44 protein-coding genes, 3 rRNA genes and 4 riboswitches (2 of these 51 cut by a window edge) are annotated in these 57,671 nt (G+C 46.8%); of the genes, 7 read left to right on the top strand and 40 right to left on the bottom strand.

Annotated features, from left to right (window positions below):
• The 7 genes from purB to MKX34_RS03270 all read right to left on the bottom strand — a co-directional run.
• Positions 1-422 carry the 5' end (the start) of an adenylosuccinate lyase gene (gene purB, locus MKX34_RS03300; protein WP_036680917.1) on the bottom strand. Its footprint begins 874 nt before the window's first position, so only the first 422 of its 1,296 coding nucleotides appear in the window; the start codon lies at positions 420-422; the stop codon falls past the left edge of the window.
• Positions 423-427: 5 nt separating this feature from the next.
• On the bottom strand, positions 428-1,660 hold the full coding sequence (gene purK, locus MKX34_RS03295) for a 5-(carboxyamino)imidazole ribonucleotide synthase (RefSeq protein WP_051491162.1): 1,233 nt from the start codon (positions 1,658-1,660) through the stop codon (positions 428-430).
• The gene (gene purE, locus MKX34_RS03290) at positions 1,657-2,142 is read right to left on the bottom strand and encodes a 5-(carboxyamino)imidazole ribonucleotide mutase (protein WP_038568659.1); all 486 of its coding nucleotides are present in this window, start codon (positions 2,140-2,142) and stop codon (positions 1,657-1,659) included. Before purE ends, purK begins: the two co-directional genes overlap by 4 nt.
• Positions 2,143-2,447: 305 nt before the next feature.
• A riboswitch (purine riboswitch) is annotated at positions 2,448-2,549 on the bottom strand.
• Between the two features lie 233 nt (positions 2,550-2,782).
• On the bottom strand, positions 2,783-3,217 hold the full coding sequence (locus MKX34_RS03285; protein ID WP_036680923.1) for a universal stress protein: 435 nt from the start codon (positions 3,215-3,217) through the stop codon (positions 2,783-2,785).
• Between the two features lie 40 nt (positions 3,218-3,257).
• Positions 3,258-3,521: a DUF1294 domain-containing protein gene (locus tag MKX34_RS03280; RefSeq protein ID WP_036680925.1), complete on the bottom strand. Its 264-nt coding sequence runs from the start codon at positions 3,519-3,521 to the stop codon at positions 3,258-3,260.
• A 91-nt stretch (positions 3,522-3,612) separates the two neighbouring features.
• Positions 3,613-4,836 carry an MFS transporter gene (locus MKX34_RS03275; protein WP_052096757.1) on the bottom strand — a complete coding sequence of 408 codons (1,224 nt, stop codon included), beginning with the start codon at positions 4,834-4,836 and terminating at the stop codon, positions 3,613-3,615.
• A 161-nt stretch (positions 4,837-4,997) separates the two neighbouring features.
• Positions 4,998-7,133 carry a DNA topoisomerase 3 gene (locus MKX34_RS03270; RefSeq protein ID WP_076104165.1) on the bottom strand — a complete coding sequence of 712 codons (2,136 nt, stop codon included), beginning with the start codon at positions 7,131-7,133 and terminating at the stop codon, positions 4,998-5,000.
• 127 nt (positions 7,134-7,260) lie between these two features.
• Between MKX34_RS03270 and tsaA the strand changes: the two genes are divergently transcribed.
• Entirely contained in the window at positions 7,261-7,707 is a 447-nt protein-coding gene (tsaA, locus tag MKX34_RS03265) for a tRNA (N6-threonylcarbamoyladenosine(37)-N6)-methyltransferase TrmO (protein WP_076104166.1), read from the top strand.
• A 359-nt stretch (positions 7,708-8,066) separates the two neighbouring features.
• On the opposite strand, the gene MKX34_RS03260 is transcribed toward tsaA, so the two are convergent.
• The 18 genes from MKX34_RS03260 to MKX34_RS03175 all read right to left on the bottom strand — a co-directional run bounded on the left by MKX34_RS03260 (position 8,067) and on the right by MKX34_RS03175 (position 33,381).
• Positions 8,067-9,254 carry a DUF4179 domain-containing protein gene (locus MKX34_RS03260; RefSeq protein WP_038568651.1) on the bottom strand — a complete coding sequence of 396 codons (1,188 nt, stop codon included), beginning with the start codon at positions 9,252-9,254 and terminating at the stop codon, positions 8,067-8,069.
• Complete coding sequence (locus MKX34_RS03255; RefSeq protein ID WP_249267792.1) at positions 9,229-9,789, bottom strand: RNA polymerase sigma factor; 561 nt, start codon at positions 9,787-9,789, stop codon at positions 9,229-9,231. Before MKX34_RS03255 ends, MKX34_RS03260 begins: the two co-directional genes overlap by 26 nt.
• 211 nt (positions 9,790-10,000) lie before the next feature.
• Complete coding sequence (locus MKX34_RS03250; RefSeq protein WP_076297331.1) at positions 10,001-10,765, bottom strand: acyl-ACP thioesterase domain-containing protein; 765 nt, start codon at positions 10,763-10,765, stop codon at positions 10,001-10,003.
• A 238-nt stretch (positions 10,766-11,003) separates the two neighbouring features.
• Positions 11,004-11,120: ribosomal RNA gene (rrf, locus tag MKX34_RS03245) — 5S ribosomal RNA — on the bottom strand.
• Between the two features lie 128 nt (positions 11,121-11,248).
• Positions 11,249-14,170: ribosomal RNA gene (locus tag MKX34_RS03240) — 23S ribosomal RNA — on the bottom strand.
• A 231-nt stretch (positions 14,171-14,401) separates the two neighbouring features.
• Positions 14,402-15,959 (bottom strand): 16S ribosomal RNA (locus tag MKX34_RS03235).
• The 16S, 23S and 5S rRNA genes sit together here, the layout of an rRNA operon.
• 365 nt (positions 15,960-16,324) lie before the next feature.
• Complete coding sequence (locus MKX34_RS03230; protein WP_038568647.1) at positions 16,325-17,134, bottom strand: transglutaminase-like domain-containing protein; 810 nt, start codon at positions 17,132-17,134, stop codon at positions 16,325-16,327.
• Between the two features lie 13 nt (positions 17,135-17,147).
• Positions 17,148-17,228, bottom strand: a riboswitch (cyclic di-GMP riboswitch).
• A gap of 74 nt (positions 17,229-17,302) precedes the next feature.
• A riboswitch (cyclic di-GMP riboswitch) is annotated at positions 17,303-17,385 on the bottom strand.
• Between the two features lie 113 nt (positions 17,386-17,498).
• Positions 17,499-18,164: a class D sortase gene (locus tag MKX34_RS03225; protein ID WP_244886418.1), complete on the bottom strand. Its 666-nt coding sequence runs from the start codon at positions 18,162-18,164 to the stop codon at positions 17,499-17,501.
• A 102-nt stretch (positions 18,165-18,266) separates the two neighbouring features.
• Complete coding sequence (locus MKX34_RS03220) at positions 18,267-18,674, bottom strand: GtrA family protein (RefSeq protein WP_076106077.1); 408 nt, start codon at positions 18,672-18,674, stop codon at positions 18,267-18,269.
• The gene (locus MKX34_RS03215) at positions 18,661-19,641 is read right to left on the bottom strand and encodes a glycosyltransferase family 2 protein (protein ID WP_036679898.1); all 981 of its coding nucleotides are present in this window, start codon (positions 19,639-19,641) and stop codon (positions 18,661-18,663) included. The genes MKX34_RS03220 and MKX34_RS03215 overlap by 14 nt, the downstream gene beginning before the upstream one ends.
• 97 nt (positions 19,642-19,738) lie before the next feature.
• Entirely contained in the window at positions 19,739-21,517 is a 1,779-nt protein-coding gene (locus tag MKX34_RS03210) for a phospholipid carrier-dependent glycosyltransferase (protein ID WP_076297135.1), read from the bottom strand.
• Positions 21,507-23,711: a glycosyltransferase 87 family protein gene (locus MKX34_RS03205; protein ID WP_339204392.1), complete on the bottom strand. Its 2,205-nt coding sequence runs from the start codon at positions 23,709-23,711 to the stop codon at positions 21,507-21,509. Before MKX34_RS03205 ends, MKX34_RS03210 begins: the two co-directional genes overlap by 11 nt.
• A 359-nt stretch (positions 23,712-24,070) precedes the next feature.
• Entirely contained in the window at positions 24,071-25,471 is a 1,401-nt protein-coding gene (locus tag MKX34_RS03200) for an NCS2 family permease (protein ID WP_036679893.1), read from the bottom strand.
• A gap of 122 nt (positions 25,472-25,593) precedes the next feature.
• Positions 25,594-25,693: riboswitch (purine riboswitch) on the bottom strand.
• Positions 25,694-25,895: 202 nt separating this feature from the next.
• Positions 25,896-26,360 carry a hypothetical protein gene (locus MKX34_RS03195; RefSeq protein WP_076106071.1) on the bottom strand — a complete coding sequence of 155 codons (465 nt, stop codon included), beginning with the start codon at positions 26,358-26,360 and terminating at the stop codon, positions 25,896-25,898.
• Between the two features lie 145 nt (positions 26,361-26,505).
• On the bottom strand, positions 26,506-28,044 hold the full coding sequence (guaA, locus tag MKX34_RS03190) for a glutamine-hydrolyzing GMP synthase (RefSeq protein ID WP_036679874.1): 1,539 nt from the start codon (positions 28,042-28,044) through the stop codon (positions 26,506-26,508).
• Between the two features lie 162 nt (positions 28,045-28,206).
• Positions 28,207-30,546, bottom strand: a complete 2,340-nt coding sequence (locus tag MKX34_RS03185; RefSeq protein WP_076273186.1) for a transglutaminase-like domain-containing protein — start codon at positions 30,544-30,546, stop codon at positions 28,207-28,209.
• Positions 30,515-31,879 (bottom strand): DUF58 domain-containing protein, encoded by a 1,365-nt coding sequence (locus MKX34_RS03180; protein ID WP_076106064.1) that lies wholly within the window; start codon positions 31,877-31,879, stop codon positions 30,515-30,517. Before MKX34_RS03180 ends, MKX34_RS03185 begins: the two co-directional genes overlap by 32 nt.
• A 128-nt stretch (positions 31,880-32,007) precedes the next feature.
• Entirely contained in the window at positions 32,008-33,381 is a 1,374-nt protein-coding gene (locus MKX34_RS03175) for a polysaccharide deacetylase (protein WP_076106061.1), read from the bottom strand.
• A gap of 107 nt (positions 33,382-33,488) precedes the next feature.
• Between MKX34_RS03175 and MKX34_RS03170 the strand changes: the two genes are divergently transcribed.
• Complete coding sequence (locus MKX34_RS03170; RefSeq protein WP_076106058.1) at positions 33,489-34,157, top strand: DedA family protein; 669 nt, start codon at positions 33,489-33,491, stop codon at positions 34,155-34,157.
• A gap of 14 nt (positions 34,158-34,171) precedes the next feature.
• Here the strand turns inward: MKX34_RS03170 and MKX34_RS03165 are convergent, their stop codons facing one another.
• Positions 34,172-35,434: an MFS transporter gene (locus MKX34_RS03165; protein WP_076106056.1), complete on the bottom strand. Its 1,263-nt coding sequence runs from the start codon at positions 35,432-35,434 to the stop codon at positions 34,172-34,174.
• Positions 35,435-35,584: 150 nt separating this feature from the next.
• Between MKX34_RS03165 and MKX34_RS03160 the strand changes: the two genes are divergently transcribed.
• Together MKX34_RS03160 and MKX34_RS03155 are read left to right on the top strand one after the other, a co-directional pair.
• A complete protein-coding gene (locus MKX34_RS03160) occupies positions 35,585-36,526 on the top strand; it encodes a YafY family protein (RefSeq protein WP_076106054.1) in 942 nt (313 codons plus the stop codon).
• Between the two features lie 95 nt (positions 36,527-36,621).
• Complete coding sequence (locus MKX34_RS03155) at positions 36,622-36,927, top strand: zinc ribbon domain-containing protein (RefSeq protein ID WP_051491091.1); 306 nt, start codon at positions 36,622-36,624, stop codon at positions 36,925-36,927.
• 85 nt (positions 36,928-37,012) lie between these two features.
• Here the strand turns inward: MKX34_RS03155 and MKX34_RS03150 are convergent, their stop codons facing one another.
• From MKX34_RS03150 to bcp, 4 genes are all read right to left on the bottom strand, one after another.
• On the bottom strand, positions 37,013-38,524 hold the full coding sequence (locus MKX34_RS03150) for a DHA2 family efflux MFS transporter permease subunit (RefSeq protein ID WP_076106051.1): 1,512 nt from the start codon (positions 38,522-38,524) through the stop codon (positions 37,013-37,015).
• Positions 38,525-38,529: 5 nt separating this feature from the next.
• On the bottom strand, positions 38,530-38,973 hold the full coding sequence (locus MKX34_RS03145; RefSeq protein ID WP_036679864.1) for a MarR family transcriptional regulator: 444 nt from the start codon (positions 38,971-38,973) through the stop codon (positions 38,530-38,532).
• 215 nt (positions 38,974-39,188) lie between these two features.
• Positions 39,189-43,472, bottom strand: coding sequence for a 2-hydroxyacyl-CoA dehydratase (locus MKX34_RS03140; RefSeq protein ID WP_081384003.1), 4,284 nt, complete (start codon positions 43,470-43,472; stop codon positions 39,189-39,191).
• Positions 43,473-43,595: 123 nt separating this feature from the next.
• Positions 43,596-44,063 (bottom strand): thioredoxin-dependent thiol peroxidase, encoded by a 468-nt coding sequence (gene bcp / locus MKX34_RS03135; protein ID WP_080742389.1) that lies wholly within the window; start codon positions 44,061-44,063, stop codon positions 43,596-43,598.
• A gap of 105 nt (positions 44,064-44,168) precedes the next feature.
• On the opposite strand from bcp, the gene MKX34_RS03130 reads away from it, so the two are divergent.
• Positions 44,169-45,215 (top strand): LCP family protein, encoded by a 1,047-nt coding sequence (locus MKX34_RS03130; protein WP_076106049.1) that lies wholly within the window; start codon positions 44,169-44,171, stop codon positions 45,213-45,215.
• 124 nt (positions 45,216-45,339) lie between these two features.
• Positions 45,340-46,656, top strand: coding sequence for a glutamate-1-semialdehyde 2,1-aminomutase (locus MKX34_RS03125; protein WP_038568626.1), 1,317 nt, complete (start codon positions 45,340-45,342; stop codon positions 46,654-46,656).
• Positions 46,657-47,208: 552 nt separating this feature from the next.
• Here the strand turns inward: MKX34_RS03125 and MKX34_RS03120 are convergent.
• From MKX34_RS03120 to MKX34_RS03075, 10 genes are all read right to left on the bottom strand, one after another.
• Positions 47,209-47,829 carry a hypothetical protein gene (locus tag MKX34_RS03120; protein ID WP_076106047.1) on the bottom strand — a complete coding sequence of 207 codons (621 nt, stop codon included), beginning with the start codon at positions 47,827-47,829 and terminating at the stop codon, positions 47,209-47,211.
• A 169-nt stretch (positions 47,830-47,998) separates the two neighbouring features.
• Entirely contained in the window at positions 47,999-48,550 is a 552-nt protein-coding gene (def, locus tag MKX34_RS03115; RefSeq protein WP_036679906.1) for a peptide deformylase, read from the bottom strand.
• Between the two features lie 101 nt (positions 48,551-48,651).
• Positions 48,652-49,944, bottom strand: a complete 1,293-nt coding sequence (locus MKX34_RS03110) for a stalk domain-containing protein (protein WP_076106079.1) — start codon at positions 49,942-49,944, stop codon at positions 48,652-48,654.
• 106 nt (positions 49,945-50,050) lie between these two features.
• Positions 50,051-50,308: a hypothetical protein gene (locus MKX34_RS03105; protein ID WP_036679858.1), complete on the bottom strand. Its 258-nt coding sequence runs from the start codon at positions 50,306-50,308 to the stop codon at positions 50,051-50,053.
• Positions 50,309-50,323: 15 nt separating this feature from the next.
• Entirely contained in the window at positions 50,324-51,208 is an 885-nt protein-coding gene (locus MKX34_RS03100) for an inositol monophosphatase family protein (RefSeq protein WP_036679857.1), read from the bottom strand.
• 268 nt (positions 51,209-51,476) lie between these two features.
• The gene (gene uvsE, locus MKX34_RS03095; protein WP_076106044.1) at positions 51,477-52,484 is read right to left on the bottom strand and encodes a UV DNA damage repair endonuclease UvsE; all 1,008 of its coding nucleotides are present in this window, start codon (positions 52,482-52,484) and stop codon (positions 51,477-51,479) included.
• Positions 52,481-52,798 carry a hypothetical protein gene (locus MKX34_RS03090; protein ID WP_036679853.1) on the bottom strand — a complete coding sequence of 106 codons (318 nt, stop codon included), beginning with the start codon at positions 52,796-52,798 and terminating at the stop codon, positions 52,481-52,483. The genes uvsE and MKX34_RS03090 overlap by 4 nt, the downstream gene beginning before the upstream one ends.
• A 44-nt stretch (positions 52,799-52,842) precedes the next feature.
• Positions 52,843-53,934 carry a D-alanine--D-alanine ligase gene (locus MKX34_RS03085; protein ID WP_036679852.1) on the bottom strand — a complete coding sequence of 364 codons (1,092 nt, stop codon included), beginning with the start codon at positions 53,932-53,934 and terminating at the stop codon, positions 52,843-52,845.
• 20 nt (positions 53,935-53,954) lie between these two features.
• Positions 53,955-54,989: an amidase domain-containing protein gene (locus tag MKX34_RS03080; protein ID WP_036679850.1), complete on the bottom strand. Its 1,035-nt coding sequence runs from the start codon at positions 54,987-54,989 to the stop codon at positions 53,955-53,957.
• 158 nt (positions 54,990-55,147) lie between these two features.
• Positions 55,148-55,324 carry a hypothetical protein gene (locus tag MKX34_RS03075; protein WP_218918667.1) on the bottom strand — a complete coding sequence of 59 codons (177 nt, stop codon included), beginning with the start codon at positions 55,322-55,324 and terminating at the stop codon, positions 55,148-55,150.
• Between the two features lie 115 nt (positions 55,325-55,439).
• On the opposite strand from MKX34_RS03075, the gene acnA reads away from it, so the two are divergent.
• Positions 55,440-57,671 carry the 5' portion of an aconitate hydratase AcnA gene (gene acnA / locus MKX34_RS03070; protein WP_076106042.1) on the top strand. The gene runs 510 nt beyond the window's last position, so the window shows 2,232 of its 2,742 coding nt (coding positions 1-2,232); it begins with the start codon at positions 55,440-55,442; the stop codon falls past the right edge of the window.

Below are 57,671 nucleotides of genomic sequence, written 5' to 3'. Positions count from 1 at the left end.
TGAGTACGGCCCATCATCGGTGTATCTTTATAAGCAATAGCTTTATCTTTAAGGATCTCAATAAAGTTGATGATATCCTTCTCTAGAATCTCATTCGCTTGACGCAGCAAGTAACCCAGTGCTGTATCCACCACATCTGTGGAAGTAAGGCCGTAGTGTACCCATTTGCGTTCTGCGCCAAGGCTTTCGGAAACCGCACGTGTAAAGGCAATTACGTCATGACGTGTTTCCTGTTCGATTTCATCAATACGTGCGATGTCGAATTTAGCATCCTTACGCAGCTTAGCAGCGTCTTCATGTGGGATGACTCCCAGCTCCGCCCATGCTTCACAAGCGCATATTTCCACTTCCAGCCACGCTTTGAATTTATTCTCCTCAGTCCAAATGGCCCGCATCTCGGGTCTGCTGTAACGTTCGATCATATTCTTTAGTTCCTCCAAAGTTTAGATTGCTCCACCCAGGATAGGCCGTCTCCGGTATCCTTGCACAGCAGATTGATATGACCCATCTTACGACCAGTCTTACTCTCAGTCTTGCCATATATATGAAGCTTAGGTACAATACCCAGCTTATTATCTTTTTCCTCATGTGTACAGGTCGCTTTAATAGCACCATCCAAATGCTGACCTAATACATTTACCATAACTACAGGTGTCAAAAGCGTTGTATCGCCCAGCGGCAGATTACAAATCGCCCGGACATGCTGCTCGAACTGTGAGGTCACGCAAGCATCCATGGTGTAATGGCCGGAATTATGCGGCCTTGGTGCCAGCTCATTGACGAACAATTCACCGTCCGCTGTGACGAACATTTCCACGGCAAGCAGTCCAACCGCATTCAGCCCTGCGATTAAAGTCTCAGCCAGCTCGCAAGCTCTGCGCTGAATGTCTGCTGACACTCTTGCAGGTACAATGGACAGATGCAAAATATTATTTACATGAATGTTCTCAGAAGGCGGGAAGCTTTTGACCTCCCCAGATGCACTGCGTGCAGCAACAACGGATATTTCGCATTGAAAAGCTACAAACTTCTCAAGCACCAGCTCCGGAATCACCTCACCGGGTGCAACCTGCCGGAAAGCTTCTTCCAGCTCTTCTTCCTGACGAATCACAGCTTGACCCTTGCCGTCATAACCGCCTGTGGCTGTCTTGAGCACACAAGGTAGTCCAAGTTCAGCCGCCGCCTGTTTTAGCTCCGCAAGGCTGTCCACCTTCCGGTACGGGGCGACCGGAACGCCCGCCGCCTCGATGGCGGCTTTTTCGCGCAGCCGATGCTGCGTGGTATACAGCAGCGCGCTGCCCTGCGGCACGTACGATTCCTCCGCCAGCAGCGCGGCTACGCCCGCGTCGACGTTCTCGAACTCGTACGTGATGACGTCCGCGCGGCGGGCCAGCTCCCGCGCCGCGTCCCGGTCGTTATACGCCGCCGTGATCTGCGGCGTAACTTGACCGCTAGGCGCATCCGGCGCAGGATCCAGCGCCACGAAGCGGTACCCCATGGCGCTGCCGGCCAGCGCCATCATGCGCCCGAGCTGCCCGCCGCCGAGCACGCCGACGGTCGAGCCGGGCAGCAGCGTCCGGACGGTGTCCGCACCGGACGCTTGTGCGGCTGGCGAAGCTGCGCCGCCAGCCTCCTGCAGCTTCAGCTCCTCCGGTCTCATAAGCTGTCGCTGCTTTCCAATACTTCATCGCGGATCGCATCCCGACGCAGCTGCACACGCTGCTGCACTTCAGGGTCGAACGCTCCGATGATCTGTGCGGCCAGCAGGCCTGCATTTACAGCGCCTGCCTTACCAATAGCTACCGTTGCTACCGGTATGCCTCCAGGCATCTGCACGATGGAGAGCAGCGAATCCAGCCCATTAAGTGCTTTTGACTGCACTGGCACTCCAATCACTGGCAGGATTGTCTTTGCAGCCACCATACCCGGCAAATGCGCGGCGCCGCCTGCTCCTGCAATAATCACGCGAATGCCGCGGCCTGCGGCTTCCTCCGCATAGCGGAACATCAGGTCCGGTGTACGGTGCGCGGATACTACCTTCTTCTCATAAGACAATCCCAGCTCTTCCAGCACCCTACAAGCGTGCTCCATCGTATCCCAATCCGACTTACTACCCATGATGACAGCTACCTGCACAGACATGATTCGACCTACCTTCCAATCACTAGTATGAGATATCTTTATCTTGTAAATCCGAACAAGCAGAGACTACATTCTCGTCCTTCAGGGATGACTATCGTTTTCCTTAATAATATAAGGTTGATATATTACGTGTAACTTATTCCTTATATTAAAAAAGCCCGATGTCCAGACGCATTTTGCTGCGGGAGGATCGGACTAGTAAAGGAATTAGGAAAAAACACTCCCGCTTGCCTCTTACCAAACTGGCATTAAGCGCGGAAAGCTGCACAATGCATCACTCCATTATATGGACTGAACTATCGCATTCTAGCATCCTATTTCCTCGTAGTCCGGTAATTTACGGTTCCCGGGTAGAAACTTCCGGGCCATATTCCCGGTTTTATACGAGCTCTTCATGACATCAGTTTAACAATCCCCTACACATGATGTCAACTCAAACACGAACATTGGTAAAAACACCATAATAAATGTTCGCTTTTGGACGAATTTAAATTCTCAACAACCTTTTATTTTGTCAAGAAAGACTTCTTTCCGTACACTCCTAGCTCTAACACTCTATGTTGTTTAAGCTCCAGAATACGACCTATACTTCCTTAAATTGAAAAAAAGGAACGCTATCAGCGTCCCTTTGAACTCTATATTATTTTACAACCAGCACTGGAATACGAGCGCTTTGTACTACATTATGGCTGACACTGCCCAGAACAAATTCACGTATACCGCCAAGCCCGCGGCTGCCGATAACTATGATGTCTATAGCATTTTCCTTAGCATATTTCAAAATCACTTCCGCAGGAGATCCTTGTAAAAGCTCAACCTCAGCATTCAGGCCTTCAGCCTCAAGGCGTCCCTTCACTTCTTCGGTAGTCTGCACTGCCAAATCATAATATTCTTTATTTACTGAAGCTGGTAGAGGTGCAAGAGCTTCTCCGATAAAAAATCTTGGGAATTCAAATGCGTGTACGACATGCAATATAGAACCTGGTGTGACTTTAGCGAGTTCAATTGCGCGCTCCAATGCTTGATTAGAAGCCTTTGAACCGTCATAGGCTAGCAAAATTTTAGAGAATAACATGTACGCCACCTCTTTTTCTAGTTTGTAATCCTAAAGACTATTATCTTAAAAAATAGCTGTACAAAAAGATATTCAGCAGCAGCAGAAGCGGAATTCCGATCCTGAAGGATGTATGACGCGTCTTGTGGCGCTTACGGTACATGGCAATCAGCACACCTAGTGCGCCGCCCATGGCTGCCAGCAGAAAAAGTGTTTTCTCAGGTACACGTTCCCGCCTTTTGCGGGCTTTGTTCTTGTCCTCGGACATCACTACATACCCGATAATATTAATTACCACAAACCACAACATTACAACCTTGACCATTCTCCCGGGCTCCTCCTCCTTGCTTCCTATCTCTATTATATTCCCCTTTTGCACAAAAAACCAATCATCCTTACACGCTCTGCCAAGTCTGTTAAGTTTCTTTTAGCTGCTTCTGCTTCGTATCCTTCATCCATACCCAGGATAAAATTGTAGCCAACGCCGCCGCAATCCCACCTAACCAGAATCCTCCGGTCAAGCCATATACAGAGCTCATCCAACCTGCTACAAATGGCCCTGCTGACATCCCTATCGCATAAACGGCCTGATAGAACCCCATAGCTGTAGCCCGTTTAAAGGGATCTATTTCTGATACGGATTTACTCAACAGCAGCGGAAAAATAAGTCCCTGCATAAAACCATTCCCCACCTGAGTCAGACAAAGCGCCGCTAATGTCGGCATAGAAGGAATGAGCAGCGTAAACAGTGCGCTTCCCGCAAAGCCTAGCATAAGCTTCCCTCTATCACCCAGTAGCCCTCCAAACAGACGTGAACCGTAGAGTGTTGCGATGGCATGCGGAATCATAAAAGCGAGTGTTAGCCAGCCCAAACTTTCTTTGCTTGCTCCGATATTCAGCGCCTGGTTCGGAGTATATCCGAACATCGTTATAAATAGCACACAGTGCGCCAGCACAGACAACAGCGAGACTTTTACCAGCAGAGGTTCCTTTACGACACCAGCCAGCTCCTTGATCTGTATGGCATTTTGCCGTTTTTCCTGCTTTTGTTCCGGTAACCGAAGCGCAAGAATTAGTGCCGCAATAGCTACAATTCCACCAATCAGGAAGGGGGCATTCCAGCCCCAATGCTCTACCATATAGCCGCTGATCATCATGCTGGTCAATTGGGCGATTACTGTAGTAAATTGCAGCATGCCCATCGCTTTTCCAGCTTCCTCTTTTGGAAAATATCCTGCGAACATCACAGAGTACACAACCCATGCCGATGCTGCTATCCCGGATACCGCACGTGCTGCCAACGCCCAACCCGGCTGTGCTCCCCACATAAAAAGAAAACAGCTGACTCCACTCGCAATCAATCCCAGATAGATAAACGGCCGCCGCCTATTTAAATAATCTGAACCGATGCCAATGGGTATACGGAATAGGATCTGCATTAACCCATATATCCCAAGCACCATACCCACCATAAAATACGATGATCCCAAATGCTCAACATATGGTGAAAGCACCGGCACATAAATATAAGAAGAGAACCAAAACATAAATACAATAACCAAAAAGAAAAACCTGCTGCTTCCTTGCCCCTGTGGGCGATCTGCCGCTTTCAACGGATTCGCCTGCTGCTCAGCTGCCACCTAATCACCTGCTCCACTCATTTGCTTACCATTCTAATTCAAAGCCTATCCGTAGACCACATAAACTTACTAGGATATAAAAAAGACTACTGAGCACACTCAGCAGCCTTCATTATTCTAATCATTCGTTTTAATTGAAGCTAACCATCCGATGATTCCTACTACTTATCCTTCTTTTGTCCTTCAAGCGCTGCTTTCAGCAGTTCCCCAAGGTTAGAACCAATGCTTTCCTGCTTACTGTATTGCTGCACCAGCTTTTGCTGTTCACGTTTATTAACATGTTTGTGATCCTTATCTAAGGTCTCTGTGATTCCACAGCCTAGACATTGTACGAACATGCCTGCTTTACCCTCTTTAAGCTCCATTTTCTTATGGCACTGTGGGCAGCGGCGATTCGATAATCTTTTCTCACCTGCACGGGTGTAACCACAGTTATCTGCAGGACATACCAGCAGCTTCCCTCGTTTGCTCTTCTTCTCGAGTAGTCTTGTACCGCATTCCGGACAATGGCTGTTAGAGACATTATGCGGCTTATATTCTGCTCCGCTAGTTTTCACACCTGTTACCAATTCCTGTGCCATACTGCGGATACCTTGTAAAAAGAGCTCCGGTTTGCCTTGACCACGCGCTATTTTCTCCAGCTCAGCTTCCCAACGTGCGGTTAGATCCGGGGTACGTAGCTGAGTGGATACCAGCTCGATTAACTGCTTACCTTTTCCTGTCGGATGCAGGAGATTACCTTGCCGCTCAATCGTATCGGAGCTTACCAGCTTCTCAATAATATCCGCGCGGGTAGCCGGGGTTCCGAGGCCGTGTTTCTCCATTTGCGTCAACAGCGAAGCTTCATTATAACGCTTCGGTGGCTGCGTTCGGCCAGCACGCACCATACAGCGGCTAATCGTGACAGCAGCCCCTTCGCGCAGCTCAGGCAGCTTTACACTGCCCGCTGCCGGCTCGTCCACAGATTCCTCCTCGTCATCACTACTCATATCTCCGCCGTATACTTCGCGCCAACCGGCATCTTTAACCGTCGTCCCTTTGACATGAAAATTTTCGCCTTCTACATTGACGGTTACAGCTACCGCATCATAACGAGCTGGCGGATAGAACAAGCTTATAAAACGCCGCACAATCAGATCATACAACTTACGTTCCTCAGTACTCAGACCATTTAACAATACGGTCTGTTCTGTAGGAATAATAGCATGGTGATCACTGACTTTACTATCATCCACGATTCGTTTCGTAATCGGCAGCTGCTTGCGCAGCAATGGACGTGCTAACGCTGCATATGGACCGACCGCAACACTATCCAGTCTTTCCTTGAGTGTGCCCGTCATATCTGAAGTTAAGTAACGACTGTCCGTACGCGGGTATGTGACAAGTTTATGCTGCTCATATAACCGCTGCAGCACACTGGAGGTCTGCTTCGCGGAGAAGCCGAACTTCCGGTTCGCATCACGCTGCAGTTCAGTCAGATCATAAGCCAGTGGATGAGGTTCACTTTTCTCACTCTTCTGTACCTTAATAATACGGCCGCTGCGTCCTGTAAGCTTATCCTTTAAGCTGGCTGTCTTATCCTTTTCGAATATCCGGCCATCACCGTTACTGGCCCGCCATGCCGCTTGGAAATCCCCAAAATCAGCAGTCAGCGTCTCAAAATCGACGGAACGGAAACCCGTAATCTCCTGTTCACGATCCATGATCATCCCTAATGTCGGCGTTTGTACCCGTCCTGCTGAGAGCGGCGAACCGAACTTACAGGTCAAAGCTCTCGTGACATTCAGTCCAATCATCCAATCCGCCTCTGCGCGGCAACGTGCAGATTCATACAACCGATCAAATTCCCGACCCGGACGGAGTTTTGCAAATCCCTCTTTAATTGCCTTATCAGTCTGCGAGGATATCCATAACCGCTGGAATGGCTTTTTCCATCCTGCCATATTCATAATCCAGCGAGCCAGCAGCTCCCCTTCACGGGCAGCATCTGTAGCAACAATAAGCTCCTCAATGTCCTGACGTTTCATTAGATGCTGGACAGCTTTGTATTGCTGGTTGGTCTCCCGCAGCACCTTCAGCTTGGTCTTCTCCGGCAAAATCGGCAGATCCTCCAAGGCCCAAGTTGCAAACTTTTTATTATAATCCTCAGGCTCTGCCAGGCCGACCAAATGACCAAGCGCCCAGGTAACCACATATTTTGGACCTTCAATATAACTCTTCTGTTTATTATTACATCCCATGACCCGTGCAATCTCGCGTGCAACAGACGGCTTCTCCGCCAATACTAGTGTCTTCATAATGCTCCCCTTTCCACATCAAATTTCATTATAGCATTAAATGAATGTTAGCAAATATCGTCAGGCTTTACCGTATGCCTCTGTTATACACTAGATCATATCTGATACCCGAAAGGAGTCATAGTCAATGTATGAACAAGAAAGCTATAATATAGTACCTATAGGATGGGTTAGAGGTACAGCACAAAATTTGCGGCTTGAAATCAACCCAGAATTCAGACCGGCGCTTAAAGGTTTATCTCAGTTTAGTCATTGCCAAGTGCTTTGGTGGCTGCATGAGTTTGCAGATGATCATTTCCGGCAGACTACACAGATTCAGCCTCCTTATGAGGCGACCTTAACTGGAGTATTTGCTTCCCGTTCCCCTATTCGCCCTAATCCAATTGGGCTTAGTGTAGCAGCAATCCTGTCCGTCGATGTAGACTCTGGAATAGTAGAGGTGGCCGGGCTTGATGCCTATCCGGGTACACCGGTTCTCGACATCAAAGCCTATTTTCCTAGTGCAGATCGCGTAATGGAAGTGACCGTTCCCGATTGGGCTGCTGCTTGGGGCGACTGGACAGCAAATAATTGAAGTAATACGTTATCTGAAATTCATCCATAAAGGCCGCTCTTGTGATATCCCTTCTACCTATAAATATATCTACGGAATCTGGCTGCCGAAAACAGAATACAGGATGTCCATTCCATTTGAATTGGAATATTATGGCGAATTGTACCTTGGACCAGATAACGAAAACTCGGTGAGTGAAATTTATATTCCATTAGAATTTTTACAAGAAGAGACCACGTTGTCGTCTTTTATAGATGACAACCGGTTCTTTTAGAAATATAAAGATGTTATAGTTGTGTAGCTTATAAATTCTTCTCTTTTAATAAAAAGTCCGTATCTGCTATGCAGACACGGACTTTTTTTGCTTATGGGATTAACAGTTACTTTAGCTCCACCTGAATCGTTTGTTCAAGCTCCGGATAATAATGTTTAACTTGTTTTCCCTCTTCATCCCTTAATGCTTTATGATTTTCATCGATGGAGTAAGTAAACGGCTTAACTGTAATTGTCTTTGGTGTTTGCGCGAACGGTATGAAATCTTTGTCTACCAAAGGATAGACTATAGCTGGCAAGTTAAATGACCCGCCCGATGAGAACGCATTGCCTAGTTCATCAACAATTTCATAGAACATTTCAGAGGTTGTGTATCCATCCTTTTCTTTCACAGTTGGCGCTTTACCTTCTTCGCTGAGCTGTAATCTGCTTGTGGCTGGAGTTAATTCCAGCTTGGTAATCGTATAACTGAATTCTTCTGCCTCTTTTGTTTGGTTCAGATCAAGCTTGATAATTCCTTCCGTTACTTTTTTCACCGGCACCTTGATTACAAAAGGCTCTGCAATTTGTGTAACCGGCACACTGATGCTTAATTCAAATTCATCCCCCAAAGCCTCTATATTATTTAGATTTCTGTAATCGTATAAAATAGCATTCTTTTTTCCCTCAACATCACCAAAAGATGACATTTGGCTCTCCAGTTTTTTCCCATTCGGCAATTTCACTTCTGCTGAACCCAACAACCCTTTTTCGGACTGGTTCATTGTCACTTTCGCATGTTGTTCTGTTAGCGATGGATCGAACTCAATCGGTTCAATAATCATCTCAGCCATCATCTTATCATTATCAATGCCTTCCCGTTCAATCGCAAATGCCAACCGCGAGCCGTCATAATAGGCATCGGTAACCTTTAAGGTCACTCCATCATGAGTAACGCTTTGGTTAGGGGCAGTAGATAATCCTTTTTCCTCAGCAGCATTTAGACCTTTATCGTCAATTCCCTTGAAAATACTTCCTACAACAGGAATCTGCTTCAACGTTTCAGCCATGACCGGGGATACAAATCCGCTACCGATTATGCCCGCACCCAACACTGCTGCTGCCGAGGCAGCCACCAATGATTTTTTCAGGAACTTATTTCCATTCTTTCTTGACGCTCGTTTTTCCATTCCCTCGTCTCCTATTCGCTTCATAATTGAATCGCTGAAACTGTCTACCGGCATTTCATAATTTTGGAATGTTTGACGAATGTGCTCCATCTTCTGACTTTCAGTTGGATCTTGCCATTTCTCCATGAGGGCTGCCTCCTTCATTCATTCTTTGCCGGACTAACTTTTTGCGTAGACGTTCAAATTTTTTGCGTAAAGTAGCTGAATTACAATCCATAATCTGACCCATTTCTTCAAAACTGTATTGCTCAACCACCTTAAGAATCAAAAGATTGCTCTCTTCGGCTGTCAGGTCATCCATAAATAACTTCTGCAATGGCTCCTCATCGTTAGGATTATAATAGGCTTTGGGCTGCTGCTCTTTATATAGCGACAACAGACGCTTTCTTCGCTTGCGTTTGCGAACCTGATCCAGACAATGATGATAGGCCACTTTATACAGCCATGCACTAAAAGAGACTCGTTTCTCATAACGTCTGAGTTCCTGATACACTTTTACAAATATATCTTGCACAGCATCCTCTGCTTCTTCATGACTTCTCAAAATATAATAGCAATACGTATAAATCTTTCTTTCATAGGCTTGTATTATAGTTCTATAGGCTTCGCGGTTACCCGCAAGAACCTGATCGATAGCCTCTTCAATTATTGTTTGATTCACTTGGACCCCGGGGCTGCGACGTTCCAAAGAATCACCTCCTTGTTATTGACTACAACTATATAACGAATGTGATCCCTTTAATTGTGACAGGCTCAAAAAATTTTTCCAAATATGTTAGAAACATTATCCGTTTTTCAATAAAAAAAGCGACTGCCCCGATTGAAGTTCGGAGAAATCGCTTTTATAATAATATTCCATATTTATAAATTAATTACTCATTCGTACTATTTGACACTTTTAACGCTATACATGCTTCAAAATACACAGTATCACTATTCTGACCGCGTACATATATACCATCATCCGTTACAGCTGAACGTAAAATAGTCAGTTCATCCCCAAACTTAGCTTCTTGTAGATAAGTAATCCGGAAGCGTGTGAACTCTGCATTATCCCATTCCGCTAAAGTGAGCGCATCACAACATAAATCCCCGTATCGGGCATTATTCAAATGTCCGTTGCTATCCAGCCCACTATATCTTACCTGATACCGATAAGCTTCTTCCATAGTAATATCAGAAGGGATCGTTACCTTAACAGGCATATCGCCTACTGAATCGCCATTATAGTGCTTAACCTGAACTGGAAGGGCATTCGGTCTGAGTATCTTTCTCTTCTCAATATCTACTAAAGCCCATATGGATCGTGTTGTGGCGATTTCTATATGATCTGCATCGAAAATACGATAATCCCGTTGCCATAAAGCCCCTTTAGTACCTTTACTCCAGGTATGTACGCTAAGCACATCATTTGGGCGGGGAATACGCTTAAAATCAAGATCTAACGTAATCATCATCCAGCCCATTCCTGCATTCAGAATCTCTTCCACACTTATCCCCAAATTACCCACTGCGAAGTCTGCCGCACATTGCATGATATCCAGAATAAAGGATAACTTACCCTGCGAACGATAATCCGTGTCGCTCGCATGTACAGAAAAATCTTCTATCCACACAAGATTGCTACTGTTGTTCATTGTTTATCCTCCTGCCATGCAAAATATCCTTGCATTTACTTGAAGTATCCACATATACCACTGCTCTATCCACATAAATTGGGGACTACTTTCATTTTTGAATATATTTTATTATTTCATCCACATGTTAGTAACTTTTATAATTTCGTTAATTCCCCATAACTTATCCACATTATTTAAATTAAGCGATAAAGGGAACAAAAAAGCCATTGTTGATAAATCAACAATGGCTTCGTGTGCTTGGCAACGTCCTACTCTCCCAGGACCCTTCGGTCCAAGTACCATCGGCGCTGGAGGGCTTAACGGTCGTGTTCGGGATGGGTACGCGTGGAACCCCTCCGCTATCGCCACCAAACATGCGTCTGTGAAACAGGCGCCGCCGCGTGAAATTCGGTTCATCACCAGAAGTGACAATGAATTTCTAAGCGCATTTCAGGCTTGATGCCTGAAAACTGAATCCGAAACGAATCTGCATTCTAAGTATAGGATAAGCCCTCGACCGATTAGTATTGGTCAGCTCCATGCATTGCTGCACTTCCACCTCCAACCTATCTACCTCGTCGTCTTCAAGGGTCTTACTAATTGGGAAATCTCATCTTGAGGGGGCTTCACGCTTAGATGCTTTCAGCGCTTATCCCGTCCGTACGTAGCTACCCAGCCATGCTCCTGGCGGAACAACTGGTGCACCAGCGGTGCGTCCATCCCGGTCCTCTCGTACTAAGGACAGCTCCTCTCAAATTTCCTGCGCCCACGACAGATAGGGACCGAACTGTCTCACGACGTTCTGAACCCAGCTCGCGTACCGCTTTAATGGGCGAACAGCCCAACCCTTGGGACCTACTTCAGCCCCAGGATGCGATGAGCCGACATCGAGGTGCCAAACCTCCCCGTCGATGTGGACTCTTGGGGGAGATAAGCCTGTTATCCCCAGGGTAGCTTTTATCCGTTGAGCGATGGCCCTTCCATGCGGTACCACCGGATCACTAAGTCCGACTTTCGTCCCTGCTCGACTTGTAGGTCTCGCAGTCTAGCTCCCTTATGCCTTTGCACTCTGCGAATGATTTCCAACCATTCTGAGGGAACCTTGGAACGCCTCCGTTACTCTTTAGGAGGCGACCGCCCCAGTCAAACTGCCCGCCTGACACGGTCCCCGTACCCGGTAAGGGTACTAGGTTAGAACCTAGATACGATCAGGGTGGTATCCCAACGGCGCCTCCACCGAAGCTTGCGCTCCGATTTCTACGGCTCCACCTATCCTGTACAGATCGTACCCAAATTCAATATCAAGCTGCAGTAAAGCTCCATGGGTCTTTCCGTCTTGTCGCGGGTAACCTGCATCTTCACAGGTATTAAAATTTCACCGGATCTCTCGTTGAGACAGCGCCCAAGTCGTTACGCCATTCGTGCGGGTCAGAATTTACCTGACAAGGAATTTCGCTACCTTAGGACCGTTATAGTTACGGCCGCCGTTTACTGGGGCTTCGGTTCATAGCTTCGGGTTACCCCTAACCACTCCCCTTAACCTTCCAGCACCGGGCAGGCGTCAGCCCGTATACTTCGCCTTGCGGCTTCGCACAGACCTGTGTTTTTGCTAAACAGTCGCTTGGGCTCTTTTCACTGCGGCCCCCTCGTGCTATTCACACTACCGGGGCACCCCTTCTCCCGAAGTTACGGGGTCATTTTGCCGAGTTCCTTAACGAGAGTTCTTCCGCGCGCCTTAGAATTCTCTTCTCGCCTACCTGTGTCGGTTTGCGGTACGGGCACCTTCTCCTGGCTAGAGGCTTTTCTTGGCAGTGTGAGATCATGACCTTCGCTACTATAATTTTCGCTCCCCATCACAGCCCAGCCTTATCGATGTGCGGATTTGCCTACACATCAGCCTCACTGCTTAGACGGACATCCATCAGTCCGCGTCACTACCCTCCTGCGTCACCCCATCGCTCATAGCGGATTACGGTGGTACAGTAATTTCAAACTGTTGTCCTTCGACTACGCCTTTCGGCCTCGCCTTAGGTCCCGACTTACCCTGAGCGGACGAGCCTTCCTCAGGAAACCTTGGGCTTTCGGCGGATCAGATTCTCACTGATCTTTTCGTTACTCATACCGGCATTCTCACTTGTGTAGTGTCCAGCGCTCTTTTCAGTACACCTTCAACCCCTACACAACGCTCCCCTACCCCAGATACATAGTATCTAGCCATAGCTTCGGTGGTGTGTTTAGCCCCGTTACATTTTCGGCGCAGAGTCACTCGACCAGTGAGCTATTACGCACTCTTTCAATGGTGGCTGCTTCTAAGCCAACATCCTGGTTGTCTGTGCAACTCCACATCCTTTCCCACTTAACACACACTTGGGGACCTTAGCTGATGGTCTGGGCTGTTTCCCTTTTGACAATGGATCTTAGCACTCACTGTCTGACTCCCGGCAATAAGTATATGGCATTCGGAGTTTGACTGAGCTTGGTAATCCTTGCGGACCCCGCACCCAATCAGTGCTCTACCTCCACTACTCTTATACCGAGGCTAGCCCTAAAGCTATTTCGGGGAGAACCAGCTATCTCCGAGTTCGATTGGAATTTCTCCGCTACCCCACCTCATCCCCGCACTTTTCAACGTACGTGGGTTCGGGCCTCCAGTGCGTGTTACCGCACCTTCACCCTGGACAGGGGTAGATCACACGGTTTCGGGTCTACGTCCACATACTAAATCGCCCTATTCAGACTCGCTTTCGCTGCGGCTCCACCTTCTCGGCTTAACCTTGCATGTTAAACGTAACTCGCCGGTTCATTCTACAAAAGGCACGCCATCACCCATAGATCGGGCTCTGACTTTTTGTAAGCACACGGTTTCAGGTTCTATTTCACTCCCCTTCCGGGGTGCTTTTCACCTTTCCCTCACGGTACTGTTTCACTATCGGTCGCCAGGTAGTATTTAGCCTTAGCAGATGGTCCTGCTGGATTCATACGGGGTTTCACGTGCCCCGCACTACTCGGGATCCGTCTCGGAGAGAATACAGTTTAGGTTACAGGGCTTTTACCTCTATCGCGGGCCTTTCCAGACCTCTTCACCTACCATATTCCTTTGTAACTCCATGTGAGACGTCCCACAACCCCTAAGAGCAAGCTCTTAGGTTTAGGCTGTTCCGCGTTCGCTCGCCGCTACTGACGGAATCACTATTGTTTTCTCTTCCTCAGGGTACTTAGATGTTTCAGTTCCCCTGGTCTGCCTCTACACACCCTATGTATTCAGGTATGAGTAACTGCGAATTACCACAGCTGGGTTTCCCCATTCGGACACCCCCGGATCAAAGCTTGCTTACAGCTCCCCGAGGCAGTTTCGTTGTTCGCCACGTCCTTCGTCGGCTCCTGGCGCCTAGGCATCCTCCGTGTGCTCTTATTAGCTTAACCTTGATTCTTCCGAAGAAAAATCTCACTAATAACATTTACTTGTTTTCTAGTTGCTAAAAGATGTTCTAAAACGCAAATTCGTTTCGGTATCCAGTTTTTCAAGGATCAAGTCTTACTTGAGAGCTTAAACTCTCAAAACTGAGCAACGAGTGAGTAACAGGCCTAAACCTGAGTTTTGGAAGCTGAGCTTCCGATTTGAATGTCCTCATTGCAGAGAACGATTTTCCATAGAAAGGAGGTGATCCAGCCGCACCTTCCGATACGGCTACCTTGTTACGACTTCACCCCAATCATCTACCCCACCTTCGGCGGCTGGCTCCCTTGCGGGTTACCCCACCGACTTCGGGTGTTGTAAACTCTCGTGGTGTGACGGGCGGTGTGTACAAGACCCGGGAACGTATTCACCGCGGCATGCTGATCCGCGATTACTAGCAATTCCGACTTCATGCAGGCGAGTTGCAGCCTGCAATCCGAACTGAGACCGGCTTTGATGGGATTGGCTCCACCTCGCGGCTTCGCTTCCCGTTGTACCGGCCATTGTAGTACGTGTGTAGCCCAGGTCATAAGGGGCATGATGATTTGACGTCATCCCCACCTTCCTCCGGTTTGTCACCGGCAGTCACTCCTAGAGTGCCCAGCATTACCTGCTGGCAACTAAAGTTAAGGGTTGCGCTCGTTGCGGGACTTAACCCAACATCTCACGACACGAGCTGACGACAACCATGCACCACCTGTCTCCTCTGTCCCGAAGGCCGCTGCTATCTCTAGCAGATTCAGAGGGATGTCAAGACCTGGTAAGGTTCTTCGCGTTGCTTCAATTAAACCACCACATACTCCACTGCTTGTGCGGGTCCCCGTCAATTCCTTTGAGTTTCAGTCTTGCGACCGTACTCCCCAGGCGGAGTGCTTACTGTGTTAACTTCGGCACCAAGGGTATCGAAACCCCTAACACCTAGCACTCATCGTTTACGGCGTGGACTACCGGGATATCTAATCCTGTTTGCTCCCCACGCTTTCGCGCCTCAGCGTCAGTTACAGCCCAGAAAGTCGCCTTCGCCACTGGTGTTCCTCCACATATCTACGCATTTCACCGCTACACGTGGAATTCCACTTTCCTCTTCTGTACTCAAGCCACCCAGTTTCCAGTGCGACCTCAGGTTGAGCCCAAGGTTTAAACACCAGACTTAATAGCCGCCTGCGCGCGCTTTACGCCCAATAATTCCGGACAACGCTTGCCCCCTACGTATTACCGCGGCTGCTGGCACGTAGTTAGCCGGGGCTTTCTTCTCAGGTACCGTCACTCCGATAGCAGTTACTCTACCGGACGTTCTTCCCTGGCAACAGAGCTTTACGATCCGAAAACCTTCATCACTCACGCGGCGTTGCTCCGTCAGGCTTTCGCCCATTGCGGAAGATTCCCTACTGCCTCCCGTAGGAGTCTGGGCCGTGTCTCAGTCCCAGTGTGGCCGTTCACCCTCTCAGGTCGGCTACGCATCGTCGCCTTGGTGGGCCGTTACCCCACCAACTAGCTAATGCGCCGCAGGCCCATCCCTCAGTGACAGATTGCTCCGTCTTTCATTCTTCTCTCAGGAGAAAAAAGAAATTATCCGGTATTAGCTACCGTTTCCGGTAGTTATCCCAGTCTGAAGGGCAGGTTGCCTACGTGTTACTCACCCGTCCGCCGCTAAGTTATTTTGAAAGCAAGCTTTCAAAATAACTCCGCTCGACTTTGCATGTATTAGGCACGCCGCCAGCGTTCGTCCTGAGCCAGGATCAAACTCTCCAATTAGTATTGAAAAGAGCGATATGCTCATTTTGAAACATCTGACGAAAATTAATTCTCTAATTTTGGATATCACTTACGTGATTTCCTACTCACTCGTTGTTCAGTTTTCAAAGATCAAGTTCTCGTTGACGCCGTTTAATGCCTCAGCAGCAACTCTTATAATATATCATGTTGTTTTCAGAAATGCAAGCTTTATTTTTCGAAGCTTTTTATCAGCCTCGTTTGTATCGCCTGTACGCTGTCTAACAACGCTTACCTATAATACCCCAACTATTAATAGAAAAGCAACCCCTAATATAAAAATAAACAACTAGCTTAATAATTAAGCTAGTTGTTTATTTAATAGAGTTATGTTTATAGCAACGAATTTAATAGTATTTTGCCGCAGTATATTTGCTTGAGGCTTTAATTAAATCGGTTTTCTTATCACTCTTTGCAAGTCCTGCATCCACTGTAGTATCAATGGTAACCCACTTCCCATTAAGCAACACTTCGTTCCATGCATGATATTGCGTAACGTAGCTTGTATTCCCCATTACCAACTTAGCAGGAACATCTACACTCCGCAGCATTGCGGCAAAAAGAGAAGCGTAATCATAGCAAATCCCTTTTTTAGTAGTCAATGTCTTATCGATGCTTGGAATATAATCAGTAGTTACACTATTAGCAAGAGAGTAGTCATATTGTACATTCGCAACTACATAGTTATAGATCGCTTTAACTTTCTCTTCGTCTGTTGTTTTGCCTTGTACTAATTGTTTAGCTTTGACAATCGCTTTATCAGAAGAACTCCATTTCACATTCTGTACGGAGCCCAAATATACGGAATTCGAGTCACTCATGGTTACGTCTACTACTTCGGAATATAACGCTTTGTATTTATTACCGGTTGTGTTCTCCAGAACAGAAACCTTATAAGTCCCATTTCCTTGTTGCAAAGGGAAGTCCTCAGCTTGTCCAGAAGCATACAAGTTATAAGTATAGCTGCTGTTATCTTTGGTGATCATGAGTTTGATTCTTTTATCTTTCGGAATATCATAGTTAATACCAATAACACCTTGAGCCACTTTGGATGTAATCAACCAGCTGGCATCTGCACTTGCAGCTTGAGCTGTACTTACCGGAACTGAAGTCATTAGGACGAACAGCGCCACCAGCATAAAATAAACCTTTTTCACGGATAAAACTCCTTTCGGTAGCTGGCTGCCATCCTTTCGGGAAGGCCCTTTAGCTTTGCGTCCCTACCTTTCGATAGGTTTGCCGTTATCGTATAAGCTCTATCTGTTCTAGCTTTACTAGATATAGTTGATAGAATCCATTTGAAACAAACAAAAAAAGCCTCTTCATTCGGTAGCTGGCTGCCATCCTTTCGGGAAAAGGCCCTTTAGCTTTGCGTCCCTACCTTTCGGAAGGTTTGCCGTTATCGTGTTTAGCTTTCATAGTATAATACTATCATATTTATAGTTGTGAACAAGACCTAATTTACTAGATTACCCATTATTTTATAAATATCTCCCGGTATTTGTGTTTTCTTGTCATTCACTATTCTCCTTTTGTTAATTTGGCATGAACAATCAGCCGATGCGTTGGATTCACTAGCGGATCACATGTAATCAGAGTAAGAATCTTATCCTTGTCATTCCCGTCAAGAACGGAGACATCACTCGGATCTACAACAGAAATATCGTATACCTCATAGTTAAACACCTGATCACTAGTCTTTACCGTGATAACATCCCCCACAACAACCTCATTCAATCTGTTAAACAAACGACCCGTAGTTCGAGCCCGATGCGCCGCGATTGCAGCATTTCCGATCTCTCCAAGGGGTGCCGTTTCTTTCATATGGGCTGCAGCATGTTTCATATTAGCTTTTGTAGCCCCTTCTAATACAGGCAGCTTCAAATCAATCTTACCGATTTCAATTAGTGCGATTACTTTGCCACCGACCTCAATCTCCGGTTCAGGCTTTTCTGTCTCTTGGGGTTGGGGCTGTGCCTGAGCATCCAGAACCGATTCCTCTGCTAACAGCTGAGTAACTTCAGCATACCTGCTCTTCAAATCTGGCTGGGGAGTACTATCGGCAGTGCTTAGTTCAGCCGTTTCTAATAACTTCTCCTGCTGCCTGTCGTTGTACCATTCGTTAGCTGTCGGATATAACATGATAAGTATCCCAGCCAGTATGAGTAGATAGGAGAATTTACGCAATGTTATTCACCTCCGTATATTGTTTCTATGGTTATATACAAATCAAGCAGAAACAGCTACTTGCCTTTAAGCATAGCAACTCCTTCTGCCTGAAATTAATGTTTAAAATACCCATATACGACTTCCAAAGAAATTGATGATCACCGTGATAAAGGTAACCAGCACCTTGGAGATCAAGACTTGAATACCTAGTTTGTCTGTCAACAGATGCATTAGCAGCAGTGATATTCCGAGCACTACCAGATTCAGCACGATAAACTTGACCAGCTGCACGCGGTCGAAGCCTTCTTTATTACCCCGGTTGCGATCACGAAAGGTTACTTTTTTATTCAAAATAAAGCTATTCGCCGTACCTGCACTATAGGAGATCACCTGCGCCAATGCGTATACCATCCCTAGTGAATTCAACAATGTAAAAATCACAAAATCAATCAGCGTATTGAGTAAACCTACGGCATTAAATTTGAGGAACTGTATGAATGCAGCGCGCAAGTTCTTATCTGACATCATTGTGGTCCTTCCGGCGGTCCAGTTGTTCTTCGTTCTGGTAGCCTTTAGTCTCACTAACAATATATAGCGGTCTATCTTTAGACTCGTCATAAATCCGTCCGATATACTCCCCAATCACACCCAACAGCATCAGAACGATACCGTTAAAGAGCAGATTGACGCCTACAATGGAAGCCCAGCCCGGAACCGTCCAGGAGGTGAAAAATATCCTTTGGAACAAGACGAAAAATAAATAAAGAAAACTAGAGAATGAAAGAAAGAATCCAATATACGTAGCAATTTTAAGCGGCTTATGTGAAAAAGAGGTGATGCCATCTAACGCAAAACGAATCATTTTCTTCAGCGGATATTTGGTTTCTCCGGCAAAACGTTCTTCCCGTTCATATTCCACCATAGTCTGCTTGAAGCCAACCCAGCTCACCAAACCTCTGACATAGCGGTTCTTTTCTTTAAGTCCCCGCAGGACATCACATACCTTACGGTCAATAAGACGGAAATCACCTGTATCCGTAGGAATATCCACACTTGTCATACTGCTGAGCAGGCGGTAAAAGAGCTTCGCGGTGACCTTTTTGAACATCGTTTCTCCGTGGCGCTTCAGGCGTTTCGCATATACAACATCATAGCCCTCTTTCCACTTCTCGATCATTTGCAAAATGACCTCCGGAGGATCCTGAAGATCAGCGTCAATAACAACAACCGCTTGACCTTCGGCATAGTCCATGCCAGCTGTAATCGCTACCTGATGTCCGAAATTACGCGAGAAGTCAATCAGCTTGACATGCTCGTCTCGTTCACAGATCTCCCGAATCATCTGGGCGGAACGATCACGACTGCCGTCATTGACGAAGACCAGCTCATAAGTATCGCCGCACTCGTCCATTACTTTTTTCAAACGTTCATAAGTATGGCTAATTACTTGCTCCTCATTGAACATGGGTACAATCACACTATATCTGGCTTTCACCTTTATTCCTCCTACAAGCTTTTTGGAGCGTTACATCCATCTACACTTCATAATAACGCTGCATGCATAAACTTATTTTATAGATTTTTATTAAATCCTAGAAAACCCAAGTAGGGAACCAACGCAGCATATCCTTTACGTAATCTCCACTCACCTGCATCCCTGACAGTACCGGGTAGAAAGCGATAAAGAGCAGCAAAGCAACGGCTACATAGACATACTGTACGTAACGGGCCTCAGGGAATTTACTATCCAGCAACTTCATTATATATACAATACCAAGAATCATAAATGGTACCATAGCAAAATAATGGTAAATAAATGTTTCTCTTGGGACAAGCATCCACGGAACATATTGCGAGAAGAAGGCGATCCAGATCATGTAGAGGTTCTTATCTTTACGTTTCAGCGTAATCCACAGCGTTGCCAGCATCGCAAAAATACCCGTCCACCAGATAAGAGGATTCCCCATAGTCACTATACTGCTGACCTGACCTTCCGGCAAACCTTCACCGCCGCTAAAGAACCAGACCGGTCTCTTCATAAACGGCCATTGCCACCATGAGGAAGCAAAGGGATGTGTAGCTACAAGCTGACTGTGATAGTTGTACATATTCTTTTGGGAATCAATCAACCCTTTAATAGTGAAGCCCTCTACTGATGCAGATAACCCTGGCACAAAAGATAAGCTATAAATAATTACTGGAATAATTACAAAGAACCCGATACAACTAGCCAACGTAATAATAGTCTTTTTCCAAAAAGAATCTACCGCTTCACGACAGGTGCCCAGCAATTCCTTGTCTTTAATCTTCCCCTCGGCCAGCAGGCGTCCGGAGGCTTGGTATTCTCTGTAGCGTTCAAAAAGGGAGATAGCCAGCATAATGGCCAGCCCTGCTCCTCCATAGAGCACAATCCATTTCGAAGCTACGCCGATTCCGAAGAATAAGCCAGACCAGAATAACGGAATTAATGTTTTTCTCAAAGGCTGCTTGTAGAAATTCATTGTGTAATACCGCTGCATGAAATAGAACATCAACATAATGAAGAATACTCCGTATACGTCAATCGTGGAGATTCTTGTCTGTGTGAAATGCATGAAATCCAGTGCAAACAATCCTGCCGCGAGGGCGGCGTATTTGCTTTTCTTAAACAAACGCAGCGCCATTACATATATGAGAGGTAACATGGCAACTCCGAACAAGGTTCCGATAATACGCCAGCCGAATGGATTGACCCCGAACAGCTCCATCCCTATGGCAATTAACAACTTACCAAGCGGTGGATGCGTATTCTCGTAAGGCACAATCCCGTGTGTATATTCATAAGCTGTTCGCGCATGATAGATCTCGTCAAAATAAGTGCTATTCATAAAGTTAGAATATTCCGGAATGAGCGACTGCTCGTCAAAAAGATTGGCCGCTGCTCCTCTTTTAGGAACTGCGTTAGCATCCGGTGTCACACCAGCAATAGGAAGGGGTATTCTTTCTCCCCCCTGCTCATAAAAGGCCATTTCGTTCAAAGTGAACCCTGGAGAGGTAACTGTAAACTTCACATATCTCGCAGTAACGTTCAGGGGTTGGCTTTTCCAGATGAAGACATTCCCGACATCCTCACTGACATCCATCGGACTGCTCCAGACCTCAGGATTGTCGCTGAATTCCAGCTTGAACTTACCCGTGCCCACGCCACCAAAGATATTGACCCGTTCCAATGGTTTACTCTGTCCCAAATCTACATAGAAGCTTTCACCACTGGCAGCAGGCTCCCATAAAGTCTCTGGAGATTTAGTAGAGCCAAGATTATATAAAGCAAGCGCTGCGTAAACGGCCGTAATAGCTATTAGGCATATCCAATCTATACGCTTAAACTTCATCGTTAGATCGCCCTCCCTTCTGATGCGGTTTAATTTGCCCGACAACTCTCAAATCTTCTTCATATTGTTCTTCCAGTGTAATTGGTGCTGGAAGAGGTTTTATACCCTTGCGGACATACACATCGTAACCGATATTCAGCATATAAAGCAGTAATGCTAGATTAGCTATAGCAGTCACTAATACGATTCCGTCTGCACCCGGGCTAACATCTGCATTCAGGTGGGATAAGGTGTACGCCACATTGATGTATTGCGTTAAGCTGAATCCGAGAAATAGCGATAAAAAGCGGCGGTCCCGACTTTCTATATAAGTAAACAAACAAAGAATAAGAGCAGGGAACATATAACGTTCATGCATTTTGGTGCCAAGCACAAAGACCACTACTATAAGCACCATGCCGATAAAATAGGATTTGGTCAGGTCCAAGCGATCCTTTTTAAAGGAATAAAATGCCGCAACAGCTACAGCCACTAAAATAAATATGAAGCCCCATACACGGTATGGAATGCCAAGCCAGGTTAGATCAAGGGATGACCACATCGGATCAGTCAGTGCATACAGATTAAATGCATTCACTGAAGAATACGGATAGGAAGATAACGTACTCTTGTAAAGATCAATAATCCCTATCAGACCTCCGTTATTCCAGAAAAATGGTGCCGCAAGCAATCCGAAGATCCCCAATCCATACAAAGCTCCGAATCCAAGCTGCTTCCAAGCGCGGTGATGATAAAAAGCAAACAACAATACCGGCGTGAATATCAACGCTTGCGGTTTAATTAGCGTCGCTAAGGCAAACAAAATTGCGGAGCGAACAAACTTTTTGTTCGCAGCACCATGGATACTGAGCAGCAGGAAGATCAAAAAGAACGAATCTGCTTGTCCCCAAGCCGCTGAATTAATAAGTACCGCTGGATTAAACAGAAACAACAACATCAAGCCGAAAGCAATTCCTGTGCCGAGTTTTTTGCGTGACATTTGATAAATGAAGTAGCCGAGCACCAAATCAGAAAGGATCGCAGGGAGCTTGAAGAGTAAATTCTCTCCACCTGAGCCCTGAGTGAATCCTAAAACGCCACGTATGGCGCTAAGCACGTACAATATGTACAAATAGCCTGGAGGATAATCGGCAAAATAACCTTCTTCATAAAATTTGCCTGGACCTAAATCCACCATACGCTGTCCCCAAGAAATAAAGGTATTCATATCATTCTGATATCCTTGCGCGGTAAGACCAATCCACACCCTCAGGATAAAAGCAACTCCGATGGCAATACTCAGCCATTTGGAATAAATATTCTCAGGCTGCTTCATAAGCTTCTCACTACGGAATGCTTTAGTATAAAGCACTGCAAAAAATACACTAAACAGCGCTGAGATCAGCAACATCTTAGTTGGAGATACTTTATGTGGAGTGTCTGCCTTTTTGTCGCCTGCATCTGGACTAACCGCTGCACTATCCAGCGAAATGACGTTAGCCCCTTCGGGAGCCGCGTCTAATTTTTCTACAGCAAAATCATCAAAATAAGCCTTACCTTGAATTAAGCTAGAGTAGCCGCCCAGACTTGCGCCTATGCCAAATGACTTCTGCTCCGGTCCTGTCTGGCCGATATATTCAAGATACTGCCATTCACCTGCCGTATCAGTTACGCTGGGATACCCCCCGCCTACTCCAACGGCAAGAATGTTGGCGCCCATTCCCTCGCCTGCTGTACTTACTACTTTGATCCATCCAGAGATTTTATAATAACTATTCGGCGTAGCCTCAATCGTCTGCACCCATTTCGAATGATTGGGTTCGATATTCTCAATGACTGCCGCCTTGCTGCCGGAATGGACTTCCTCCGATTGGATTGAAAGTAGGCCTGAGTTGTCTCCTGAAATCCACATATCCTTAGTCCAGTTAGAAGGCGCATCATCTCCCCCCTCCTCAAAGCCAGGGTTCTGCAATAGATTCCCCTCTGCATAAATGCTTGTTACAGGAAGCACAAACAATAACAGCATCAATACAGTCATTACGGCCGCACGTGTACTCTTGATCATCGTCCCAACCTCACCTCGTCCTATATTCATCTTAGTCCAGCCAAAAGCATATACCTTCTGAAAAACAGCTCCCGAATTAGTGTATTTCACCGTTGCTAAGAAATCATTTGGATTGATTTTCTCATAAAAGAGCATATAAATATAGGGCATGTTTACCTTATCTGGATCGCAAACCCTTCCATCCACAATACTCCATTCCATAGGATCGCCCTAAGCTTCAAGGCTCTTATATAGACTCTTATATAGAATAGAAGAATCGCAGTGGCTAAAGCAAATGCCGGAGCAAAAAAAACAGAGATCAGGATCAAGGTGGGTAACAAATTGGACTCTAACACCAAGGCTGCCTCGTCCTGAACATCACCTCTTCAACAATATAATCTAAATCATAGATGATGAAAAGCTAGAAACATAGACTAGCCTGAATGGTTAAGTGCCAACAAAAATATAAAAAAAGGGCCCCCTCAGTTATGAAGGAGCCTTTGAATGCACATCTGTATGCTATATATGAGTTAGCCCGCACTACCAAGAAATACATAACGGAGAATAATCAGAATAGCAAGTACCCACATCATCCAGTGAATATCGTATTTTTTCTTGCCAGCAAGGTTAGCTACACAAGCAAGGATTACATAAGTTACGATACCAAAGGAAATACCATTAGCAATATTATAAGTGAAAGGCATGATTACTAGAGTAAGGAACGCTGGAATCGCAACAACCATATCTTGAAAATCAATTTCGCGAATCGATTGTGCCATGAGCACGCCTACGACAATCAATGCTGCGGCTGTAGCAGATCCAGGGATCAGAGCCACTATTGGTGCAAGGAATAACGCAAGCAAGAAGCACACACCCGTTGTTACAGCTGTAAGACCTGTACGTCCACCTTCAGCAACACCTGCCGCGCTTTCTACAAAAGCAGTAGTAGTGGAAGTACCCAATGCCGCACCACCAGCTACAGCGATAGCATCGACAAACATTGCATTACCTACACGTTTGTTACCTTCTTCAGGGTTGTCCATAATACCAGCGCGTTGAGCAGTACCTACAAGTGTACCAAATGTATCGAACAATTCTACAAAAGTGAATGTTGCGATTGCTGAAACAATACCGGTGTGCAGGATACCATCCCAGTCAAATTCGAAAAAGTTCAATTGCGTCAGGTCAGGCACCCAAGGGGTTGTCGGACTGGACAATGAGCCAAAATCAACTACACCCATCAGTATACCCGCGAGGGTTGTACCCAAGATACCGAATAAAATCGCACCTTTAACTTGCAGTACCATCAGGATGGAAATAAGAAGCAATCCGATAATTACCAATTGTACATCAGTGTTCTCTAGACTACCCATATGAATAATTGTTTCAAAGGATAGGACATCTGTGAATGTATTGGCCGAAATATCTTTACCAGCTTCGACACCAATCGTCATCAAACCACTATTCTTAAGCCCAAGGATTGTAATGAACATCCCGATACCTACGGTAATGGCATGCTTTAAGCTGTCAGGAATGGCTGTCAGTAAGATCTGCCGCACTCGGGTAACCGTGAGCAGGATGAAGATCAAACCGGAAATAAATACTGCGGTCAGACCCATTTGCCAAGTGAATGGATGTTCTGAGGTTGCAGAAGACAAAATTACGGAAGCAAAGTATGCATTAAGTCCCATACCTGGTGCCAATGCTACTGGAAAGTTTATAAACACGCCCATTGCAATGGTGAAAATACCTGCTGCCAGCGCAGTCGCTAGAAATACAGAGTACCAGCCCATATCGATGCGGCCAAATGCTGTTAATGTGCTCGGATTAACCGACAGGATGTAAGCCATAGCCATGAATGTAGTCAAGCCGGCCATTATCTCTGTACGTACTGTAGTGCCGTTCTCTTTCAACTTGAAAAACCGATTCAAATTGTTCTCCCCCTAAGGTATGTTGTGGCTGACAGCAACAAAAAGCCGGTATCTGATCGACACCGGCTCGAAAAAAAGAGTAGCACCAAAGACTATAGCCCTAGATTCAGGACAATACGGGTTGCTCAGCTCTTCTTAATCGTAGCCAGGTCATTACGGTGACCTCGTAGAAACTTCCAGGCCTATTCCCGGAAATATACGAAAGAATTATGTTGTTGTGCTTTATCATTTTAGGGGGACATCACATAAGTTGTCAATGAAAAAAGCGAACATTTTCGACTTTATTTTTTCTATTGTTCGTAATTCATACATTTTTATCTTTAACTCCAACCCCAAAATCCATTAAATCATGCAGCTTATTAACTATCAAAAGCCTTATCAAATGGGTATTTTTCCCTATAAAACAGTTTCAACATGCCCTAGCTTATTGGCCTTTGGAATACTGATAGCTATGCCAAGAATTAGCAAAATGCCCTATAGCTAAACAAATCACTGCAATACCTAACCAGAAAGATCTGCCCCATATAGCCGCAAATCCAAATGCACAAACAGGGAGAACTGCCATGGGAATCGGAAGAAACAATAATGGAGCCCATAATAATCTGAATTGCTGTCCCTTAACCATATAACGAATCCATAAACCGTAATAAATCGTGATAAACACAAAGATAAGTGCAGCCCAGATCCCGAATTCTACATTTTCGAAGTTATCCTTTGAAATCGCAAGAATAGCTATACACCCCAACTGCCCTACTCTCTCCAAAAGGGTGTAGACGATGCCGGCATCTTTTAAACCGCTGGGAACATGATCGGGCGGAAACTTAATCATCAGTAAACTTGGGGCAAGAATAACCATAGCTATTAGTGTTCCAATAAGTGAGAATCCCATTCTAATGGCTCCTGTAAGTTTATTTTTTCCAGTTTATCACATTCTCTAAAGTTGCTATATAGGGTCCGTCACAAGCTTCACGGTTAATAAAAAAACCTGCAGTCCCTTAATAAATAAGGAGCTGCAGGTTTCTTATTGCTATATGCTATTCCCACTCAATCGTTGCAGGTGGTTTCGAAGTAATGTCATACACTACGCGGTTTACATTCTCAACTTCGTTGACAATACGTACAGAGATTTTTTCAAGAACATCCCATGGGATACGTGCCCAGTCAGCTGTCATGCCGTCGATGGAAGTTACTGCACGAACACCTACTGTGTAGGAATACGTACGAGCATCACCCATAACTCCGACACTCTTCATGTTAGGCAGGGCAGTGAAGTATTGCCAAATTTCACGGTCTAATCCCGCTTTAGCAATTTCCTCTTGCAGAATGTAGTCAGAATCACGAACGATAGTAAGCTTGTCCTCTGTTACTTCACCCAAGACACGAATAGCAAGACCTGGACCTGGGAAAGGCTGACGCCATACGATCGCACGTGGCATGCCCAGCTCTTCACCGAGTTTACGAACTTCATCCTTGAACAAGGTGTTTAGCGGCTCGATCAAGCTGAATTTCATATCTTCTGGCAGACCGCCCACATTGTGATGGGATTTAATGGTTTGCGCTGTAGCTGTTCCACTCTCAACGATATCCGTATAAAGCGTACCTTGTGCAAGGAATGAAAAATCTCCGAGCTTAGCCGACTCTTCGTCGAAGCAGTAGATAAACTCGTTACCAATGATTTTACGTTTTTGCTCAGGATCTTCAACACCTGCAAGTTTGCTCATGAAGCGATCGCGTGCATCGATTTTCACTACATGAATATCGAATTTGCCTACGAAAGTCTCCATAACGCTTTCTGCTTCACCTTTACGCAGAAGGCCGTGGTCAATAAACATACAAGTCAATTGATCTCCGATTGCACGGTGGATAAGCATAGCCACAACGGAAGAATCCACTCCGCCACTAAGAGCGCAGAGTACTTTTTTATCTCCGACTTGATTGCGAATATCTTGAACGGCTTCATCGATAAACGATTCCATTGTCCATTTGCCGTCGCAACCACAAACTTGGTATAAGAAGTTCGAGATCATCTCGTTACCTTGAACGGAGTGACGTACTTCTGGGTGGAATTGCACAGCGAACAATTTGCGCTCCGCATTGCTCATTGCTGCAATTGGAGCACTTTCTGTACCTGCATCCAGCTTGAAGCCTGTTGGAAGCTCAACTACATGGTCACCGTGGCTCATCCATACAGTCTGGCGGTTCTCCAATCCTGCAACTAAAGCAGTTCCTTCTGCAAAGTCAACATCAGCTTTACCATATTCCCGTTTAGCTGAACGTTCTACTTTACCATCAAGCTGATGAGCCATCAGCTGCATACCATAACAAATACCGAAGATCGGCACTCCTAGATCATAAATAGCCGGATCTACGTGTGGTGCATCTTCAGCGTATACACTGCTAGGTCCGCCAGAGAAGACAATTCCTTTAGGCGAAAGTGCTTTAATCTTGTCAACTGGCGTATTGTACGGCAAAAGTTCGCTGTATACTCCCAGATCCCGAATTCTGCGCGCGATAAGTTGGTTGTATTGTCCCCCAAAATCGAGAACGACGATAATTTCATTTGGCTTGTTCATTACGTGCCTCCCTTGATTATTGGATTCATTATACTCATGGTTAATTCTCATCGTCAAGGAAAGGAGGACACGCCTCTCATAATCAGAGAGTGATAAAACTTCATGCAGAACCTTCCTTGCTATGGCATAAATTAGATAGCGGATCTAAGCGTTCTTGGCCGTTTATGTTAAACGGAAGGTAATGAGCAGACATTCGCGGATAAACGCGGCCGCATCAGAAGCCGCAGGCTCGCCGCCAAGGTCGGGAGCGGAGTTTACGGAATTGCCGCGGGCAGAGATCACGGCTGTGGAGGCCAAAGCTGGCGCGTACGCCAGGGTCTCCCACTGGCGGACGAACTGCCGGACGGCTACATCTAGTCCGGCATCGTAAATCCGCAGGGAGTCCACATACTCCCTGCCAGTAACGCCGGGCGGCGGCGGTCCAAACCGCTCCGCCAGCCCGTGCCAAGCCAGAGAGGCCGCGCGCAGCTGCCTCTCACGGCTCAAGCTGCTGCCGCGACACGCGGCCAGCAGCAGAGCCAGACTGCGCCGCCAGCGCCAAGCGGCGGCGGGAAGCAGCGCCGCGGCAGTCAGCGGCGCTGAAAAGGGTCCGCCCGCCAGCGGCAGGACGGGTAGTTCCGCGCTGCGCGTTGCTTGCGGCGCGAGCGCCGCTGCCGCAGGCCGTGCCGGCGCGGGGAAGCCAGCCGCAAGCGCAGGACCCGGCGTCGGATCGAAAGGAACCCAACCTGCGCCGGCAAAATAAACCTCTACCCAAGCATGCGCATCCCCTTGGGTGACTAAATACTTCGCCGGCATGGCTTCCTCCTGCTGGGTTCCAGGTCCGTACCCTTGAACATACCGCGCTGGAATGCCTGTGCTTCGCAGCAATACGGTCATCGCTGTTGCAAAATGCACACAATAACCTTGCTTGGTCTCAAACAGGAAATGATCCACAAAATCAGCGCCAGCTGGCGGAACCATGGTATCCAGCGTGTAAGAATACCCGTTTTGCAAATAATCCCGAATGGCGGTTGCGGAGTCATATCGGTTACCCGAGGAAGCTGTGAGCTTCTCTGCCAGAGCTTTCACTCGCTCAGGTAATAAATCAGGTAGCTGCAAATATTTGTTCTTTATTTCTTGAGGATCAGCATCACCCAACCCGCGCAGCAGTACTGGATTACTCTCGGGAAGTATAGAATCAACTATATACTCAGTGATCCGAGTTGAACCCGCCGAATCTGGCAGACGAAAGGTATCCCTGTCCTTATTCGCCAGAACATAACCAAGCTGGCTGCCATTAGATAGTTGAACTGTCTCAACATCCGTTATGGTGCCCGCATTGAATACAGGAATTCCTCCGGAAGAAGGGCTGGCAAATTGTATCCGCTGTTGTAAAGTCCGTCCACCATTAGTAGTAGTTACCGTCGCCGGAATCTGAGGCAGGCTGGACAAGTTAAGCGGAGTAAATTCCTCACCCCCTCTGATCCAACGGCGTCCGTCATAATAGGCAATGCTCTCCCCGCGCCAATAGGTACGCAGGCTGGTCAATGCTGCGAAGACTGGCTCGGTATTGCGTGACAATGGAGCACCCAGTTCTCCATCATTTGTACTATACCCTGTTGTTCCTGCAGGTATAGCCTCATTATCTTCCGGCATATGGCCCGAAGCCCATTCCTGCAGCTTTTCAAAGGTTGACTGGAGTGTAGTTTGGTTAGGCGGTCGTACTTCATATACCTGCCCACCGAACCATGCTGTCATCATTACGAATATGGCAGCCGCTAATGCCAAAACTCCCCATCGGGCATACGGCAGGTGAATGCTGCCCACCCGTTCCCGCAGACGGAGCAAACCACTCATTGCTTGCATCCATACAATAAGCCCCACTGATATTACAACATCCGTTGTCGTATTAACGCCAAAGCCAATATCCAGAACCAATAGATAAATGAGGGTCACCGCTGTAAACAGCAGCGTGCTTCCTCTGAAAAGTGCAAGCTGCTGCACCGAAGATACCAGCAGCCCCCAGCCAACAATCAAAATCAAAAGTCTGCTGATCTCGCTAAGCTGAGAAACATGCCCTGAAAAGAGCAAAATCAGATCATTTGGAATTTCTACTGCATAAATGCCCAACCATCCTGTCCCTACGCTCTCACTGCATAGATATAGCCAAGCCGTGCCGATCATCAAACATTGGATACTTAGCAATAGCCATCCGGGAATCTGAAGGATTCCCCACATCAACAGCACGGCAGCAGAAATCATCAGAATCTGCAGCAATCTAGCAGTATCTTCCAATGAAGTCGTTCTATATAAAGGGAGCAGCCATTCTAAAAACAGCCCCAAAATAGCCAAAGAGAACAGCATGCGATAATACAGAGGTATCTTTCTCTGTTTACCGGCATGACTGCTCTCTAGTTTTTCCAAATGGAGCTGCTTTGGTTCCTTCCCACTTTGCCCATTCATAGAGAAGCTTGTGTCACCCGGTATCCGCTTACCGTAGCGTTGGTTTTCCGGATGATTCATGGTACTCTACCTCCCTGAGCCTGTAAGCTGGCAATGCATCATCCAGACAAAACATCCGTGCTCCCAGACGACCCAGACTATCCCCAACCGTTCCCCGCACAGGCTGGCGGATCTCCTGCAGCGTTACCTCCGCAGGCACCGGAGCTGGCTGATCCCAAGCATAATAGAGCTCAACTTTTACACCTTGCACTAAGAATTTAGCGATAACCTTAGCGGATTGTTCCTCTAATCTTCCGGTCACTATAGCAACGGTCATTCCCGGAATCCAGCCTCTAGAAGCATCCTCCAACAGCTCGGACAGGGTTCTTGTTCCATTCGGAGAAATATCAGTTAGAATATCCAGCACTCTCCCTGGGATTTTGCCCAGTCCTTCATGCCTAGCCATTCCTTCCGGCCAGCCTCCGCTGAATAACTGGACATAAGCACCTGACTGCTCAGCAAAGAGCATCAGCCCCATCGCCGTTGACACCGCCTTCTCAAATACCGGTGGCTGCTCTTCCCGACTGCCACGAGGTGTAAGTGCATTGGTTGGAATCTCATAGCTTTTTGGATCATTAGCCAACACGATACAGCTCATTTTTGCCTTTTCACGCTCTGGAACTTTGCTCTGCAGATTCCCTAGCCGGGCACTGTTCTTCCAATGGATTCGGCTAAGTGGATCACCGGGCTCATATTCCCGCGATTCCATGGTCTCATCATTGCTGTTTCTTCCCCTTCTGGAATAGAGCGAATCACCGCTAATAAAGCCGCTGTCCGGTACTGCTCCGCCATAATATAGGGGGGCTGGCAGCACTTTAATGCTATGCTCTTCAGCAGGCTCAGATCGGCCTGTGAACCAGCCGGGCAAATCTCCCCAGGTTACTCTACAGCCCTGCAAATGATGATGTCCGCGTAGCATATTCTCAAGAATGTAGGTGTATTCAAAAGAGCGTCTGAATCCCGGAAACAGTAGCTTGTGATGTCCTCTGTCCCCCCAAAAATCAGCGATAGTCAGCCATGGCAGTGGAAGCCGGGAAGAGAAATTCACCCGCACCTTCACAAGCAGTGTATTTCCAGCTATCGGTCTTACAGGAGTGATTGTACGTTCAATCTTTATCGCCCGTGGACCTGAAAGTTGAACGATAAGTCCGCCAACCATGATAACGCCTACAGCGATCAGCAGAAATAAGAGTGATGCGCCTCCGCGCCATGCATATAAAACACCTATAATTCCAGCCACAGTCAGCACCCGCAACCATTCAGCCAATGCACTACGGCTACGCGGATAGGAGAAGCTTCTAACTCTTTCAGTCTTGTTATTTAATTTGTGTTCTACTTTTTTTGAAGAGGACAATGGAACACCCTTCCTTTGGGTCTAGACTTGTTCCCAGCTGAGGAACTTATTACTATCTATTCTTCCCATGAAAAAGGGTGCCCAGACATTGTTTTTTTCTTTTAGAAAAACTGCCCGAGCGCTAAATCTCAGAAGGCTATTACCCGGCGCTCACCTTCCGTCACGCTTATATTTAAAGGAGGGTGATCGGCTGTCTCCAGCAGCTCACGCAGCGATACCCAGATAGAACCGCCAATCATCTCCACACTGGCACCGTTTATCTTTTGAACATGATCAGGAAGATTTAAAAGGAGTTCCTTGTTCGCCACATCCGCGATGATATCTTTGCCGTTCCAGGCAATCCTTCCACTGCGACTGCCCGCATCCCAGCTAATCTGCCCTCCCAGCCGTTCGATCACAGCGCGAAGTGGCACCATATATTTTCCTTTTTGCAGAGTATATTCACCTGGCGCCAGCTTCGTCTCCAGCTTTCCAACCTCCAGCACCAAAGGTTTGCCGGGCGCAAACAGCTCTGCGTTCGGTATGATATTCGAGGTGATCCAAGCTTCCGAAGGTTTCACTCTGCCCAAGCTATTGGCTTTTGAGGAGACTCTGAATTGTACAGGCTCCACCGTCTCATCTAAAAGGCCAAAGCTGTATCCAGCAGCCTTATAACGCGCAATAATATCAGGCAGTGCTTTAACACTCTCCTGATGGCCGCCGCCATCATGCAGCAGCAGAATAACCCGAGAGGATTTCAGATCCGCGGTTGACCCTTTTAAGATTTCTGACGCCGGTACCCCTTTGCGTTTGGAATCCCCGCTGTCCACCGTCCAATCCGTAACGATATAACCGGCTTGCTTCAACAAATTGAAGTAGGTATTATCAAAGTGATCAAAGGTTCCGCCCGGGGCGCGGATAAGTTGTGGGCGAACCCCTGTAATGCCCCGAATAATTTCTTCGGTCTTTTTAATCTGGCTCCAAAATTCAGTGAATCCACTATATAAATCATGGTAATTATGATTATAGGTATGATTGCCAATAGCATGTCCTTGTTCCCATATGGCATTAATTAGCTCTGGATGGCTTTTCGCTTGATTACCAAGGACAAAAAAGGTCGCCTTCACACCTTGCTGCTGTAAAATTTCAAGAACGTTGAAGGTATTGTCACTCGGTCCGTCGTCAAATGTAATATAGACTGTTTTTGAAGCTTTCTTTGCGGCTGTGATTGCCGAATATGTTGTTGACACCTTGGATACTTGTGCCGTACTGGAATTCAATTTAACTTCTGGAGAAGCAGTCACAATGGACTCTGCTTTAGGAGGCAATTCTTGCATCGCCACTAACGGGAGATTATTCTTAACAGAGACAGACTCCGCGCTTGCGGACTGTAATGAACGATTCATCCAAGAATCTACACTCTCCCCTGCGTTCCATCCCAGCATTACGATGACGATTACAACCATAACAAGCAATCCGCTTATCAAGTTTCGGCGGCCGTGAGTGTTTTTGTTACCTTTCATCTTCTCTACCTCCAGCATTCTATTGGCTCAAAAGCCATTTGGTAGATTGTATGAAGACAAGCTTCAAAATAGAATAAGGCAACTGCCCCTTGGAGAGTGAGAATCTTATGGAAATGCTGAACTTTATACAAGAATTATTCAGCAAATATGGATATAGCGTATTGTTTTTTGGATTGCTGCTCGAATTCGTTGCCTTGCCGTTTCCCGGAGAAACTACCATGGCTTTTGCAGGTTTCCTTTCCTATACGGGAAGACTTGATTTCATAACGCTGATTCTAGTGGCGTTTGCAGGGACCACCGCCGGGATGACCCTCACCTATTTTGTCGGATTAAAAGCCGGAATGCCCTTCATCCAGCGATACGGCAAGTGGTTGCTGTTCTCCCCTGCCAAGCTGGATAAAACGCAAAAATGGTTCGAGAAATACGGCAGCATCCTTATTTCCATCGGATATTTTATTCCAGGCGTTCGTCACTTCACCGGCTATTTTGCTGGTATAGTTGCGCTGCCCTTCCGTAAATTCGCCCTCTACGCTTATAGTGGAGCATTATTCTGGGTAGTGCTGTTTCTTGGCATAGGACGGGTATTTGGTCCGCAGTGGATGGGTATTTTCCATTTATTCGAGTTATATGCACTATGGATTATCTCCGGCGGTGTAGCTATAGCTGCCCTTGTAATCCTGTATCGCTACCGCAAAAAGATAAGCATCCGCCTGTTCCCGCGCAAAGCTGCCATAAAGCTACAGACTCAGGTTAAAAAAACTTCCAAGGGACGGTGAAGCCACCGCCCTTTTTAAGTACGTTTTTTCTTGCTGCGTACCCCCGCATATCCTGCAAGCAAAAGCGCAACTGCGGCAAATCCCGCTCCCCCAACAAACCCTACCATTCTTGGCTCCACCCCTTCTAATAGCCACCCGGCGAACAGCATAGATAACCCCAGCAGCGTATTTCCTACTGCAGACAGAAGTCCAAACACAAAGGGCTGTATAGCAGATGGCGCTTTCCGCATAACAAGCGTATCCAGACAGGCATTCCCCGTCCCCCCGGCAAATGACAGCAGAATATATAACATAAATGCTGCCGCAAAATGATTGCTGACACTGATGCCCATCAATAATACACCTTCAAGTAAAAGCCCTCCGATGGCTACAATCAGCAGCCCCTTTTTTAAATAACGTGAGGTGAAAAAACTAAGGCTAAGACCGACGCCAAGCGCCGCATAAAATGCCCCTACTCCAATATCCCCCGCGTGAAATACCTGTATCGCATAGACACTGATCAGTACATTATCCAGACCATTTAGCAACGGCACCAACAGCTCATAACCGAAAATGACCTGCAACGTTAGGCTTCCGCCAATTACCATTCCCAGAGCACGCAGTTGACCGTATTGTGCTTCTTTATTGGATTTTTCTAAGTCCCCCTCAGGTGAATATGTAGCCTTCTTAGCCACCGTCGCCATTTCCGTATGTTGTGGAAACTCGATACCGTAAATTAACATCGCCGCGATTAAAAAAGACACTGCATTCATAATGAACGCTGCCTCCGGACCAAACCACATCGACACCCCCCCTCCACTGAACGCCCCAAGGATCAGCACGCAGCCGCTCATTAACTGCTCTAGTCCGTTGACGGTCAGCAGAGAATCTTTGGTGACGAGCAAAGGGATAGTGGACTTACGAACAGGGCTGTAAATGGCTTCGCCCGCTGCCAGCAAAAAACTTGCCATATATAACAACCACAGGTTCTCCTCCCCATCCACCCATAAAAAGGCTAAGGCTACTGGGACCCTCAGCATATCTGTAGCTATCATGATATATTTGCGTGGAATTTTACTGCCAAGTATGCCTCCAAGCGGGGCCAGAAATAAATAAGGAAGCAGTCTCACACCTAACGAAATCCCCACCGCCATGCCTGATCCCGTCAACTGCAGAACCAGCGCCAGTACTGCAACGCTAGTAAAACGATCACCAATTCCATTGATCAAGCCGGCTGTGAACAATCGTGAATATCCCTTATGACTCCTAAACATCGCAACAGCTGAGTGATTATTCATAAAATAAACCTCATTTCATCTATTTATACATACATCTAATTAGATGTTAATCGAATCATTAATTTATGACAATGCTTTATTTTCAAGGATTTGCTAAGATGAAATACAGCATTACTTCACGGAAATCTCCGGGAAAGAAGGAATTGTCTTTTGAAAATAGATCGATTGCTCTCTATCGTTATCCTGCTAATGAACCGCCGCCTAATTCAGGCGAAGGAGCTAGCCGATATGTTCGAGGTATCTGTGCGCACGATTTATCGTGATATTGAAAGCATTAATGGAGCCGGAATTCCTATCGTCACCTATCAGGGAGCTAACGGTGGGATCGGGCTTATGGAAGGATACCGGCTGGACCGCAATGTCTTGACGGATCGTGAGCTGGCGGATATTTTCACGGCTCTGCAGAGCGTCTCGTCTTATGGAGGAAATGAACATACGCTGCTCATGGAAAAGATCAGCAGCGTAATCCCGCCCTCCCAATCCGCCGCCTTCCGCAGCAAAACGACTCAGCTCATCATCGACTTCTCCCCATGGGGTCTTCAACGTATTTTGGAAGAGAAGCTTGCCACTCTAAAAGAAGCACTTGAGGAAAGCGTGACCGTAAACTTTGATTATGTAGATGCTGCGGGTCAGACAAGCCAGCGTTCGGTAGAGCCCTATACTTTAGTGCTGAAGGGGCAAGCCTGGTACTTATATGGATTTTGTCTGAATCGTCAGGATTTCCGTCTGTTTAAGCTGTTGCGCATGAAAGAGCTCGTTAAGAATACCCAAGTTTTTATTGCAAAAGATGTAGATGCAAGCGAGCTGCCTTGGAGCAACGAGTATCAGAGATCAACCGTAACAACAGCAACACCCATCGTTTTGCAGTTTAAGGCTGAAAGCAAACATCTAGCGGAAGAGCGGTTTGATTCTACCGAGCTACTGCCCGACGGTAATGGAGGTTACAAGGTTACCATCAACTATCCTGAGGATGGATGGCTATATGGTTTCCTGCTAAGCTTCGGGATGCATGTAGAGGTCTTAGAGCCACCGCATATTCGGCAAAAGCTGGGGCAGCTTGCAGCAGGCATAGGAGCAAAATATACAACCTAACAATAAACCTGACGGAATGCCGTCAGGTTTATTGTTCTATACTGAACTTAAAGCGGGCGCTCGAGAGCTTGCATACCTTTAAAGGAGTGTTAAATATGGGACATGAACATGTAGAGCAAGGAGATCTTAAAATTTGTCAAAGCTGTGGGATGCCAATGCCTACGGCAGAATTGCTTGGAACGGACCAGGATGGCAACAAGATCGAAGATTACTGCGTGTACTGCTATGAGAATGGTGCATTCAAACAGCCTAACATCACGTTGCAAGAAATGGCTGACATTTGTACAGGCTATATGGTCGAAGAAGGAATGGACGAGAATGTTGCCCGTAAACTTCTCGCGGAGCAGCTGCCACATCTGAAACGTTGGAGCGATCCTGCAGCTGTGTCTCCAGCTAACTAATAGCAGCACAACAAAAAGAAGCGCCCTACGGAACCATAACGGTTTGTAGGACGCTCTTTTTCTTCATTCTTTTTTGCCCAGCTTTTTATTGATTGTCCTGCTGTGGCTGCACTTCTTCCGTCTTCAGGAAGTCTGGCTGCGGTGAAGTCTTTTTAATAAAGAAAGCCAATACCAAAGCAACTACAGTGATCCAGGTAGCAATGTTAAAGGCATGCGTAACCCCGCTAATTGTAGCCTCTTGCGTAAGCTTAAGCATGGCTGCTTTATCGTTTAACGAAACCGTTCCGCTCATAAGCGTATCAGTGATTGTGCTCTTCGTCTTATTGGTCATTAGACTGACGAACAACGCCATTCCCAGCGCGCCCCCGACCGTCCGCAGCGTATTCGACATTGCTGTACCATGCGAGCTTAAACGCTGTGGAAGCTGGTTAAGTCCAGCCGTTACAATCGGCATCGATAACATCGACATGCCTAACATCCGAACCGTGTAAGTAATAATCATATGCGTATACGTCGTACTGTCTGTAAGCTGGCTGAATTGCCAAGTCGTAATTACTGTAATAATCAGGCCTACCACAGACAGCCATCTTGCCCCGATTTTATCAAATATAATCCCCGTGATTGGAGACATAATTCCCATTAGAATGGCTCCCGGCAGCAGCATAAGACCGGACTCCATTGGTGTAAAACCACGGATCGTCTGCAAATAAATCGGCAGCAAAATCATACCCGAATATAAAGCCATCGTAATGATGATATTGATTAATGTCGTGAGTGAATACATATTGTATCTGAAAATCCGGAACTCAAGCAGTGGTGTCTCAGCCTTAAGCTCTCTCCATACGAATAAAGCCAGTGCAATCACACCCACAATGAGGCAGGTAATGACTGTTGCACTTCCCCAACCATCGGTTCCAGCATCACTGAAGCCGTACAACAATCCCCCAAAACCAATTGTAGACAGGATAACACCCGTTTTATCCAGTTTCGGAGAGGTTGTTTGCCCTACATTTTGCATTGTTTTCATACCTAGCAAGGTAGAAAGAATGGCCAGCGGAAGAACGATAAAGAACAATACGCGCCAAGAATAGTTCTGAACTACCCAGCCTGACAACGTTGGACCTACAGCTGGAGCAAAAATCATGGCTACCGCCATTAGCCCCATCGCTTTCCCCCGCTCTTCAATTGGGAAGATACGAAGAAACACAATATTCATTAACGGCATCAAAATCCCTGCGCCAACCGCCTGTATGACTCTGCCGACCATGATCATTTCAAAGCCTGTTCCGATTCCACAGACAAGTGTGCCTAACGAAAAAAGTGACATCGCGGTGATGAATAGCTGGCGGGTCGTAAACTTTTCCACCAGAAATGCACTAATCGGTATCAGCACACCGTTCACGAGCATAAATCCCGTTGTTAGCCACTGTGCCGTATTCGTAGCGATTTTTAGATCGTCCATTATGCTCGGCAATGCCACATTAAGAAGTGTTTGGTTCAAAAGTGCGACAAACGCACCTATTAAGAGCGCTGCAATAATCGGTCCTCTACGTATTCCCTTAGTTGCCGCTGCAGCGTTACCTGTAATTGTACTCATAAATTCTATTTGTCTCTCCCCTGCTCTAAGATCTGAATGATTTCGTTATGAATCCTAAGTAATTCACCTGCATCCTTGGCAGGTATATTGGATAGTGGAAGTAAGTGTCTTCTGAGCGATTGCTTACTTCTTTCCCTGATCTCTCTGCCCTTTTCAGTAATCGCCAAGTTGTATATACGCCGATCTACCTCAGAGCGCTGTCTTGTGATCAAATCGGCTTTCACCATCCGGTCCACTACGCCGCTCGCTGCACTGTTCCCCAAATGTAATAGCTCGGCAAGATCTGTAATGCCAATATCGGGATTTGCAGATATTTTGCGGAGAACCATTAACTGTGTTGGTGTGATGTCCAGCTCTTCGGCATCCTTCCACAGCAACTGCTGGAATGCATGGCTAATCCGGCGAAAAGAGGAGAAAATATCATCTAATTGCTGCTCCTTATCTTCCAAATCTTCACCTCCAAAGAATTAATTAGTTAGATCATCTAATAGTTCGCATGCGTACTATTTTACACCTTAACTAAATTTCGGTCAATAATTTGCTGTAACTTTCTGAAAGGTAATTTTATATTGCAGGAAAAACATGAAAATCATACATAAGTGCACAAAGCATAAAAAAGCGAACCAAGGTAGATCCTTGGTCCGCTTTTTCGTCTGAACAATGCTCAGGTTAAGCTGTATGAACTTTCAGGTAAAGTCTGCTGCTGAGGCTTATCCGGCAGTTTTAAATTAGACGGCTTAGTCTCTTCCTGGCTGCTGGCAATTGACATCATCAGCTTGATCCGATTCGCTTGGTTGACTACGCTGACTCCAGCATCATAGTCAATCGCCACGATATTTGCACCCGGATATAATTCCTTAAGACCTTTAATCATCCCACGCCCGGTGATATGGTTGGGCAGGCACGCGAACGGTTGAATACAGGCGATGTTGTTCACTCCATTATCCAACAAATCCATCATTTCTGCGGTTAAAAACCAGCCCTCACCCATCTGATTTCCTACGGACACCAGTCGGCTGGCCTTCTCGGCAAGACCATAAATATTCTCCCGTCCTTTAGCTAACCCCGCATCCTCAAGGGCAACCTTAATCGGCTTACGGTAAATTTCCAGATAAGAGATCAGCATGGGATTGATATAGCCGAGCCGTTTGCTTTTGCCGAATTGCTCAGCTTTGTAGATCGGATTATATACACAATAGAAAATGAAATCCAGGAAGTCCGGCATTACCGCCTCCCCGCCCTCTGCCTCGATCATCTCTATAATGCGGTTATTGGCATCCGGATGGAATTTGATCAGGATCTCACCGACAATGCCCACTCTTGGTTTAGCAATACCCGTAACGGGCAGCTTGCAGAACTCTGCAACAATCTCACGAATCAGGCGTTTGTATTCTCGGAATGAAAAGTTGGATAAGCTTGCCTTGCAACGCTCCATCCCTTTGCGGAATAGAACTTCCGCACTTCCTGGAACAACCTCATGCGGCCTAAAGTGATTTAACATCCGCATCATAAGATCACCATAACAAGCGGCAGCTATCAACCGATTCGCCAGCTTAAGACTGATGCGGAAACCCGGCTGATTCTCCATCCCTGAAGCATTGAGTGAAATCACCGGAATTTGTTCAAGGTCTGAATCCTTTAAGGCTTTGCGCAGCAAAGAAATATAATTCGTAGCCCGGCAGCCGCCACCCGTCTGTGACATAATCACAGCAGTACGATCCGGATCATATTCCCCACTCTTCAGCGCTGATAGAATCTGGCCAATCGTCACAATTGCCGGATAACACGCATCATTATTAACGTATCTCAGACCTTCTTCTGTCTCTTCGGGTCCGGTCGTCTCAAGTATCTTCAGACGGTATCCGGCATCGCGAAACACCTGTTCAAACAATTCAAAATGAATAGGCGACATCTGTGGTGCAAGAATGGTATAGGTCTCTTTCATTTCCTTCGTAAATAACACATTAGCCTGCACTTTTGGCGGCTTTTGCGGCACTACCTTACCTTTTTCACGCTCACGCATTGCCGCCAGCAATGAACGAAGCCGAATGCGCGCTGCACCAAGATTGCTGATCTCATCGATTTTGATCAATGTATATACCTTGTTATGTCTTTCCATAATATCCTGTACGGCATCACAAGTGATCGCATCGATCCCACAGCCGAAGGAAGTCAATTGAACAAGCTCCAGATCCGAGCGGACTGCAGCAAGGCGGGCTGCACGGTACATCCGGGCATGGTAGGTCCACTGATTCACAACAGCCACATCTCCTTCGCTGTGGTCCAGGTGGCAGACAGAATCTTCTGTCAGCACGGCGAGTCCCATCCCGGTTATCATATCCGCTATCCCGTGATTAATCTCAGGATCGGCATGATAAGGGTGCCCGCAGAGCAGGATTCCTTTGGTTCCAGTATCAGCTAGATACACAAGGGTCTCCTCACCTTTAGTACGCACATCACTTTTGGCGTTATCAGCCTCTGTAAGTCCCGCCTGCACCGCGGACGTAATCTCATCTCGCGGAATGCTGGTAAATGTCTTCACCAGCCCTTTGGTCAGCGCAGAAATATCATCAAAGGTCAGGAATGGACTGACAAGCTTGATTCCATTGTCCTTTAACCCATCCATATTGTTGCGAATGACTTCGGGGTACGAGGCGACCACTGGACAATTGAAGTGATTATCCGCGGCTTCATCTTCTTTTTTCTCATACACCACCGCTGGATAAAAAATAAAATCGACACCTTTACCGATCAGGCTTTGCACATGTCCATGTGCCATCTTCGCAGGATAACATATCGATTCTGAAGGAATTGTATCCATTCCGCTTTCGAAAAGCTTCTTGCTGGATTTAGGGGAGAGAATCACCCGATAGCCAAGTTTGGTGAAAAAGGTGTGCCAGAACGGGTAATTCTCAAACATATTCATGGTACGCGGAATCCCGACGGTCCCCCGCCATGCCCCTGTTTCCGGTAAACTCTCGTACTCAAAAAACCGTTCATATTTATACTGCATCAGATTCGGCAGGACATTTTTCTCTTTTTTGACTCCTGCGCCACGTTCGCAGCGATTGCCGGTCACATAAAAGCTCTTATCCGGAAAACGACTGATCGTCAGCGCACAGTTATTCCCACAGCGGCCACAGCGGCCTGAAGAAACCTCATATTTAAAGCTGGCAAGCTCCTCTGGTCCAAGCAGCGTACTGGATCCGTTAACCCCGGCTTGCTCACGCGCAATCAGTGCACAGCCGTAAGCCCCCATTACGCCAGCTATATCCGGTCTAACCACCGTCCGCCCCGTCAAGGACTCAAAGGCGCGCAATACAGCTTCATTATAGAAGGTACCGCCCTGAACGATGATATTTCGCCCTAAGTCCTCCGGATTGCGGATTTTAATTACCTTTTGCAGAGCATTCTTGATCACAGAGTAGGCAAGACCCGCCGATAAATCCGCTAATGACGCGCCCTCCTTCTGAACCTGCTTAACCTTAGAGTTCATAAATACCGTGCAGCGCGAGCCCAAATTAACAGGCTGAGTCGCTTCGAGTGCAGTCTTAGCAAATTCCTCGATGCCAAGTCCCAGGGCAGAGGCAAAGCTCTCCAGAAAAGAGCCACACCCCGCTGAACAGGCTTCATTGAGCATAAGGCTGTCGATAGCACCGCCACGGATCTTAATGCACTTCATGTCCTGACCACCGATATCCAGTATGAAATCTACTTCTGGCATGAACTTGGAAGCTGCCTTGTAGTGTGCAACAGTCTCTACTTCTCCGCCATCCGTCCGCAGAGCGGCCTTGATTAACCCCTCACCGTACCCTGTCACATATGAGCCTGCAATGTGGCAGCCTTCAGGCAGAACCCGGTAGATCTCCTTCAGTGCATCGCTGACCGAATGCAGCGGGTTGCCTTTGTTGCTGCCATAAAAGGTATAGAGAATTTCGTCAGCGGAACCGGTTAACACGAGTTTAGTTGTAGTTGAGCCGGCATCAATCCCTAGATAACAGGGTCCACGATATAAGGCTAAATCTGATCTCGCTGCAGAGGCTTTGCCGTGACGAAGCCGAAATTCTGCAAGCTCGGCGGCATTCTCAAAAAGCGGCGGCAATTCAGCATCCGCAGCTCGATCCGCAGTAAAATCAACTGCCGCAATTCGCGTGATCCAGCTTGAAAGTGGCAACACGACTGGATCAGCATCGGAGAGCGCAGCTCCAATCGCCACGAAATACTGTGAGCGTTCCGGGAACAGGATATCCTCCTCCGCCAGCTCCAGCGTTTCCGCAAAACGCTGCCGCAAGGCAGGCAGGAAGGTCAGCGGGCCGCCAAGAAAAGCCACCCGTCCTCGAATCGGACGTCCACAAGCAAGACCGCTAATCGTCTGATTAACGATACTCTGGAAGATCGAAGCCGCCACATCCTCCCGGCGTGCTCCTTCATTAAGCAGCGGCTGTACATCGCTTTTGGCAAATACACCACAGCGTGAAGCTATGGGATAGATTCGCTCATGCTTCTCCGCCAAAACATTTAAGCCTGCCGGATCGGTCTGCAGCAGCGCTGCCATCTGATCGATGAACGCTCCCGTTCCGCCCGCGCAGGCTGTATTCATACGCTGCTCAATGCCGCCCCGAAGATATATTATCTTAGCGTCCTCTCCACCCAGTTCAATCGCCGTGTCACATTCCGGGATCAGCGCACTGATCGCCTTCGTGCAGGCTATCACCTCCTGAATAAAGGGAACTCCACCTAATTTGGATAAAGACAAACCCGAGGAACCGCTTACAGTAAGCCTAGCTCCCCTCTCTGGGAATCTGTCGCGTACATCAGACAGAAGAGAGAGGGCCGCTTTTTTAATATCGCTATAATGTCTTACATAGTCTTGATAAACAATGATGTCCCGCTCTATGACAACTAATTTAGCAGTAGTTGATCCGATATCAAGCCCAATATGCAGCATTATCACTCCACCACCTCTTCTTGCTCCAAATTTGAAGCAATTATGAGGAAACTATATCATGACAACACCTTATATAAGCTGTTAAAAATGTAATAGACATCTATAAAAAGTAATTAGTAAAATTTATGATTCGCTTATTCCTGCTATCGTGTTTGCGACATGCCCTTTTACCCGTACCTTCCGCCATTCTTCCACTAATATCCCCTGCTCATCAATCAGAAAAGTAGATCGCACAATCCCCATAAACTCTTTGCCGTAAAGTTTCTTAAGCTGCCATACGCCGAACATTTCACTTACCTTATGATCCTCATCAGACAGCAGTGGAAAGGGCAGACTATGCTTCTCTGTAAATTTAGCGTGCGATGTCAAAGAGTCCGGACTAATGCCCAGAACAACCGCACCCACCGCCGTGATTTGATCAAAAGCGTCACGGAATTCGCAGGCCTCCTGCGTGCAGGCTGGTGTCATATTTTTAGGGTAAAAATATAAGATGACCTTTCGGCCCAAGTAATCACTCAAACTAACCTCATGCCCATTGGAAGAGGGAAGGGTGAAATTGGGTACTTTTTGTCCAATAGCTACTTCGTTCAAGATAGATCCACTCCTTCTTAAGATTGGGGAATTATTCCTAAATTGCACGTATCCCCAAAAGAAATTATAATGTAGTCAACGTGAATGCGAAAGGAAGAACGAGAAATGCCACCTAGAAAGAAAAGGCACGCAAAGACTGGTAAGTCAAAAAAGAAACCGCTGCTTTGGACGTTGGCCATTATACTCCTCCTTATTATCGGTGGGGCCATTTTCTACATTACAACCATTTACAATGAGCTTGGTAGCATGTCGAATACTGAAGATTCACCTTTCCAAAATGCAGAGACCGTTGATGTTGACACCCCTGAGCCTCCTAAATGGGAAGGTACAGAGCCGGTCAATATCCTATTAATGGGTGTGGATGCCCGAGGTGTGAAGAAAGGGGAAATCCCCCGTTCAGATACAATGCTCGTCGCTTCTCTTGACCCTGTGAAGAAGAAAATCAGTGTATTTTCAATACTGAGAGATACGTACGTTCCGATTCCGGATCATGGCGAGAAGCGTATTAATACAGCGATTATTTATGGACCTAATACTGCGATGCAGACCGTCAGCGATCTGCTCGGTATCCCAATTCAATATTATGTCTACACGGACTTCCAAGGATTCATCAAGCTGGTTGATGCCGTTGGGGGTGTGGATTATGAAGTCGAAAAAGATATGGTCTACAAAACCGTTGCAGACGGTCCGGAATATGATATTGATCTGAAAAAAGGATACCAGCATCTTGACGGCAACATGGCGCTACAATATGTTCGCTTTCGGCATGACGCTACCTCCGATTTCACTCGAACCGAGCGCCAACGCGGTTTTCTCAAGGCTGTGGCTGATAAGCTGATCAGTACCACCTCCATCGTCAAGCTGCCAAATATCCTGTCGCAGGTTACGCCTTATATTGAAACCAATATGTCAGTTAATGATATGTGGAAGCTGGCAAGCGTAGGGTATAATAGCAGTATGGGTGGCAGCGAGCAAATTCCGCCAATGGATCTGCTCACCGAGGAAACTACAAGTGACGGATCACAGGTTATTGGAATTCGTAGCGAAAAGAAGCTAAAAGAATTTATACAGGATACCATAAATGGTCCTGAGCCAACACCAACCCCTGCATCGGAGAACACCTCCAATAGCAGTTCTGGCGGGACCAATTAAGGGCCTGACAAGCAAAGTTCACATGTACACAAAGCAGTGACTTGGTATAATACGGGCGGACAACGGAAAACACCGTTGTTCGCCCGTTCCCTTGAGCACCAACAATCGAAAGGATGATCACATTATGAATCGTTCCACATCTGAACAACTTTATCACGAAGCCCTCCAGCATATCGTTGGAGGTGTAAATAGCCCTTCCCGCTCCTTCAAAGCCGTTGGCGGCGGAGCACCCGTATTTATGAAACGCGCCAGTGGATCTCACTTCTGGGATGAAGACGGCAATGAATATATCGATTATCTCCAAGCCTATGGACCGATCATTACCGGCCATGCCCACCCTCATATTACCAAAGCAATTACTACAGCAGCAGAAAATGGTGTTCTTTACGGAACCCCAACCCAGCTCGAAATCAAACTTGCTAAAATGCTAAAGGAAGCCATTCCATCTATGGATAAAGTACGTTTCGTCAATTCCGGAACCGAAGCGGTTATGACAACGATTCGTGTAGCCCGTGCCTATACAAAACGCAGCAAAATCGTAAAATTCGCCGGCTGTTACCACGGCCACTCCGATCTGGTGCTCGTAGCAGCAGGATCCGGACCTTCTACACTTGGCATTCCAGACAGTGCCGGTGTTCCAAGCAGTATCGCCCAGGAAGTAATCACCGTTCCTTTTAATGATCTGGACAGCCTGAAAGAGGCGCTGGAGAAATGGGGCGAAGATGTCGCAGCTGTTATGGTTGAACCGATTGTAGGAAATTTCGGCATGGTGATGCCTAAGCCTGGTTTCCTCGAAGGACTTTGCAAGCTGGCTCACGATAATGGCTCCCTTGTTATTTATGACGAAGTCATTACTGCCTTCCGCTTCCATTATGGTTCTACACAAACCTATGCAGGGCTGGATAATCATGAGGACATCACTCCTGACCTTACTGCACTTGGCAAAATCATCGGTGGCGGCCTGCCTATCGGCGCTTACGGCGGCCGCAAGCATGTTATGGAACAGGTAGCTCCACTTGGACCGGCATATCAAGCTGGCACAATGGCAGGTAATCCTGCGTCTATCTCTGCAGGGATTGCTTGTTTAGAGGTTCTGAGTGCAGAGGGTGTATACGAAGAAATGGATCGGCTTGCAATCCGCCTCGCCGATGGACTTCAAGCATCTGCCGACCGTCATGGCATTCCACTGACAATCAACCGCATCCGTGGTTCGTTTTCCACTCATTTCTGTAACCATCCGGTTACGAATTATGACGAGGCTCAGGATACAGACGGCGAATTGTTCGCCAGCTTCTTCCGTCATATGCTGAATCGTGGCATTAACCTTGCCCCTTCGAAATACGAAGCTTGGTTCCTGACCACAGCACATACTGATGCAGATATCGATGCTACACTTATCGCAGCTGAAGAATCCTTCCGCGCTATGGTGGCTGAGAAATAAGATTGTTTTGAAACGCAGTGCTCTATAAGCTAAAAAAAAGCTGAATAGATTAACGGGCTGTCCCAGTCCCATAAACCGCAAATGTTAAAAGAGCAGCGTTTCTCCTGTATTGGAGGATCGCTGCTCTGCATTTTTACTCATCCACGGTCTGCATCTGTAGCTTGTGGCAAGCTTAAGCCAGCCGATCTCAAGCGTCAATTTCTCTATGCTACGTAACAGGTATCGCCGGACCTTCTCTGTGTTAAGTACAAGGGTTAGGGAGCTTCGATAGATATTTAGGAAAATTTACCTTAAATTCAGGGATTTCTGGTCATTAAACTAATAATTGGGGAAATCCTCCCTATAATTTAGCTAATTTAGTGGAAAATAAAGAACTTACCCCGTTTTTTAGGGAGAAAATCCCTAATTCTGTTCATTTACAGAGAATATAGGTTATTTTCAGGGAGTTTTTCCCTAATAACTCTGTAGCTCACACCGCAAAAAGCTCAAATACACTTTATCTACGGATTTCATCCGCTAACAGCGTTTAGAAGTCCAAATATTCTACTGCTCTCATGTAAAATCCACCTGCTTGTCCAACGTAATCTCAGTCATTAATGGTCTTAACATTTGCTCGCTCCCGGGTACCAGCGAAAACTCTACACCCTCCAGATGCTCCGGCAGCGTTGGGGCGACCAAGAATTGCATTTGTGTATGCGCTCCACCTCCATGACCACCATGCGGCTGCACTTCATATTCATTCTCACCCGCCACTTCAAGCGTTAAAGCCGTTCGAAGATGAATATGTCCTACAGCTTCTTTTAAATATTTGATTTCCACAGTAACTATGCTGAAGGCTTCATACTGCATAGCATGCGTAAGTATATATTCACATTCTTCAACGACCGTCCGCTTTACAATCGGAAGCACTCCCAGCAATAAACCAGGCTCTTCCCAATATTGTCTTCTGGGTACAGCTTCATTCAGAAGGTGCAAATGCTGCACAATCTGAGTAGTGTTCATCTCGAATCTAGTTGCCCATTCCTCAAGTAGCTTACTATCAGGGGATAATCGTTTCTTGCCTGTTATAGCTTTACGTTCCTGAATCAGACTCAAAATCTGCTCATCAATCTTTTTAACCTCATCATTATATTCGTTGGCGAATCCTCTAATTGGCATTCTGCTCCAGTTCATTTAACGCCCTCCTCTTATTACTAATTTAAATCCATTAATTGTAAGGGTACATCCTTTCGATTGATTTGTAAAATATTTGAAATATCATAATCTTGCCGATAGGTAAAAAACAAGCGACCATCAGCTTTACGCTGTAAGGTCGCCCGCTTTTTAATTCAGAGTTACTCTCCTACTCATATAAGTTCCGGATCTCCACGCCCTGAGGCAGCTTAAACGGATTCTCCTTGTTAATTCGGTCATAGAACATAATCCCATCGAGATGGTCTATTTCATGCTGGATGATGATAGCTTGGTAGCCCTTAAATTTAAGGACAACCTCCTTGCCTTCCAGATCATAACCCTTCACCTTCACGGTTTCATACCGAGGTACAAAGCCATGCACGGGACGATCAACGGACAGACAGCCCTCGCTTTCTGGTAAGTACACCATAGACAAGGAGTGGCTTATGATCTTAGGGTTAACCCAAGCATGCTCTACAGCCCGCCCTCTCTCGTCTGTAAGATACATCGCGAACATACGCTTCTCCAGTCCGATTTGATTCGCCGACAGACCTACGCCAGAGCGCAGCTTATATTCTTCGGAAATCTCCGGGTCCTGACTGTTCTTCAGAAATTGAAGCATACATTGCAAAGCCTCACGATCTTCCGCCTGTAATGGAAGCTCCACTGGTTGTGCTACGGTACGAAGTACGGGATGACCCTCCCGCACTATATCATCCATGGTGATGATATATTCAGCATTATATTTTGAACTAGACAATATTCCATCCACCTTTTCCTTACGGGCTTAATTTAATTTCTTATGATGTATAGTATGCAGCTTTATGGATTTATGAAAGCAGTTCGCAGTTTGCTGCTGTAATTAACATCGAATCCAAGTCCTGTCGCCAAAGCGGCAAGGGGTAAGTAGGTTTTGTCCTCCTTACCTACCTTTTGCAGAAAAGCTGGAGTATCAATAGCCACGTTCTCTCCATTCACCTTAATAAATTTCGAGCCAATGGTGATCACAACGGTTCTTCCGCCATACACGATGGTAGCGCTGGAGGTTTTGTTATCCCACTTCCCGCTTGCGCCCACGGCATTTAGAATATCTTTCAGCGCCAAAAAATTCTGCCCATTTTTAAGGATAGGCTTATTGGGTGTATTCAACTCCACGCCCTTCACTACAATCGACATCGGTACCGATGCAGTAGCCATTGTAGCTACAGTAGGAACACGATACTCTCCCCATTGTAACTCCGCGAAAACCTTAGCAATAGTCTCATATCCAAGCTGCGTTGGGTGAAAATCAGTTTGCCCTGCTCCAATAATATGTGTCAGCGAGCCTTCTACCCCGGCAAACTTTGCCGCAACATGAGCTACAAGCACCTTCGCTCCCTCTTGATTTACGCTTGCAGCTACACTATCCGCTGCTTCCGTAAATTTGCCCGCTGCCGTCATTAGTCTGTTGTACATTTGACCAAGCGCGACCTTAGGGGCAGGTTGATATTGATCGGCCAGTATAATCGTCGCTTGCGGACTTACCGCACGAATATTCTCCAGCACTGCCTTCACATTTGTTTGATAATCCGCTAACCGCTGGTCCAGCTGTGTTTGGAAATCCGCATCCGTCAGCTCCTTGAACTGCAAGAACAGACTGCTTACATCATTCCCACCAATCGTAATGGTAATCAGATCAGCTTCCTTAAGCTCTGCTGCGATCTGCGGAGTTAGCTTCACGAACTGCTCTATTCGTGGATCTGGGAGACCTGCCTGAACTCCTTCAGCAGTAATCACTGAACCATCCTTGATTGCTCCTGTGTAATTACGTAATCCGGCCGTAGTCAGGCCTAGGATACCATAATTAGTAAGTGCACTTCTGCCATGATACCAGCCCTGCTCAAGCAATCTCTCCGCATAGCCGTATGGCTTGGTATTCACGTCCGTCATTCCTGGCTCGTAGCCAGCAGTAATGGAATCACCTAGAGCTACGATGCGAAAGACATCCTGCCCAGAGTCTTGTATTGCAGTCGTGTCAGCCGCATTTGCCGTGCCTGCTCCTACGCTAATCAGCGCAGATAACAAAAGCAGGCTGCTTATGCCAGCTGCCCAAATTTTTTTCCAATTGCCTAGCATCGTATCCCTCCCAAATTGTTCTAATTCCATTCTACCATCCCAGGGTAGCAACGCAAAAGAGCGGCCTCCTATATTCAGGAAACCGCCCCTCGCAAATCACTGGCTATTATTTGTCTGAATCTTCATCTGACTCTAACTTCTGCCCTGCACGCTCCAGATATTTATCATACCGGTCATCCAGCTCATATCCAATCTTACGATAACGCAATGTTTCTTCCACAATAGGATCGAGCGTAGTCTGAATACGAATTTCATATTTAGGTGAGATTTCCCGGATTTCTTTAGCCGTACGATCGCCTTGTTCCATCTCACCATCTACCAACATTTCGCTCAGCTTGCGTTCCAAATCATCCTTCTCACTCATGCTGTATCGTCCTCCCTAAAGCTTATATCCTGTTGCTTCAGCATTCTTCAGTGACGAAACCAAATATTCGTGAATGTGGCCATTACTTGCTACTACATGGCGTGTACCAATATCATATGAACGTCCTAGGGTATCCGTAATCTTGCCTCCTGATTCAAGTACAAGCAGTACTCCTGCTGCACAATCCCAAGGGCTTAAGCCCACTTCCCAATAGCCATCTACCCGGCCTGCCGCCACATAAGCTAAATGTAGAGCAGCCGCGCCTCCGGCACGAATACCACGAATCTGCGGAAGAATACTTTGCAGTCCGGCCATATTCACAGGTTGTGCAAACTCACGATCCGGCGGAAAGCCCATAGCGATCAGGCTGTCCCCAAAATCAGTCTCCGTAGAAACCGAGGTAGGAACACCGTGCATGTAAGCTCCCTTTCCTTTTTCAGCGACGAACATTTCATCACGAGTCGGATCATAAATAACGCCTACTGTTAGTTCACCGCGAATCACCAATGCTATGGAGACACAGTAAAAAGGAAATCCGTGTACGAAATTAGTCGTACCATCTACAGGATCTACAATCCACAAATATTCATGCTCACGAGCTTCTTCCAATGCAGCGGTAGCCGCTGCTGCTCCCGGGGAAACCCCTTCTTCCCCGAGAATGGCATGGTCGGGAAAATGTGTCAGGATCAGCCTGCGAATCATTTGCTCAACGCCTTTATCAACTTCCGTAACCAGATCTTGTGCTGAAGTCTTTGTATTCAGCTCCTTCACGAGACCCTGTCTGCTCTTTATCCATTCTCCTGCTTTGGCAGCCGCATTAATGGCCACCGCCGTATGTCCCTTGCTTGTTACTACATAGGGTTCACGTTCATTCTTACCCTCTGGATTTAAAGGACTCATATCTTCACTCCACTTTCTTGAACATAATCGCCAATGGCTTTAATTCTAAAGCAATCCTATTCACAATACCGTGCAATACGTCAAAACGTTCCCCAAGTTCCCAAACTTCCGCCAAAAGAGGACCCAATTCTCACCTGCGAGCATAAATGCCCTAGGTCCATATAAAGACGATAAGCGATTAAAGTTTCATTCAACGTACCCTATTTCAAGTTACATATCAAGTCATGATAGGACCCGTATTCGGGACCTATCTCCTTATTTTCATTGTTTAAGGTTCAATATTCACGCTTGCCCCATTTAATAAGGAAATTCCGTTACCAGCCTCAGCCAGCTCCTTCATAGCCTCCATCAATCCAAATAACGCGCCATCTTTTAGTTTCGCCTCAATCATAACATCGACAGCAGGCGTATCTGCGGCGATACGTTTCAGAAAAGCCAGCAAAGGCGCAGGTTCCACGCCATCCGCATGGCTGCGCGGATCAGACGGGCTGCGCGGACTGGAAACATGAATCTTAGGCGGCAAAAGCTCTCCCGAAGGAACATCCTTCTGTGCTAGCTCGCTTCGCCATGTCTTCAAAATGTCAGGCCACAGCTCCCAAGGGAGCTCTCCTTCATTATTCACCCATTGGTGGTGAATATCCAGCACCATCGGTAATCCTACGCTCTGACTGACTGCCAGTGTCTCCGGAGCTGTAAATGTCTTATCGTCATTTTCCAGCGTTATACGCTCCTGCAGCGCTGACGGCAGCGCGCGGAAATGCTCCTCGAATCGCTTCGCCGCTACAGGCTTGTCCCCATAAGCTCCGCCAATATGGATATTGTTCTTCGCCATGGCAGGAAGCCCCATAGCAACCAGCATGTCCACATGGTACTGCAAATCCCGTACGGAGTTTATCAGCACCTCCGGACGGGGTGTACTAAGTACTGTAAAGTGATCTGGATGAAAAGAAACACGCAGCCCGTGCTTTTTCACATATTGGCCCACTTCCGCAAATTCCTCGGCGAGCGCCGCAAACGGATTCCAGTCCTGCAAATCCGGATGCGTCGCCAGAGGAATGATTTTGGAAGTGAGGCGGTACACCATGATGTCCGAAGCCACATTATGCTTCATCAACCGCAGCGTATTATGCAGATTCATTCTAGCGATGTTCTCCAAACGCCGAAGTGCCGCTTCACGGTCATCCAGCTTCTTAAAAGAGGCCATCGTCATTGTCTTAGATGGGGAGCAGTCTTTGATAACGGTGGACATCGCTACATATCCGAAGCGGACAATCATCCCTGTGCTCCAAAAAACATTTCCTCAGCCAAAGCCGTCTGCACTCTGGACTCTTCTTCATTCAGCTTACGCACAAGCTCCATCTCTACCGCGGTAACCTCATGTCCTTGAAAATTAATCTCTGCAATCGAGGCTGAAATTTTGACAATGGCTACAGCTACGTTCTCAGGGGTGTAAGCAATAACCTTCTGACCTGTTGGATACACACGAAAGCCTTGTTTCACCATTTTGGTGCGCCCATATTCCAGCAGCTCGTACAGCTCTTGTTCACTCTTGAATTTGCAGACGGAGTTGAATTCTGTTTGAAAACCCATGTTCTTCTCTCCTTCCAGTCGGGATATTCCCGCTATAGCTTCTATTACTCATTGTCGTACTTAAGACCTTGTTTAAAATTATAGCGCTCCAAGGCTAACTCAATCATTCGGTCTAACAGAGCTCTATAAGATACACCCGTCTCACGCCACAATAGCGGATACATGCTGTAAGGAGTGAAACCAGGCATCGTGTTCACTTCGTTAATTAGAATTTTACCATCCGATTTTCGCAAGAAGAAGTCTGCCCGGGTAATTCCACTGCCCTCAATCGCTCGAAAAGCAACTATCGCGGACTCCCGCAAACGATCGGCCACTTCAGAATCCACTGGTGCAGGAATCATCATTTGCGATTTGCCGTCCGTATATTTGGCTGCGTAATCATAATATTCACCAGAAGAAACGATTTCACCCGGAACAGAGGCTTCTGGTTCATCATTTCCAAGCACGCCAACCTCTACCTCACGCGCATCCACAAACTCCTCAATAATAACTTTGGTGTCATAACGGAAAGCAAAATCAATTGCTTTTACAAGACTATCCTTATCAGCAGCCTTAGAAATACCTACACTTGAGCCTAGATTGGCAGGCTTCACGAATACCGGATATCCCAGTTTATCCTCTACACCAACAATCAACTCATGACGTTTTCTTTTCCAAGCGCTGATGTTGAAATAACAATACTCGCATTGATCCAGGCCGGCATCAGCGAACAGCTTCTTCATGACAACCTTATCCATACCTGCCGAAGAGGCAAGAACACCAGCACCGATGTAAGGAATATTCGCCATTTCGAACAACCCTTGAATCGTTCCGTCCTCACCATACGTGCCGTGCAGCAGCGGGAACATTACGTCCACTGTTTTGTCCGCACCGGATAACCCACTAAATACCACGTTCAGGGCTGTGCCCATATCTTCGGTCGCTTCTGCAAGCTTGAGCTGCTCCACTTGGCTGTAAGGCGCTGATAACTTCTCTCCAACCTTCCACAATCCCTGTTTTGAAATGTAAAAAGGTATAATCTCATATTTATCATAATCAAATGAGTTCATCACGGCAAAAGCCGTCTGTAGCGATACCTCATGTTCTCCTGATTTGCCCCCGTACACCAGCCCTACGGTTAGTTTTGCGTTCCCCATTCCCTTAACCTCTTTCTGTACTATAAGTAGTCGTTAATATGAAAAAAACGGTATTTCGTTTGATCAGTCCATGCGTAGGAATCACGATAGTCCCAATAGCGATGACGGCTGCTAACGGTACGTGCATTCACAAGCGGCATGCCTCCTGCATCAAAAGCTGTGACGATTGTGCTGTGCTGATACTGCCCGTTGCCATCCCAGTCATATTGAATGATATCGCCCAGCATCAATTGCTCCGGCCGCTCCATGACTTCCGCACGCAAGCCACTGCTCCGACTTCCGCTCAAATAGCGTTGCAGACTGTCTGATACAGCCCAGCTATAGCTCCACCATTCTTGTTTGCCTTGGTAACCTTTGTACCACCAGCCCGTTTCTCTTTTACCAGTATAGTTGATAGGTGCTCCCCCTGCAAAGAGACATTGGGAGACATAATTTGTGCAGTCCACCTCGAAGGTTTCGAACTCCGGATTGCCGTCTTTCCACCAGCGGTCGGCATACGCCACAGCTTCTTCACGGTTATAACGAACCTCTCTTGAACCGGCAATTTCTCCGAGAACATTCCGGTTAAGCAGGGGCTGTGATGGCAGCGGTGCCGGCAAAGCCTCTCCCCATTTGGATAGTCTGCCCGATAGCTCTACCTCTGCCCGATGAACCGTATTTCTTTCAGGGACACTTCGTTCCACTCCAGCAATCTCCCAGCCCCCACCGTCCCGTACAAAGGTCAGCCGCTCCAGCTCGATAATATCCTCGCGGTGGTTAACGCCGCCTTTTTCATAATAAAGCGCACTATGCAGTGTAACCTCTGCTACTACCTCGGTCGGAGTCTGCCGGACGGTCCGCAAAGTCTTAACCCCTGTCTCTCCGCGCAAAGGAGTTATCCCACGTTCTTTATACCACTCAGCAAGACGTCTTGAACGCTCCCCTTGTTCTACCAGAAAACGCGGATCCTTAACGGACACGGAAACGGTATGCGATGATGACTTAGGCTCCACCCTGGCCTTATTCACTTGATCAACATATACATAAAGACTTTGCTTCCACTGTTGTTCCATTATACTCGCGCCCCTTCTTTCCCTTTTAACTGCTGTTCTATGTATATGAAAGGAAACAGGCCGCTATACAGATCGGTTGAATAGTTAAGGATGTTTCAAGTAAAAACTCTAACCCCAAGTACGACATCTCAATCAAACATCGACAACGAGGACCATATCACCTAATAACTGAGGAAGAGAAATTCTGCCTGCATTTCCCCTAATAAATAAGTAAAACCAAGGATTCCGGTGAATTCCTTCGTATTATCTCCTTTTAATGGCTCTTTTTGAGGTAAAAAGAATATCCCGAAACGATACAATATAACAATGGAAGGGTAGCTTGGCATTTTCTCAGGCATAATTCGGGCTTTAGATGTAGGAAAAAAAACTTTACTCCCCACTTTGTAACCGTTATAATTAAGCTAGAAGCAATTTGAAATTGGGTTTCATTAGACGAAACAAGGAGGCGCATATATGCCAAGCAAGGATCATTTTTCATTGGCTCGGACCCTGGAATCAGGCGGCAAATCTTATCGCTATTATGATCTGAAGTCCCTTGAGGAACAAGGATTGGGCTCTATTTCTTCCCTGCCTTTTTCGATCAAAGTCCTACTAGAGGCTGCTGTTCGTCAGTTTGACGGACGGGCAATTACTGAAGAACATGTGAAACAACTGGCCGATTGGTCAGGTGACATTGACCGTAATAAAGAAATTCCATTTATCCCTGCTCGTATCGTGCTTCAGGATTTCACCGGAGTTCCGGTAGTCGTGGATCTCGCAGCTATGCGTGATACTGTAAAAAAAGCCGGAGGAGATCCTAAACAGATCAATCCGCTTGTCCCGGTTGACCTTGTAATTGACCACTCTGTCATGGTTGATGCTTTCGGTACAGCAGACGCCTTGGAATACAATATGAACGTTGAGTTCGAACGCAACGAGGAGCGTTACCGTTTCCTTCGTTGGGCACAGACAGCTTTTAACAACTTCCGTGCAGTTCCACCGGCAACAGGTATCGTGCACCAGGTAAATCTAGAGTATTTAGCTTCCGTTGCCACTACTAAAACTATCGATGGTGAAACTGTCGTTTATCCAGATTCCCTTGTAGGAACGGACTCCCATACCACGATGATCAATGGTCTGGGTGTTGTGGGCTGGGGTGTAGGTGGCATTGAGGCTGAAGCAGGAATGCTTGGACAACCGCTCTATTTTGTTACACCTGATGTAGTGGGCTTCAAGCTTACAGGCAGCCTTATCGAAGGGGCTACAGCAACGGATTTGGCACTGACAGTAACTGAAATGTTGCGTAAAAAGGGCGTAGTCGGCAAATTCGTCGAATTCTACGGACCCGGCCTTGCTAACATCAGTCTGGCTGACCGGGCAACTGTTGCCAACATGGCGCCAGAATACGGAGCAACTATTGGTTTCTTCCCTGTAGATGACGAGACACTCGCTTATCTTCGCAGCACGGGTCGTCCGGATGATCTGGTGGCGTTGGTTGAATCTTATTACAAAGCGCAAGGGATGTTCCGTACCTCGGATACGCCAGACCCTGAGTTCAGCGATGTGATTGAGCTTGACTTAGCTTCTGTCGTTCCTAGCTTGGCTGGACCAAAACGTCCGCAAGACCGGATCGAACTTACGCATATGAAAGAAAATTTCGAAGGCATTATCCGTACACCTGTAGACAAAGGCGGTTATGGTCTCAGCGATGAGAAAATCGCTCAAGTCGTAGAAGTACAGCACAAAAACGATACTACTAGCAAGCTCAGCACAGGTGCAGTCGTAATCGCAGCTATTACTAGCTGTACGAATACTTCTAACCCTAGCGTTATGCTTGGAGCAGGTCTTTTGGCGAAAAAAGCTGTGGAACGTGGTCTGACCAAACCAGATTACGTTAAGAGCAGCTTGACTCCAGGATCCTTGGTGGTTACTGAATACCTGCAAAAAGCAGACTTGCTGAAGCCACTCGAAGCATTAGGCTTCTACTTGGCTGGTTATGGCTGTGCCACTTGTATCGGTAACTCCGGTCCATTGCCTGAAGAAGTTAGTCAAGCCATTACTGACAATGACATGACCGTAGCCGCAGTCATCTCCGGTAACCGGAACTTTGAAGGCCGCGTACATGCTCAGGTAAAAGCTAACTACTTGGCCTCACCGCCGCTCGTAGTTGCTTACGCACTGGCTGGTACAGTAAATATCGATTTGCAGACTGAGCCACTTGGATTTGATCCACAAGGTGAGCCAGTATTCCTGAAAGATATCTGGCCAACTACTGCTGAAATTCGTGAAGCCATTGGTCTCTCCCTTAGTCCGGAGATGTTCCGTAGCAAATACGAAAATGTATTCACCGCTAACGAACGTTGGAATTCGATTCCTGTTCCGCAAGGCGAGCTGTATGAGTGGGATGATAATTCCACGTACATCCAGAATCCGCCATTCTTCGAACATCTGGCAGACGGTCTGGGAGACATCAAGGATATCAAAGATGCACGCGTTCTAGCGCTGCTTGCTGATTCCGTGACAACCGACCATATCTCACCAGCGGGTAATATCTCTACCTCTGGTCCTGCTGGCGAATATTTGCGCGATCATGGTGTAGAACGTGCAGACTTCAACTCCTACGGCTCCCGCCGCGGAAACCACGAAGTCATGATGCGCGGTACGTTCGCTAACATTCGGATTCGTAACGCAGTAGCTCCTGGTACA

Origin of the sequence: Paenibacillus sp. FSL R5-0636 (assembly GCF_037974255.1) — a bacterium.
GTDB lineage: Bacteria > Bacillota > Bacilli > Paenibacillales > Paenibacillaceae > Paenibacillus_AQ > Paenibacillus_AQ odorifer.
This window is presented reverse-complemented; position numbering and strand designations above follow the sequence as displayed.

What these genes read in the sequence shown, in the direction of transcription:
- MKX34_RS03270 (WP_076104165.1), bottom strand. Translation starts at nt 7,133, where the DNA reads ATGAAGACACTAGTATTGGCGGAGAAGCCGTCTGTTGCACGCGAGATT.
- purK (WP_051491162.1), bottom strand. Translation starts at nt 1,660, where the DNA reads ATGAGACCGGAGGAGCTGAAGCTGCAGGAGGCTGGCGGCGCAGCTTCG.
- MKX34_RS03285 (WP_036680923.1), bottom strand. Translation starts at nt 3,217, where the DNA reads ATGTTATTCTCTAAAATTTTGCTAGCCTATGACGGTTCAAAGGCTTCT.
- MKX34_RS03175 (WP_076106061.1), bottom strand. Translation starts at nt 33,381, where the DNA reads ATGAAAGGTAACAAAAACACTCACGGCCGCCGAAACTTGATAAGCGGA.
- MKX34_RS03260 (WP_038568651.1), bottom strand. Translation starts at nt 9,254, where the DNA reads ATGGAGAAATGGCAAGATCCAACTGAAAGTCAGAAGATGGAGCACATT.
- MKX34_RS03140 (WP_081384003.1), bottom strand. Translation starts at nt 43,472, where the DNA reads ATGCTGCATATTGGGCTTGATATCGGATCAACTACTGCTAAATTAGTT.
- MKX34_RS03170 (WP_076106058.1), top strand. Translation starts at nt 33,489, where the DNA reads ATGGAAATGCTGAACTTTATACAAGAATTATTCAGCAAATATGGATAT.
- MKX34_RS03105 (WP_036679858.1), bottom strand. Translation starts at nt 50,308, where the DNA reads ATGAGTGAGAAGGATGATTTGGAACGCAAGCTGAGCGAAATGTTGGTA.
- MKX34_RS03075 (WP_218918667.1), bottom strand. Translation starts at nt 55,324, where the DNA reads ATGCCTGAGAAAATGCCAAGCTACCCTTCCATTGTTATATTGTATCGT.
- def (WP_036679906.1), bottom strand. Translation starts at nt 48,550, where the DNA reads ATGGATGATATAGTGCGGGAGGGTCATCCCGTACTTCGTACCGTAGCA.
- MKX34_RS03085 (WP_036679852.1), bottom strand. Translation starts at nt 53,934, where the DNA reads ATGGGGAACGCAAAACTAACCGTAGGGCTGGTGTACGGGGGCAAATCA.
- MKX34_RS03250 (WP_076297331.1), bottom strand. Translation starts at nt 10,765, where the DNA reads ATGAACAACAGTAGCAATCTTGTGTGGATAGAAGATTTTTCTGTACAT.
- tsaA (WP_076104166.1), top strand. Translation starts at nt 7,261, where the DNA reads ATGTATGAACAAGAAAGCTATAATATAGTACCTATAGGATGGGTTAGA.
- MKX34_RS03125 (WP_038568626.1), top strand. Translation starts at nt 45,340, where the DNA reads ATGAATCGTTCCACATCTGAACAACTTTATCACGAAGCCCTCCAGCAT.
- MKX34_RS03090 (WP_036679853.1), bottom strand. Translation starts at nt 52,798, where the DNA reads ATGGGTTTTCAAACAGAATTCAACTCCGTCTGCAAATTCAAGAGTGAA.
- MKX34_RS03280 (WP_036680925.1), bottom strand. Translation starts at nt 3,521, where the DNA reads ATGGTCAAGGTTGTAATGTTGTGGTTTGTGGTAATTAATATTATCGGG.
- uvsE (WP_076106044.1), bottom strand. Translation starts at nt 52,484, where the DNA reads ATGATTGTCCGCTTCGGATATGTAGCGATGTCCACCGTTATCAAAGAC.
- MKX34_RS03150 (WP_076106051.1), bottom strand. Translation starts at nt 38,524, where the DNA reads ATGAGTACAATTACAGGTAACGCTGCAGCGGCAACTAAGGGAATACGT.
- MKX34_RS03185 (WP_076273186.1), bottom strand. Translation starts at nt 30,546, where the DNA reads ATGAATCATCCGGAAAACCAACGCTACGGTAAGCGGATACCGGGTGAC.
- MKX34_RS03220 (WP_076106077.1), bottom strand. Translation starts at nt 18,674, where the DNA reads ATGATGTCAGATAAGAACTTGCGCGCTGCATTCATACAGTTCCTCAAA.
- MKX34_RS03110 (WP_076106079.1), bottom strand. Translation starts at nt 49,944, where the DNA reads ATGCTAGGCAATTGGAAAAAAATTTGGGCAGCTGGCATAAGCAGCCTG.
- MKX34_RS03210 (WP_076297135.1), bottom strand. Translation starts at nt 21,517, where the DNA reads ATGAAGTTTAAGCGTATAGATTGGATATGCCTAATAGCTATTACGGCC.
- MKX34_RS03120 (WP_076106047.1), bottom strand. Translation starts at nt 47,829, where the DNA reads ATGAACTGGAGCAGAATGCCAATTAGAGGATTCGCCAACGAATATAAT.
- guaA (WP_036679874.1), bottom strand. Translation starts at nt 28,044, where the DNA reads ATGAACAAGCCAAATGAAATTATCGTCGTTCTCGATTTTGGGGGACAA.
- MKX34_RS03205 (WP_339204392.1), bottom strand. Translation starts at nt 23,711, where the DNA reads ATGCCCTATATTTATATGCTCTTTTATGAGAAAATCAATCCAAATGAT.
- MKX34_RS03130 (WP_076106049.1), top strand. Translation starts at nt 44,169, where the DNA reads ATGCCACCTAGAAAGAAAAGGCACGCAAAGACTGGTAAGTCAAAAAAG.
- purE (WP_038568659.1), bottom strand. Translation starts at nt 2,142, where the DNA reads ATGTCTGTGCAGGTAGCTGTCATCATGGGTAGTAAGTCGGATTGGGAT.
- MKX34_RS03155 (WP_051491091.1), top strand. Translation starts at nt 36,622, where the DNA reads ATGGGACATGAACATGTAGAGCAAGGAGATCTTAAAATTTGTCAAAGC.
- MKX34_RS03165 (WP_076106056.1), bottom strand. Translation starts at nt 35,434, where the DNA reads ATGAATAATCACTCAGCTGTTGCGATGTTTAGGAGTCATAAGGGATAT.
- MKX34_RS03195 (WP_076106071.1), bottom strand. Translation starts at nt 26,360, where the DNA reads ATGGGATTCTCACTTATTGGAACACTAATAGCTATGGTTATTCTTGCC.
- MKX34_RS03100 (WP_036679857.1), bottom strand. Translation starts at nt 51,208, where the DNA reads ATGAGTCCTTTAAATCCAGAGGGTAAGAATGAACGTGAACCCTATGTA.